At 36.6% G+C, this 57,671-nt stretch carries 48 protein-coding genes and 2 tRNA genes; 22 read left to right on the top strand and 28 right to left on the bottom strand.

From position 1 onward, the window contains the following. Positions 1-52: 52 nt before the first annotated feature. Positions 53-571: a gamma carbonic anhydrase family protein gene (locus EG849_RS13210; protein WP_125013566.1), complete on the top strand. Its 519-nt coding sequence runs from the start codon at positions 53-55 to the stop codon at positions 569-571. Positions 572-578: 7 nt separating this feature from the next. Here the strand turns inward: EG849_RS13210 and murI are convergent, their stop codons facing one another. From murI to EG849_RS13170, 8 genes are all read right to left on the bottom strand, one after another. Continuing rightward, the gene (gene murI / locus EG849_RS13205) at positions 579-1,355 is read right to left on the bottom strand and encodes a glutamate racemase (RefSeq protein ID WP_125013565.1); all 777 of its coding nucleotides are present in this window, start codon (positions 1,353-1,355) and stop codon (positions 579-581) included. Between the two features lie 67 nt (positions 1,356-1,422). Further along, complete coding sequence (locus tag EG849_RS13200; RefSeq protein WP_125013570.1) at positions 1,423-1,923, bottom strand: OmpH family outer membrane protein; 501 nt, start codon at positions 1,921-1,923, stop codon at positions 1,423-1,425. Positions 1,924-1,956: 33 nt separating this feature from the next. Beyond that, positions 1,957-2,997, bottom strand: a complete 1,041-nt coding sequence (locus EG849_RS13195) for an OmpH family outer membrane protein (protein ID WP_125013564.1) — start codon at positions 2,995-2,997, stop codon at positions 1,957-1,959. Between the two features lie 45 nt (positions 2,998-3,042). Then, positions 3,043-5,673: a BamA/OMP85 family outer membrane protein gene (locus tag EG849_RS13190; protein WP_125013563.1), complete on the bottom strand. Its 2,631-nt coding sequence runs from the start codon at positions 5,671-5,673 to the stop codon at positions 3,043-3,045. Beyond that, positions 5,606-6,346, bottom strand: a complete 741-nt coding sequence (locus EG849_RS13185; protein ID WP_125013562.1) for an isoprenyl transferase — start codon at positions 6,344-6,346, stop codon at positions 5,606-5,608. The genes EG849_RS13190 and EG849_RS13185 overlap by 68 nt, the downstream gene beginning before the upstream one ends. Positions 6,347-6,353: 7 nt before the next feature. Continuing rightward, the gene (gene porG, locus EG849_RS13180; protein ID WP_125013561.1) at positions 6,354-7,037 is read right to left on the bottom strand and encodes a type IX secretion system protein PorG; all 684 of its coding nucleotides are present in this window, start codon (positions 7,035-7,037) and stop codon (positions 6,354-6,356) included. A gap of 153 nt (positions 7,038-7,190) precedes the next feature. Beyond that, positions 7,191-8,075, bottom strand: a complete 885-nt coding sequence (locus tag EG849_RS13175) for an NAD kinase (RefSeq protein ID WP_125013560.1) — start codon at positions 8,073-8,075, stop codon at positions 7,191-7,193. Positions 8,076-8,182: 107 nt separating this feature from the next. After that, a complete protein-coding gene (locus EG849_RS13170) occupies positions 8,183-8,842 on the bottom strand; it encodes a CBS domain-containing protein (RefSeq protein WP_125013559.1) in 660 nt (219 codons plus the stop codon). A gap of 105 nt (positions 8,843-8,947) precedes the next feature. Here EG849_RS13170 and EG849_RS13165 point away from each other — a divergent pair, with 105 nt between their 5' ends. Genes EG849_RS13165 through EG849_RS13155 form a run of 3 tightly spaced genes read left to right on the top strand, consistent with a single transcriptional unit; the run spans position 8,948 to position 11,002 of the window. Continuing rightward, positions 8,948-9,661, top strand: a complete 714-nt coding sequence (locus EG849_RS13165) for a pyridoxine 5'-phosphate synthase (RefSeq protein ID WP_125013558.1) — start codon at positions 8,948-8,950, stop codon at positions 9,659-9,661. Positions 9,662-9,690: 29 nt separating this feature from the next. Next, entirely contained in the window at positions 9,691-10,455 is a 765-nt protein-coding gene (locus EG849_RS13160; RefSeq protein ID WP_125013557.1) for an alpha/beta fold hydrolase, read from the top strand. Between the two features lie 10 nt (positions 10,456-10,465). Next, on the top strand, positions 10,466-11,002 hold the full coding sequence (locus tag EG849_RS13155) for a hypothetical protein (protein ID WP_125013556.1): 537 nt from the start codon (positions 10,466-10,468) through the stop codon (positions 11,000-11,002). A gap of 124 nt (positions 11,003-11,126) precedes the next feature. On the opposite strand, the gene EG849_RS13150 is transcribed toward EG849_RS13155, so the two are convergent. Continuing rightward, entirely contained in the window at positions 11,127-12,473 is a 1,347-nt protein-coding gene (locus EG849_RS13150) for a T9SS type A sorting domain-containing protein (protein WP_125013555.1), read from the bottom strand. A gap of 152 nt (positions 12,474-12,625) precedes the next feature. Between EG849_RS13150 and EG849_RS13145 the strand changes: the two genes are divergently transcribed. The 4 genes from EG849_RS13145 (at position 12,626) to clpX (ending at position 16,844) form a co-directional block, all read left to right on the top strand. Next, complete coding sequence (locus EG849_RS13145) at positions 12,626-12,994, top strand: phage holin family protein (protein WP_125013554.1); 369 nt, start codon at positions 12,626-12,628, stop codon at positions 12,992-12,994. Between the two features lie 123 nt (positions 12,995-13,117). Then, entirely contained in the window at positions 13,118-14,440 is a 1,323-nt protein-coding gene (gene tig, locus EG849_RS13140; RefSeq protein ID WP_125013553.1) for a trigger factor, read from the top strand. Between the two features lie 438 nt (positions 14,441-14,878). Next, the gene (gene clpP / locus EG849_RS13135) at positions 14,879-15,538 is read left to right on the top strand and encodes an ATP-dependent Clp endopeptidase proteolytic subunit ClpP (protein WP_125013552.1); all 660 of its coding nucleotides are present in this window, start codon (positions 14,879-14,881) and stop codon (positions 15,536-15,538) included. Positions 15,539-15,611: 73 nt separating this feature from the next. Further along, positions 15,612-16,844 carry an ATP-dependent Clp protease ATP-binding subunit ClpX gene (gene clpX, locus EG849_RS13130; RefSeq protein WP_125013551.1) on the top strand — a complete coding sequence of 411 codons (1,233 nt, stop codon included), beginning with the start codon at positions 15,612-15,614 and terminating at the stop codon, positions 16,842-16,844. A 238-nt stretch (positions 16,845-17,082) separates the two neighbouring features. Here the strand turns inward: clpX and EG849_RS13125 are convergent, their stop codons facing one another. Together EG849_RS13125 and EG849_RS13120 are read right to left on the bottom strand one after the other, a co-directional pair. Continuing rightward, entirely contained in the window at positions 17,083-17,382 is a 300-nt protein-coding gene (locus EG849_RS13125; protein WP_125013550.1) for a hypothetical protein, read from the bottom strand. 11 nt (positions 17,383-17,393) lie between these two features. Further along, positions 17,394-18,923, bottom strand: a complete 1,530-nt coding sequence (locus EG849_RS13120) for a GH3 auxin-responsive promoter family protein (RefSeq protein ID WP_125013549.1) — start codon at positions 18,921-18,923, stop codon at positions 17,394-17,396. Between the two features lie 162 nt (positions 18,924-19,085). Between EG849_RS13120 and EG849_RS13115 the strand changes: the two genes are divergently transcribed. Then, positions 19,086-19,883, top strand: coding sequence for a DUF2797 domain-containing protein (locus EG849_RS13115; RefSeq protein ID WP_125013548.1), 798 nt, complete (start codon positions 19,086-19,088; stop codon positions 19,881-19,883). 149 nt (positions 19,884-20,032) lie between these two features. On the opposite strand, the gene EG849_RS13110 is transcribed toward EG849_RS13115, so the two are convergent. Both EG849_RS13110 and sppA read right to left on the bottom strand, forming a co-directional pair. Then, positions 20,033-22,618, bottom strand: a complete 2,586-nt coding sequence (locus EG849_RS13110; protein WP_125013547.1) for an AsmA-like C-terminal region-containing protein — start codon at positions 22,616-22,618, stop codon at positions 20,033-20,035. A 172-nt stretch (positions 22,619-22,790) separates the two neighbouring features. Further along, entirely contained in the window at positions 22,791-24,557 is a 1,767-nt protein-coding gene (gene sppA, locus EG849_RS13105) for a signal peptide peptidase SppA (RefSeq protein ID WP_125013546.1), read from the bottom strand. A 210-nt stretch (positions 24,558-24,767) separates the two neighbouring features. On the opposite strand from sppA, the gene folK reads away from it, so the two are divergent. Further along, entirely contained in the window at positions 24,768-25,904 is a 1,137-nt protein-coding gene (folK, locus tag EG849_RS13100) for a 2-amino-4-hydroxy-6-hydroxymethyldihydropteridine diphosphokinase (RefSeq protein WP_125013545.1), read from the top strand. On the opposite strand, the gene EG849_RS13095 is transcribed toward folK, so the two are convergent. After that, positions 25,901-26,431, bottom strand: a complete 531-nt coding sequence (locus EG849_RS13095; RefSeq protein WP_125013544.1) for an RNA methyltransferase — start codon at positions 26,429-26,431, stop codon at positions 25,901-25,903. The two genes, folK and EG849_RS13095, sit on opposite strands and share 4 nt — an antisense overlap. A 65-nt stretch (positions 26,432-26,496) precedes the next feature. On the opposite strand from EG849_RS13095, the gene mutS reads away from it, so the two are divergent. The 4 genes from mutS (at position 26,497) to EG849_RS13075 (ending at position 29,941) form a co-directional block, all read left to right on the top strand. Further along, positions 26,497-29,103, top strand: a complete 2,607-nt coding sequence (gene mutS / locus EG849_RS13090; RefSeq protein WP_199732306.1) for a DNA mismatch repair protein MutS — start codon at positions 26,497-26,499, stop codon at positions 29,101-29,103. Between the two features lie 141 nt (positions 29,104-29,244). After that, positions 29,245-29,317 (top strand) — tRNA-Gly (locus EG849_RS13085). A 31-nt stretch (positions 29,318-29,348) separates the two neighbouring features. Continuing rightward, a tRNA-Leu gene (locus EG849_RS13080) sits at positions 29,349-29,434 on the top strand. A 159-nt stretch (positions 29,435-29,593) separates the two neighbouring features. Then, positions 29,594-29,941 (top strand): DUF1508 domain-containing protein, encoded by a 348-nt coding sequence (locus tag EG849_RS13075; RefSeq protein ID WP_125013542.1) that lies wholly within the window; start codon positions 29,594-29,596, stop codon positions 29,939-29,941. Positions 29,942-30,010: 69 nt separating this feature from the next. Here EG849_RS13075 and EG849_RS13070 read toward each other — a convergent pair whose 3' ends face one another. The 4 genes from EG849_RS13070 to EG849_RS13055 form a co-directional block, all read right to left on the bottom strand. Next, positions 30,011-30,241 carry a hypothetical protein gene (locus EG849_RS13070; RefSeq protein WP_125013541.1) on the bottom strand — a complete coding sequence of 77 codons (231 nt, stop codon included), beginning with the start codon at positions 30,239-30,241 and terminating at the stop codon, positions 30,011-30,013. A 253-nt stretch (positions 30,242-30,494) separates the two neighbouring features. Beyond that, positions 30,495-32,636, bottom strand: coding sequence for a S46 family peptidase (locus EG849_RS13065; protein ID WP_125013540.1), 2,142 nt, complete (start codon positions 32,634-32,636; stop codon positions 30,495-30,497). Between the two features lie 322 nt (positions 32,637-32,958). Then, the gene (locus EG849_RS13060; RefSeq protein WP_233581804.1) at positions 32,959-33,402 is read right to left on the bottom strand and encodes a GNAT family N-acetyltransferase; all 444 of its coding nucleotides are present in this window, start codon (positions 33,400-33,402) and stop codon (positions 32,959-32,961) included. Between the two features lie 28 nt (positions 33,403-33,430). Further along, positions 33,431-34,663, bottom strand: coding sequence for a 3-deoxy-D-manno-octulosonic acid transferase (locus EG849_RS13055; protein WP_125013539.1), 1,233 nt, complete (start codon positions 34,661-34,663; stop codon positions 33,431-33,433). A gap of 101 nt (positions 34,664-34,764) precedes the next feature. Here EG849_RS13055 and EG849_RS13050 point away from each other — a divergent pair, with 101 nt between their 5' ends. Continuing rightward, complete coding sequence (locus EG849_RS13050; RefSeq protein WP_125013538.1) at positions 34,765-35,895, top strand: DegT/DnrJ/EryC1/StrS family aminotransferase; 1,131 nt, start codon at positions 34,765-34,767, stop codon at positions 35,893-35,895. A 77-nt stretch (positions 35,896-35,972) separates the two neighbouring features. After that, positions 35,973-36,986 (top strand): UDP-glucose 4-epimerase GalE, encoded by a 1,014-nt coding sequence (gene galE / locus EG849_RS13045; protein WP_125013537.1) that lies wholly within the window; start codon positions 35,973-35,975, stop codon positions 36,984-36,986. A gap of 70 nt (positions 36,987-37,056) precedes the next feature. Here the strand turns inward: galE and fabD are convergent, their stop codons facing one another. The 7 genes from fabD to EG849_RS13010 form a co-directional block, all read right to left on the bottom strand. Then, a complete protein-coding gene (fabD, locus tag EG849_RS13040; protein WP_125013536.1) occupies positions 37,057-37,932 on the bottom strand; it encodes an ACP S-malonyltransferase in 876 nt (291 codons plus the stop codon). 32 nt (positions 37,933-37,964) lie between these two features. Further along, on the bottom strand, positions 37,965-38,633 hold the full coding sequence (locus EG849_RS13035) for a YiiX/YebB-like N1pC/P60 family cysteine hydrolase (RefSeq protein ID WP_125013535.1): 669 nt from the start codon (positions 38,631-38,633) through the stop codon (positions 37,965-37,967). 36 nt (positions 38,634-38,669) lie between these two features. Further along, positions 38,670-39,185 (bottom strand): nuclear transport factor 2 family protein, encoded by a 516-nt coding sequence (locus EG849_RS13030; RefSeq protein ID WP_125013534.1) that lies wholly within the window; start codon positions 39,183-39,185, stop codon positions 38,670-38,672. Between the two features lie 180 nt (positions 39,186-39,365). Continuing rightward, positions 39,366-39,581 (bottom strand): DUF6370 family protein, encoded by a 216-nt coding sequence (locus EG849_RS13025; RefSeq protein ID WP_394336492.1) that lies wholly within the window; start codon positions 39,579-39,581, stop codon positions 39,366-39,368. Positions 39,582-39,700: 119 nt separating this feature from the next. Continuing rightward, positions 39,701-40,864 carry a formate-dependent phosphoribosylglycinamide formyltransferase gene (gene purT / locus EG849_RS13020; RefSeq protein ID WP_125013532.1) on the bottom strand — a complete coding sequence of 388 codons (1,164 nt, stop codon included), beginning with the start codon at positions 40,862-40,864 and terminating at the stop codon, positions 39,701-39,703. Between the two features lie 170 nt (positions 40,865-41,034). After that, on the bottom strand, positions 41,035-42,219 hold the full coding sequence (locus EG849_RS13015; protein WP_125013531.1) for a pyridoxal phosphate-dependent aminotransferase: 1,185 nt from the start codon (positions 42,217-42,219) through the stop codon (positions 41,035-41,037). Between the two features lie 38 nt (positions 42,220-42,257). Beyond that, on the bottom strand, positions 42,258-43,352 hold the full coding sequence (locus tag EG849_RS13010) for a fatty acid desaturase family protein (protein WP_125013530.1): 1,095 nt from the start codon (positions 43,350-43,352) through the stop codon (positions 42,258-42,260). A gap of 120 nt (positions 43,353-43,472) precedes the next feature. Between EG849_RS13010 and rsmG the strand changes: the two genes are divergently transcribed. Next, positions 43,473-44,102, top strand: coding sequence for a 16S rRNA (guanine(527)-N(7))-methyltransferase RsmG (gene rsmG / locus EG849_RS13005; protein ID WP_125013568.1), 630 nt, complete (start codon positions 43,473-43,475; stop codon positions 44,100-44,102). 138 nt (positions 44,103-44,240) lie between these two features. Here the strand turns inward: rsmG and pruA are convergent, their stop codons facing one another. Next, on the bottom strand, positions 44,241-45,869 hold the full coding sequence (gene pruA / locus EG849_RS13000; RefSeq protein WP_125013529.1) for an L-glutamate gamma-semialdehyde dehydrogenase: 1,629 nt from the start codon (positions 45,867-45,869) through the stop codon (positions 44,241-44,243). 448 nt (positions 45,870-46,317) lie between these two features. Between pruA and EG849_RS12995 the strand changes: the two genes are divergently transcribed. The 4 genes from EG849_RS12995 to pdeM all read left to right on the top strand — a co-directional run bounded on the left by EG849_RS12995 (position 46,318) and on the right by pdeM (position 52,350). Next, on the top strand, positions 46,318-47,355 hold the full coding sequence (locus tag EG849_RS12995) for a ligase-associated DNA damage response exonuclease (RefSeq protein WP_125013528.1): 1,038 nt from the start codon (positions 46,318-46,320) through the stop codon (positions 47,353-47,355). A gap of 109 nt (positions 47,356-47,464) precedes the next feature. After that, positions 47,465-49,066 carry an ATP-dependent DNA ligase gene (locus EG849_RS12990; protein WP_125013527.1) on the top strand — a complete coding sequence of 534 codons (1,602 nt, stop codon included), beginning with the start codon at positions 47,465-47,467 and terminating at the stop codon, positions 49,064-49,066. A gap of 165 nt (positions 49,067-49,231) precedes the next feature. After that, positions 49,232-51,691 carry a ligase-associated DNA damage response DEXH box helicase gene (locus EG849_RS12985; RefSeq protein ID WP_125013526.1) on the top strand — a complete coding sequence of 820 codons (2,460 nt, stop codon included), beginning with the start codon at positions 49,232-49,234 and terminating at the stop codon, positions 51,689-51,691. Positions 51,692-51,696: 5 nt separating this feature from the next. Continuing rightward, entirely contained in the window at positions 51,697-52,350 is a 654-nt protein-coding gene (gene pdeM / locus EG849_RS12980) for a ligase-associated DNA damage response endonuclease PdeM (RefSeq protein WP_125013525.1), read from the top strand. A gap of 168 nt (positions 52,351-52,518) precedes the next feature. On the opposite strand, the gene apaG is transcribed toward pdeM, so the two are convergent. Beyond that, positions 52,519-52,905: a Co2+/Mg2+ efflux protein ApaG gene (gene apaG / locus EG849_RS12975; protein WP_125013524.1), complete on the bottom strand. Its 387-nt coding sequence runs from the start codon at positions 52,903-52,905 to the stop codon at positions 52,519-52,521. A 100-nt stretch (positions 52,906-53,005) separates the two neighbouring features. Then, positions 53,006-54,256: a type IX secretion system plug protein gene (locus EG849_RS12970; protein ID WP_125013523.1), complete on the bottom strand. Its 1,251-nt coding sequence runs from the start codon at positions 54,254-54,256 to the stop codon at positions 53,006-53,008. Between the two features lie 202 nt (positions 54,257-54,458). Between EG849_RS12970 and EG849_RS12965 the strand changes: the two genes are divergently transcribed. Next, a complete protein-coding gene (locus EG849_RS12965) occupies positions 54,459-57,269 on the top strand; it encodes a M16 family metallopeptidase (RefSeq protein WP_125013522.1) in 2,811 nt (936 codons plus the stop codon). Positions 57,270-57,671: the final 402 nt, after the last annotated feature.

Genomic DNA, 57,671 nt, shown 5'->3' with positions numbered 1-57,671 from the left:
ATGTCCCGATATTATTTATAATTTTATCGGGATTTTTTTATTCTATAAAGTTATGCTAGTAAAATCTGTAAATGGTAAAAGTCCATTAATTCCTGAAGACTGTTATGTTGCTGAAAATGCAACAATAATTGGTGATGTTAGTTTTGGTTCCTCTTGTAGTGTTTGGTTTAATGCTGTGATTAGAGGAGATGTAAATTATATTAAAATAGGGGATAAAGTAAATATTCAAGACGGCGCGGTAATTCATTGTACTTATCAGAAACATCCAACAATCATTGGTAATAACGTTTCAATCGGCCACAATGCCATTGTGCACGGCTGTGAGGTTCACGATAATGTTTTGATCGGTATGGGAGCCATCGTAATGGATAATTGCGTAATTGAAAGCAATTCTATTGTTGCGGCGGGTGCTGTGATTACACAAAACACAACTGTTGAATCAGGGTCAATTTATGCAGGTGTTCCGGCAAAGAAAGTTAAAGACATTAATAAGTCTGATTTTGCTGGAGAAATTGAAAGGATTTCAAATAATTATGTCATGTATTCAAGTTGGCTTAAAGAAGACAAATAAATTTATTTTAGAAATCTTTTTGAGTAACTACATATTTGTTTTGAAGAATATTCTGTAAAACTTTGGGATTTGAGTTTGTGTAAAAAAGATTACTGCTTTTAAGCTCGTTATTAAGTCCGATTTTGTCTTCTAGTACTTTGAGTGTTTGTTTTGCAACGGCTTGGCCAGAATCAATTATTTTGACATTTGGAGGGAGTATTTTTTTGATTTGTGGAATCAGATAAGGATAATGACTGCAACCCAAAACAAGATAGTCGATATTTGCTTGAATCATGGGCGTAAGGTATTGTTGCAATAAAGAAGTCATTTCTTCGGAATACATTTCACCATTTTCAATCAATTTGACCAGATTAAATCCCACTTGTTCAATGATGGTTGTTTCATGGAATTTTTCTACATTCTTATTAAAAAGTTCACTGTTTAAAGTTCCCTTTGTAGCCAAAATGCCTATTGTTTGCGTTTTTGAATTGTTTGCTGCGGGTTTAATAGCTGGTTCAATTCCGATGAAGGGAATCTTAAACTTCTCTCTTAATTCTTTTATAGCGTTTGTTGTTGCGGTATTGCAAGCCACGACAATCATTTTTGCATTATGATTTAATAAAAACTCAGTATTTTTAAAGCTTAGATCTATAATTTCTTCTTTTGACTTTTGTCCGTAAGGAGCATTTTTACTGTCAGCTAGGTAAATTGTATTTTCGTTTGGAAGCAGGTTATGAATTTCTTGCCAGATGGAAGTGCCACCAATTCCAGAGTCAAAAAGGCCGATTGGGTTCGAGTTTGTCATAGAAACAAATATAAAAAAAAACTGCTCAAAAATATTGAGCAGTTTTTAAAATTTTTATTTTCAGATATTAAAATCCTAAATCTTTTTTGATGTCAGCAGTTAAGTTTGGACCATCAGCAAGAAGTAATCCTGCAGAGTTCAAAATATACTGGTATCCTTTTGCTTTACCAACTTTTGAAATTGAAGCTTTTACTTTTTCTTCAATTGGTTTAAGTAAATCTGCTTCCTTTTGTTGTAATTCTTTTTGAGCATTTTCAGAATAATCTCTCATTCTTTTTTGCATGTCTTGTACTTCAAGACCTCTTTCTTGATTTACTTTATCACCAGCTGTTGGCTCTTCTGCAGTATACTTCTTGATTTTGTTTGTATACTCAGTTGAAAGAGTAGTATATTCAGCAGCGTAAGTTTCTTGTAGTTTTTGAAGTTGTTTGTTAGCTTCAATAACCGCTGGCATTTTCGTCATGATTTCAGCAACATCTACGTGTGCTGTTTTTGCTTGAGCATTAGCGGTTTGGTTAGCACCGATTATTAACAATGCGGCGATTAATAAAGATTTCAATTGTTTCATCATTTTAAAGTATTAATTAATTTAGTTTTAATTTTAATTTTCTCCTGCTGGTGGAGTTGTTGTGTTTTTATTTTCTTCTCTTTCTTTTTTCAGCGCTTCTCTATCTTCAAGAATTTTTTTTCTTTTTTCTTCAAGAGCCGCTTTTCTTTCGTCAAGTTTTCTTTGTCTTTCTTCAGCAGCTGCTTGTCTCACTTGTTCAGCAGCTTCTCTTTTTTCGTTTACTGATTCTGTTGGTGTTTTATTAGTCTCTGTAGTTGAATTTTCTTCACCTTCGCCAGCTTTATTTCCTTCACTATTTGGTTTAGCCGCATTTTTCTTTGCTTCTCTTTCTTCTAAAAGGCGAGCTCTTCTTTCAGCATATTCCAGTTTTTTAGCTTCTGCAGCAGCAGCGGCAGCAGCTTTTCGATCCTCAATCATTTGCTGTCTGGTTTCTCTTTTCTCTTCGTTCGCTTTTTCTCTTTCAGAAAGCTCCGGATTAGAGTCAATTAAATCTTGCTTGCGTTCTCTTTCTTCTTCATCTTTCAATTGCTTGCTTGTCAATTGTTCTCTTTTTTCAGCTCTGACCAATTGTCTGACCACTTGGTCGCTAATGTTTCTGTTTTTTGCTGCAAAAAGCATTGTCAAATCAGATGATTTATCAAATACAAAATCATATTTTTTTGCAGCAGCAATATCTTGAACGATAGTAAAAACTTGGTCTTGAATGGGTTTAACTAAAACAGCTTTCTGCGTCATTAAATCACCCGTTGGTCCAAATCTTTTTTGTTGAAAATCGGATAATTCCGTTTCTAAGAATGAAATTTCTTCTTCTTTTTCTTCAATTAATTCTTTAGTTAAAAGAACTCTTTCTGTTTTTAGATTTTCTTTCAGCTTTGTGATTTCATTTCTCTTAACTTCGGCTTCTTGTTTCCATTTTTGAGCTTTAAGTTCTAGCTGATTATTTGCTTCGGCATAATTTGGAACTTTCTCCAAAATATATTCCATATCAATGTATCCGATAAGGACTCCACGACCAGATTGAGCATTAACGGCTACTGTGGCTAATAAAAATAATATTAAAAAGTTTTTTTTCATATTCTTATAAATGTATTAGAAAATATCGTGCCAAAATTATTTTTCTTAAAACTGTTGTCCAATGATAAAGTGTGTTTGCCATCCACTTTTTTGCGTTGTTCCTGGAGCGGCATCAAAACCGTGACCAAAATCAATACCTAATAATCCAAAGGCAGGCATAAAGATTCTTAAACCAACACCGGCAGAACGTTGTAAAGAAAACGGGTTGTAATCTTTAAAACCATTCCAAGCTCCACCCGCTTCTAAGAAAGATAAGGCATAAATCGATGCAGCACCTTTTAAAGTGATTGGATATCTTAATTCTAAAGAGAATTTATTATAAATTGTTGCTCCGTCTCTAGATCCATTTATTAAAGGTGTCAAAGATTGATTTTCATAACCCCTTAACTGAATGACCTCTCTACCATCTAAAGAATAATTGGCCAAACCATCACCTCCAACAAAAAATCTTTCAAAAGGAACATCGCCTCTGTCACTGTTGTAAGCGCCTAAATATCCAAATTCTCCTAATGTACGCAATACGAATTTACCAATAAATTTTGTATAGACGTCACCTTTGAATTTAATTTTGTAATATTCTAATAGTTTAAATTTTTCTTGGTCAATTTTTGCTTGATCAGGTGATCCGTCTGCTAATTGAAATTCTTCTTTGTTTCCAAGGTTTTTATAATCTACTCCGTTAAACAGTGAGTAAGGCAATGTAAGTTTTGCACTGACGCTAAATTCTGATCCTTGAATAGGGAAAATTGGGTCAATCGCTTTACTGTTTCTTGTTAAACCAATTGTGTAGGCTAAGTTTCTTGAACTTCCGTTACCAAAACTGAACAAACCAGTGTTGTAATTGTTTAAGTCATAATATTGAAAACTAATTCCTTGTGACAATACAAAATAATCATCTGGAACATTCAAACGTTTTGCGATACCAACAGATAACGACGTGATGTTGAAACTTTTGTCTCTGTCTACATCATTTCCGCCTGAATATAAAAATTGCTTACTGTGAGAAACCGATCCTGTGAATTGAACTGGTTTTCTTCCTCCAAGCCAAGGCTCAGATAAAGACAAACTGTACGTTTGGAAATAAGAACTTCCTTGCAAACGAAGCGCCAATTTTTGTCCGTCTCCCATCGGAAGCGGTGTGTAAGCGTCTTTGTTGAAAATGTTTTTGATTGAGAAGTTGTTGAATGAAAGTCCAAGTGTTCCGATGAAACCACCGCCACCATAACCACCTTGTAGTTCGATTTGGCTTGATCCTTTTTCAACCACATTGTATTCAATGTCAACAGTTCCTGCCCCTGGATCCACATTTAAGAATTTTGGCTCTAGTGCTTGTGGGTCAAAGAAACCTAATTGTCCAAGCTCACGAATTGTTCTTACCAATAATTCTTTGCTGTATTTTTGTCCAGGTCTTGTTCTAATCTCTCTGTAAATAACTTTATCGTTTGTTTTGTCGTTACCAACCACTGAGATTTTATTGAAGTATGCCATTGGACCTTCTTGAATTCTAATCTCGAAATCAATCGTGTCATTTGCAGTTCTAACCTCTACGGCATTAATTGTAGAGAACAAGTAGCCATTATTTTGATATAAGTTGGTAATGTCGTTTCCGTCGGGAGCTGTTTTATCTGCGATTCTTTTTTCTAATAAAACACCATTATAAACATCTCCTTTTTCGATGCCCAACATGGAGCGAAGTCCTTGGTCAGAATAAACAGAGTTGCCTAAAAATTTGATGTCTCCAAAATAATATTTGTTTCCTTCTTCAATATTTAAATTGATGGCAACAGTATTGTTTGCTTTGTTGTAAGAAACAGAATCAGAAACAACTCTTGCGTCTCTAAAACCTTTTTCTTTGTACTTTTTAACAATGTTTGTTAAGTCTTCTTGGTATTTTTCGTTGATGAATTTAGAACCTTTCCAGAAACGCAACGGGAATCTGGTTTTGGTGTTTTTCATCGCTTTTTTAAGCTTACCATCTTTAAATTGCTCGTTTCCGTTAAAGGTAATGCTGCTTACTTTTACCTTACTTCCTTTGTCAATATTGACTACCATGTTCACATTGTTTCCATCAGTCGTGTCTGCAATGGTATTGATGGCTACTTTTGTATTGTAAAAACCGTCTTTCTTGTATTTGTTTTCAAGATAGTTTTTTGTTGTAGTAATAAGGTTTTCGTTGACTTTTTTTCCTTTTGTAAGATTGTTTTCTTTTATTAAAGCTTCAATCTTGCCTTTTTTGACACCTTGTATTTTTACTTCGTTAAGTCCTGGAACCTCAGTCATATACATATCAATAAATATGCTGTCGCCTTCAATTCTATTTACATAAGTATCGATTTCGTTAAATAAACCAAGTTTCCACAGTTTTTTTATAGCGGTACTGATTTCTTCACCAGGAACAACGATTTTTTGACCTTTTTGAAGGCCAGCAAATGTTACAATTGTTTGTTCATTATAAGAAACTTTACCAATAACTTTAACATCGGCTAAAATGTATTCTCTTCCTTGGTCAAAAGGTAACCTGTCTTGTTCTTGGGCTTTTGCCTGAAATATATTTCCTAAAACTAATACGGTTAAGAATAGCTTAATGCTTTTATCTAACATTAAAATTTTATTTAATTTGTTCACTTGTTTTTCCAAATCTACGTTCTCTTTTTTGATAACTAATGATAGCCTCATATAAATCTTTTTCTCTAAAGTCAGGCCACAATACATCTGTGAAGTACAATTCTGCGTAAGCAATTTGCCAAAGTAAGAAATTGCTGATTCTGTGTTCGCCACTGGTTCGTATTAATAAATCTACATCCGGTAAATTTTGCGTGTAAAGATGCTGATTAATAATTGATTCGTCAATAGCGTCTATTGAAATTATATTATTTTTAACTTTACTGCTTATTTCCTTAATTGCAGAAACGATTTCTTCTCGCGAACCATAGCTCAGGGCAAGGGTAAGCGTCATTCGGTCGTTGTCTTTTGTCTGGGAAATTACTTGGGATAATTCTTTTTGTGCAGAGCTAGGAAGTTTTTCAAAGTTGCCAATTGTGATTAATTTAATGTTGTTATTCATCAAGGTTTTTAGCTCATTTTTCAATGATTTGATGAGTAATTTCATTAGTGTGTCTACTTCCAGTTTTGGGCGGTTCCAGTTTTCAGTAGAAAAAGCGTATAATGTAAGATTTTCTATGCCTAATTTGGCACAGGTTTCAACCGTTTCCCGAACTGCTTTTGTACCGCTCTCGTGGCCAAGAGCTCTTAATAAACCTTTTTGTTTTGCCCAACGGCCATTTCCGTCCATAATGATGGCCAGGTGTTTTGGGAGGTTATCTTTGTTTATAGTATCTATTAAATTCATCTATATTTTAGTCTGCACAATAGCAGGGTTTGTTTCCAAAAGTGTATGTCAGCGTCAAGCCTGTAAAAACATACCAGTCGTTGCTGTTTAAATTTCCAAACCTAAGTTCTTCAAAATTGTTGTTCTTTGGGTTGCTTCCGTCAAGATTGTCGGTAAAAGTATATCTTGCTCCAGATTCTAACCCGAGAACCCAATGGTCTGCAATTCTTGCTTTTATTCCGATTACCATCGGAATGGCAAATCCCATTTCTTTATAATCTTCCTGATAATGATTTCCCGTATGGAATAATTCGGTATATTGAAAAACGCTCAATCCTGAATATATATAAGGAGTGACTAAAAAGCCAGATTCGTGCAAATTAAAGTCAAAAAAATTGAATTCAAGCCCTAAAGATAACTCTTTTAAGTCGTTTTCAAAGTTTAAGCCCCTTTGGTTTCTGCCAGAAACATCAGAATTTTTATCGTCAGAGGTCATTTTTCCTTGCGTATAAGAAACTCTCCACGAATGTCTCGGGCTTTTATTCCATTTGTATAATAATCCAAAAGCACCTTCATTCGGCTTGATGTAATTCGTTGGGCCAATATCTCCGATGTAATTGTTTCCTCCAGCAAAAATTCCGATTTCGTGAATTTGTGCATTTGAAAAGGCAAAGGTGAAAACGCAGAAAATGGTGATTACTATTCGATTCATTTTATGGAAAATAAAGGGTGCAAATATAACAATTATGAACACTTATCAACTGTCTAATAATTAAATATGTGTAATTATAAACAAATGATGCGTTAATTCGATTTAAAGTAAACGAAAGTATAGTGTTGATAGTATATTTCGAAAGGGATTTCTTTAGTTTCTTTTGTCCTCGCCCCAAAGCAGTTTTGTTCGCAAAGTCTTTAAAAAACTAGTGCCTGGAAGTTCCACCATATTGATTTTAAAAGGGGTTTTTTTCAATGTCAGAACGGTGTCATTGTCAATTGACGTAACCCTGGAATCGAGAGAGACCAAATATTGCTCTTCTCTTCCCGAAACTTTTAATTTGATTTCCACATTGTCAGGGATTACCAAAGGTCTTGCTGTTAAATTATGAGGCGCAATGGGTGTAATCACAAAACTTTCGACCTCCGGAGTCAAAAGCGGTCCGCCACAACTCAAGGAGTATCCGGTAGAACCCGTTGGGGTAGAGACAATAAGTCCATCTGCCCAATACGAATTTAAGTATTCGCCGTTTAAATAGGTTTCAATGGTAATCATCGAAGTCGTATCTTTTCTGCTGACTGTAATTTCATTCATCGCAAAATTCAGGCTTTCGATTTTTGAATTGTGTGGAGAACTTTCCAAACTGATCAAGGTTCTGGGCGAGACCGTGAAATTTTTATCGATGATGAACTGCATCAGCTCGTCAATATTTTCTTTTTGGACCGTTGCCAAAAAACCAAGCCTGCCGGCATTGACACCTAAAATTGGAATGCCAGAATTTCTGACTAAAGTCGCGGCGCGAAGGATTGTCCCGTCACCACCGATGCTTACCAATACATCCACGTCATTGGGCAAATCATCAAAATCGTGAAAAGTAGCGTAATCTCTTGTGATGATTTTTTTTTCATACAACATCGCCAAGAAATCATCTTGGATCACCAGCTCCACATTATTTTTAGTAAAAAATATGAAAATATCTTTAATGATGGGCTCGGTGCTGTTTTGATAATATTGACCGTAAATGGCTACTTTCATTGGTTTAATTAGATAATTTGGTCTCAGATAATCAGTTAATTTTTGGATTCGAAATTCGGCGTCAAGATAATTATCCAAATCACCTCATTCGCCAATTTTCTAATTATTTATATGTTAAGATATTTGTCTAAATAGTCAGATCGTTCTTTCAGGGCATTCAAATAATTGTCTTCTTGGTGTTCCGAAATAATTTCATAATTGTATCTTCTGAACGTTTGGATGATTTCGCTCATCGCGCCAAGCGTAATTTTTACGGTAACTTGAACGTTGTCATTTTCTACGTTAGAAATAAACAAGCCCAAAAGTTTTCCGTTATTGCTTTCTACAATTTGGGTGATTTGGCTCATCGAATAATCACTGCTGTTTTTTTCTACGATGATAATGCCTCCCAATTCTTTCAAAAAAGGCGTTTCGTGGAAAAATTTCACAATGTCAGTGATTTCATAATAGCCAATATAATTATTGCGGTCATCCAAAACCGGAACAACGCTGGTGTGATTTCGCGCAAAAACTTCTAAGACATCCAGCCAGATCATATTCGTTCTGGCATAAAATCCTTCTAAAGTGTAACGGTAATCAGATACTTTTTTATCAGTATCAAAAGTTTCAACATCGTCTAAAGCAATGCTTCCCAGATACGTCCCATCTTCTAAAACCGGAAAATGCGAAAAAGACAATTCAGCAAAAAAATCCTGAACGGTCTCAATAGACTCGTCAATGGCAATCGCCTTGATATCGTTGTTGATATAATCTGTAATTTCTGTCATAGCCTAAAGTCAATAATCGTTTGCAAAATAATCAAAAAATAGCACAAAACACCGTGTTTAACTTTGTATTTTTGTGCTAATTAATTATTCTCAAAAAGTATTCCAATGACAAAATTAAGCGTAAACATTAATAAAATTGCCACATTAAGAAACGCAAGAGGCGGAAATGTTCCTGATTTATTGCAAGTTGCCAAAGATATTGAACGTTTCGGCGGACAAGGAATTACGATTCATCCAAGGCCGGACGAACGTCATATTCGCTACCAAGATGCGCGCGATTTAAAATCTATTGTTACGACAGAATTTAATATTGAAGGAAATCCAGAACGAAAATTTATCGATTTGGTTTTGGAAGTAAAACCTACGCAAGTGACTTTGGTTCCGGACGCTGATGATGCCATTACTTCAAACGCAGGTTGGAATACGATTAAACACCAAGATTATTTAAAAGAAATCATTCAAGAATTTCAACGAAACGGAATCCGTACTTCGATTTTTGTGGATCCGGTTTTGGAAATGATCGAAGGCGCTAAAAAAACCGGAACCGAAAGAATCGAATTGTATACCGAAGCTTTTGCGCACGAATATTCTTTGGGAAATAGAACCGGAATCAATCCCTATATTGAATCAGCTAAATTGGCAAACGAATTGGATTTAGGAATAAATGCCGGACACGATTTGAGTTTGGATAACATTCAGTTTTTTCAGCAAAACATTCCGGGATTATTGGAAGTTTCTATCGGTCACGCCTTAATTTCTGAATCTTTATATTTAGGTTTAGAAAACGTAGTAAATATGTACCTAAACAAATTGAAGTAATTCATAACTCATAATTCACAATTAAAATTATGCTGTATTCAAAAATAGAAGGCGAGGGGAAGCCACTTTTAATTCTTCACGGATATTTAGGAATGTCAGACAACTGGAAAACGTTGGCGACGCAATTTGCTTCCGAAGGATACCAGACGCACGCTTTAGACTTGAGAAATCACGGAAGAAGTTTTCATTCGGATGAATTCACCTACGATGCGATGGTTCAAGATGTTTTGGACTATTGCGAAGGAAATAATTTAGAAAAAGTTTCTATTATCGGACATTCGATGGGTGGAAAAGTAGCGATGTTTTTTGCGACAAAATATCCTGAAAAGATTGATAAATTGATCATTGCAGATATCGGCCCAAAATATTACCGTCCGCACCACCAAGATATTATGGAAGGCTTGAATGCTGTAGATTTTTCGAAAAAGCCAGAACGTTCTGATGTCGAAGAATTTTTAAAACCGCACATTCCTGATTTTGGAACAAGACAATTTTTGATGAAAAGTTTGTATTGGGTAGAAACCGGGCAATTGGGTTTCCGATTTAATGTCAGCGTTTTTAATGATAAAATTGATAACATTGGCGAAGCGCTTCCTGAAAATGCTGTTTTTGAAAAACCGACCTTATTCTTAAAAGGAGGAAATTCCAATTATATTAAAGACGAAGATACAGAAATGATCAAAAAGCATTTTCCAAATTCTGAAATTAAAACAATCGCAAATGCCGGACATTGGCTCCACGCTGAAAAGCCAAAAGAATTTTTTGAAGAGTCGATTGGGTATTTGAAAGGATGATAAATTAAATATGATTGAAAGTATAGATCAAATATTACCTTTTTTATTTGCGATTTATATTGCTTTATTTATCGTAATTTTTATCGTTATAATTGCTTACAAGCTGGATCTTTTAAATAATTCAAAATGGTGGAAATATTTGAAAACGAATGTGTTTTTCAAAATTTTCTTAACACTTGGAGTAATTTCGGTAATTCTAATTTTGAGCTTGAAATTTTATGTTAGTAAATTAAGCAGGATTGAAATAAAGGAAAGAATAGAAGTTTTGTCTAATAAAAAATTCACATTGGTTATAAATGATAATGTCGCAATTAATGATAGTTTAATTGTTTCGCTCCAAAATATTGAAAGTAAAACGAGTTCAAGAAATACGGGCTCTCCGGAAATTAACATCAGAATAACTGACGGAGATGTTACTTTGGAAATAAAATTGCTTCGGGATTTAAGTAGGAAAAATAAATATTGGGTATTTTACAATAATTACGAAAGTACCTCAAAGTATTGCATTGGAGAAATCAATACAAGTTCATTAGATAAGTATCAATAAATAAATACATTTAACAAACTAAAACCAAAAGAATTTTTTGAAGAGTCAATTGGGTATTTACTTAAAATAAAAAAAATACCCTTTCTGATTTTGAAAGGGTATTTTTTTATAAATAAAGTTTGGATTAATTTTTTACAAATTTTATTGTTTGAGAAGCTCCAGTTTCGTTTGTTGCTGTTAAAAGGTATATTCCAGTTTCAAGGCCAGAAACATTTAAAGATACTTGGTCTTGCGTAGCAAATTTTTGGTTCAAAACCTGTTTTCCTAAAAGATTGTAGATTGCGATTTCAGAAATTGCTGAGCCCCTTAAATTAAGTTCTCCATTTGCAGGATTAGGGAAGATTTTGAATGAGCTATCAAGTGCAAAGTCATTTGTACCTAAAGATGCTCCTGTATATTTGAAAATTCCTCCAGTTCCATCGCTTGTAAATCCTCCAGCCCAGCCAGTTGTGGCGTTTAAAAATGAAACAGAAGTTCTTTGTGTTCCTGTGTCAATTGGAGTCCATGTTGTTCCGTTGTCTTGACTTTTAGCTGATGAGTAAGTTGTGCCATTAAGTCCGGTACCAACTAAAATTGAAGTTCCAGGTACATAAGCTAGGCTTCTGTATGGTTGAGTGTACGGAGTGCCTGTTCCCCAAGTTGTGCCTCCGTCAGATGTTTTGTATAGTGTATAAGTTCCAGTAGTTGTGTTTCCTGTTCTGGCTAGTAAGATACCATTATTGTTATCACTGAAGAAAATTTGCCCACCAACGTTTGTTGCTGAAAAATCGGTTATAGGTGTGTTTAATTTTGTCCAAGTTATTCCTTGATCAGTAGTTCTGTATAGTTTTCCTTTGTTGGTAACAAACCAAAAAGAATTTCCTGCTCCTACATTGCCTCCATTGTAGCCATATTCTCCAGTTGCTGGATTTGGTAAAGATGCGGCTGGAACTGCAGTCCACGATGTACCTCCATTCGTAGTTCTGTAAACCTCAAATTCTCCAACTCCAGTTCCAATTGGGTCACCTTGTGTTAAGCCGTTGTTTGCGTCAAAGAAATGAACAACATTGAAATATGAAGCTAGACTTCCGGTCGTTGAATAGGCAGAAGTGTTTTGTTTAGTCCAGGTTGCTCCTCCGTCAGAAGTTTTCCAAACACCTCCGCCTCCATTTGCAGCATCTACGGCGCCAACCCAAGCAACTGTTGAGCTTGCTGCAGATATATTTGTTAAAGTTAGCCCAGTATTAGAAACATTCACGGTTCCGGTTGTCCAAGTTGTTCCTCCATTGGTGGTTTTTGTAAATTCTTGGACATTTGCAGGTGTAGTGCTTGATCCGTCATAACCTAAAGCCCAAACAGTGTTGGCATCAACAATTTTAATGTCTTCAACTCCTCTGCTGTCTGCGGTAAAGTTGGTGTTTTGGGCTGTCCATTGTGCATTTGCAGAATAGTTTAGTGCAAAAGCAACTGTTAAAAGTAAAGTTTTTTTCATAAAATAATATTAATAATATTAATGATTTGATAATTTAATACTCAAATATATAAAATTGGTCAATAAAAAACTATTATGCTGATTTAATTTTATTTGTTAACTAAGTTTTTTATATTTCTTATATTTGGTATAATTAAAACATTAATAAAACTATGAATCTCATCATCAGAATATTACTAACCGCCGTTTTGGTTATGATTATTTCGCATTTTATGCCTGGAATCGCACTTCAAGGAACGCACGGCCTTTCATCAGGAAACTTTATGACCGCCATTTGGGTGGCCATTGTTTTGGGATTGTTAAATTTATTCGTGAAACCGCTTTTGGTTTTGCTGACGCTTCCAGTCACTTTTATCACCTTAGGATTGTTTTTGCTGGTCATTAACGCCTTGATGATTTTGCTTTGCGCCAAATTGGTCTCTGGTTTTGCCGTCGACGGATTTTTGACCGCGCTGTTATTCAGTTTAATTTTATCCATTTCGCAGTCAATCGTCTTCTCTTTAACGGGCGGAAACAAATAAATCAACAGATTTGATAGCAAGAAGTTACCGCTTTTGTTAATCCTATATTAATACATGAACACAAAACTTGGTTGGGTTGCAAAAAAGTTATAATTTTGCGACCCAATTTTAGTATGTAAAAAAATGAATATCACAAGAAATAATGTTGACGCTTTAAACGCGGTTGTAACAGTTGAAATCTCAAAAGCAGATTATGCTCCTCAAGTAGATAGAATTTTAAATAATCACTTAAAAAACGCTAGCATTCCTGGATTCAGAAAAGGTGCGGTTCCAATGAGCCTTATCAAAAAACAATACGGAAAAGCTGTTTTGCTTGAAGAAGTGAACAAAGTTTTACAAGAAAACTTGAGTAAATTTATTGCTTCACAGAAATTAGATTTATTAGGAAATCCGGTTCCGGTTCAAAAAGAAATCAACTGGGACGAAGAAGATTTTACTTTTGAATTTGAATTGGGAATTGCTCCAGAATTCACTGTTGATTTAGATGCTAAAAATGACGTGGTGTATTACAAAATCACTGCTGACGATAAAATGTTGAACGACCAAGTGGAACGTATCCAAAAACAATACGGAAAACTGATTTCTAAAGAAACGGTTGAAGAAGGTTTTGACTTAACAGGAACTTTTACAAACGAAGAAAAAGGAATCAACAGCCCGGCAAACATTTCTCTTGATATTTTCAAAGACAAAAAAACAGCGAAAAAATTCATCGGGAAAAAAGTGGGTGACGTTGTGACTGTAAATACAAAAGGTCTTTTTGACGACGACCACAAATTGATGGATTACTTAAAAGTAGACCACGATGATGTTCACGGTCTTGAAGTGGATGTAGATTTCACAATCGAAGAAATCAACGATACCGAATTGGCAGAATTAAACCAAGAATTATTCGACAAATTGTTCGGAGAAGGAAAAGTAACTTCAGTAGAGCAGGTGAAAGAAAAAATCAAGGAAGATGCTGAAAACCAATTCAAATCTCAAGCAGACCAAAAGTTTTTGAATGACGTTACGGCTTCGTTATTGAAAACGACCAAGTTTGACTTGCCGGCTTCCTTCTTGAAAAAATGGATTCAAACAGTTGGCGAAACGCCTTTGACTCCAGAACAGGCTGAAGAAGAATACGCACGTTCAGAAAACGGACTTCGTTACCAATTAATCGAAGGAAGAGTTTTAGCGCAAAACAACCTTCAAATCACTTTTGAAGACTTAAAAGCTTACACTTCTGAAGTAATCAAAAAACAAATGGCACAGTTTGGCCAAATGGACCCGACAGAAGCTGACGTAGAAGGAATCGTTGCAAGAGTGCTTTCAAACCAAGAAGAAGTAAAAAGACTTTCTGACCAAGTAATGAGCGAAAAAATGCTAAACTTGTTCAAAGAAAAAATCAATGCAAAAACAAAAGAAGTTTCTTACGAGCAATTCATCAAAGAAATGTACGGAGAATAATTCTTTATAACTTCAGTATAATAAGGCGTCAAAATGTATCATTTTGGCGCTCTTTTTATTTGAAGCTTTTCCGGCTTTCCGTTACAAGTTTTTTTATGAAAACCTTTTTTTGCAAGAATAAAAAAGAGCTTCCTCTGGTCGCTTTTTTTCTTCAGCAAAAAATAGGCTTTCCTTAAAAAAAGCTTTCCACTTTAATCCGGGCTAAAAATCAGTTTACTGACGAAGTGGCATAGTTAACAATTATCGCAATCCGTTTCATAATTTGCACGAACTTTGTTATCTTTAAAAATAGAAATAAAAAGTTGTGAGAATTTGTTCCAAGAATTACAGAGATTCTTCCTTCGTCAGAAGGACAAGAATGCGATAACTGAAATCTGAAAATCATAATCTGCCAACTAAAAATTCATAACTCATAACTCATAACTCATAATTAAAAATATGGACTACGGTAAAGAATTTAAAAAATTTGCTACAAAGCACCACGGCGTAAACAGAATGTATTACGATAAAATCGTAAGTAGCATGACGCCATATATCATTGAAGAAAGACAATTAAATGTATCACAATTAGACGTGTTTTCGCGTTTGATGATGGACAGGATTATCTTCCTTGGAACTGGAGTTGACGATCATATTGCCAACATCATCCAAGCGCAATTATTATTTTTAGAAAGCGTTGATTCTGCAAAAGACGTTCAAATTTATATCAATTCTCCGGGCGGAAGCGTGTACGCAGGATTGGGAATTTATGACACCATGCAATACATCAAACCAGACGTAGCCACAATCTGTACCGGAATGGCTGCCTCAATGGGCGCTGTCTTGCTTTGCGCCGGAGCGGAAGGAAAACGTTCGGCGTTGCCACATTCAAGAGTAATGATTCACCAGCCATCTGGTGGCGCTCAAGGTGTTGCGACTGATATGGAAATCAACTTGCGCGAAATGCTGAAGTTGAAAGATGAATTGTATGAAATCATCTCAAAACATTCAGGACAGTCTTTTGAAAGAGTGCACAAAGATTCAGAAAGAGATTACTGGATGAAAGCGGATGAAGCAAAAGAATACGGAATGATTGATGAAGTGTTGAGAAGAAGTTAAAAATCAGATAGCAGAAATCAGATTCGTTCATCGGCTGGAATCTGAAATCTAAAATCTGAAATCTAAATTAAATATGGCTAAAGAAGTATTAGAGTGTTCGTTCTGCGGTAGGAAAAAGCCAGAAACAAATCTGTTGATTGCGGGAATTGACGCGCACATTTGCGACAAATGTATCGAGCAGGCGCATGGAATTGTTATCGAAGAATTGAAACAAAACAAAAACGGAAACCTGTCTTCTGACTTGGTCTTGAAAAAACCAAAAGAAATCAGGGCTTTCCTTGACAAATATGTAATCGGGCAAGACCAGACTAAAAAGGTAATGTCGGTTGCGGTTTACAATCATTACAAGCGTTTGATGCAACAGCAATTGGACGACGAAGTAGAAATTGAGAAAAGCAACATCATCATGGTGGGACAAACCGGAACGGGAAAAACATTGGTGGCTAAAACCATCGCAAAAATGTTAGACGTTCCCTTGGCAATCGTTGATGCGACTGTTTTGACTGAAGCGGGTTACGTTGGGGAAGATGTAGAAAGTATCTTAACAAGATTACTCCAGGCAGCAGATTATGATGTGGCAAAAGCCGAAAGAGGAATTGTTTTCATTGATGAGATTGATAAAATTGCCAGAAAAAGCGATAATCCATCAATCACAAGAGACGTTTCTGGAGAAGGCGTGCAGCAGGCGTTATTGAAATTATTAGAAGGAACGGTTGTAAACGTTCCGCCAAAAGGTGGAAGAAAACATCCAGACCAAAAATTCGTGGAAGTAAACACGCAGAACATTTTGTTCATCGCAGGTGGTGCTTTTGACGGAGTGGAAAGAATTATTTCAAAACGTTTGAACCGCCAGGCTGTTGGGTATTCTTCGTCTAAAAATGTAGACAATATTGACAAAGATAATTTGTTACAATACATAATTCCAAAAGACATCAAAGATTTCGGATTGATTCCTGAAATTATCGGTCGTCTTCCGGTGTTGACGCACATGGATCCTTTGGACAGGGAAACATTGAGAGCAATTTTGACAGAGCCTAAAAATGCTTTGATCAAACAATACCAAAAGCTTTTCTTAATGGATGAGGTTGAATTTACTATTTCTGGCGAAGCGCTGGATTATATCGTTGATAAAGCTTTAGAATATAAATTAGGAGCCCGTGGCCTTCGTTCGTTATGTGAAGCCATCTTGACTGACGCAATGTATGACTTGCCAAGTTCAGACCACAAAGAATTGAACATCGATGAAGATTATGCTAAAAATGCTTTAGATAAAAATCTGTTGCAACGTTTGAAAGCAGCGTCTTAATTGAATCAAATACAAACAAAAAATCCCGATTAGCAATAATCGGGATTTTTTTTATTTTGGAATTCGATTTTGTCAATCGGTTTTTCTGTTTTGCAATATCCTCTCGGTCCGCAAGCCAATCTTTTAGGGCCACAAGATGTCATTGAGAATAGTCCACAAACAAGAATCATACAGCATAGTCTTCTCATTTTTAAAAATTTACGCCTATAACGTAAATGTGGAATTGAATATTGTGTACTTATTTAAAAAATTCAATATTAGATATTCCAGCAACATCAATATATCTTTCTTCTTCGAAATCTGAAATTGAAATTCCGCCTTCGTGTACAATTTCTTGATTATTTATGAAAACCTTAAAATTAAAGTCTGAAAGATTTGCATTGCCACTTTCTGAAGTAAGTTTTTCTATTTGTAAATTATATTTTTTGTAGGCTTCATTTGGTATGAGTACTCCAGCAATCACACCCATAGAAATGTCAATTATTTCAAAATCACAATGACCTATTTCTTCATTTTCAATAAATATTTCTCCTATCATATTCAATATATTTAAAACTCCGAAATCTCCAAATTCATTTCTAACAATTCCTGCAAATAATTTCTTTGATTCGATAACCTCGGAATCTTATGCTGACCACCTAATTTGTCGCGTTCTTTCAGCCAATCATAAAATAAATTGGTTCGAGCCACATTTAATAGCAGCGGATTTAAAGTCATATTATTATGGCGTTTTGCTTCATAATCAGAATTTAAAGATTGTAGCGTTTCGTCTAAGATCTGTCTGAATTCTTCTGCATTTGCTGGAGGAATTTTAAATTCAACCATCCATTCGTGAGCGCCTTTTTCTTTTCCTTCCATAAAAACTGGAGCAACCGTGTAATCAATCACTTCTGAATTTGTGAGTTTACAGGTTTTGGCAATTGCTTTGTCTGTATTCTCTACGATTAATTCTTCTCCAAAAACATTAATGTGATGTTTTGTTCTTCCGCTCACGCGAATTCTATACGGATTTAAGGATGTAAAACGTATGGTATCGCCAATCATATAACGCCACAAACCGGCATTTGTAGTAATAACAATGGCATAATTTTTATTCAATTCCACTTCTGACAAACGGATGATTTTTTGTTCTGGAGTTCCAAAAGTATCCATAGGAATAAATTCATAAAAAATGCCGTAATCTAACATTAACAATAAATCGCTTGAATTGTTGAGGTCCTGGATAGCAAAAAATCCTTCTGAAGCATTGTAGATTTCATAATATTGAAAACCAGAACTCGGCAGGATCTTTTTATATTGGTCGCGATACGGCTCAAAACTCACGCCTCCGTGAAAGTAGACTTCCAGGTTGGGCCAGATTTCTAGCAGATTTCCTTTTCCAGTTGCTTCCAAAGTCTTGTTCATCAAAACGAGCATCCACGACGGAACTCCAGCAAAACTCGTCACGTTTTCGTGAATGGTTTCGTTGATAATCGCCGGAATTTTGGTTTCCCATTCGCTCATTAACGACACTTTATTGCTTGGCGTACTGCTGAATTCGGCCCAAATCGGCATATTGTCAATTAAAATCGCTGACAAATCGCCAAAAAAAGTATTATTATCTTCATACAATTGTTTGCTTCCGCCAAGGCGAAGGCTTTTTCCGGTAAACAATTGCGATTCTTCGTTGTTATTTAGGTACAGGCTCAGTAAATCTTTACTCGCGTTATAATGGCAATTTTGCAAAGATTCATTGCTCACGGGGATAAATTTACTCTTGGCGTTAGTCGTTCCGCTTGACTTTGCAAACCATTTTATTGGCGTGTTCCAAAAAACATTTTGTTCGCCAGTTCGTGTTCGTTCAATCAAAGGTTCAAGGTCTTCATAAGTGGAAACTGGAACTCTTTCCGCAAATTCTTGGTAAGATTTTATAGAAGAAAAACCAAATTGTTTGCCAATTACGGTATTTTCTGCCGTTCGAATCAAGTTCAAAAGCAATTCTTCCTGAACCTCATTGGGATATTTGAGGAACAATTCAATCTGGTGGATTCTTTTTTTTAAGAACCACGTTGCCACCGAATTGATGATTGGTAACGCCATTTTTTAGGTTTGAGTTATGTTTTTTGAGTTATGAATTTCTAACTTTACCAAAAATAGGAAAAAAATATAAAAATTAGGAGTTATGAGTTAGAAGTTATGAGTGATTTGGGATTGGCTCATAAACGTACTTCATAAAAACATAAATCTAAAATCATAAATTAAATGCAATACGAAGGTGTCCTGTCAAAAATGGAAACAGAATTGGGTGCTCCGATTCAATATTATCTGACTTTCGAAAATAGTTTTTTGAACGTAAACCAAGCTTTGAACAAACATCTTGAAATCAGTTTTCAGGGTTATCAATGTTTAAATTGTTCTAAGAAAAAGAAAATTTTCCGCCAAGGTTTTTGCTATGACTGTTTTTACAGCAGTCCGGCAGTAGGCGATTGGATTATGCGACCTGAATTAAGCACGGCACATTTGGGAATTGCTGACCGGGATTTAGACTATGAAGCGCGGGTTCAATTGACGCCACACGTTGTTTATTTGGCATTGTCAAGCGATGTGAAAGTAGGAGTGACGCGAAAAACGCAAGTTCCCACCCGATGGATTGACCAGGGCGCCTGCCAGGCTGTTTCAATTGTAGAAGTACCGAATCGTTACTTGGCTGGAATTACCGAAGTCGCTTTGAAAAACCATTTTGTAGATAAAACCAATTGGAGAAAGATGCTTCAGAATGACGTTTTAGATTTGGATATGCTGACGGAAAAAGCCCGTGTTTTTGAGTTTTTGCCCGAAGAAGTGAAGCAGTATTTCAATGCTGATTTAGACGAGCATTTTGTGATGAATTATCCGGTTTTACACTATCCGAAAAAAGTCACCGGTTTAAATTTAGATAAAACACCCAACTTTGCCGGGAAATTGGTAGGGATAAAAGGGCAGTATTTAATCTTTGAAGACGGAACCGTTTTTAATGTGAGAAGTTTTGAAGGTTATGTGGTTGGGATGAATATTATTTAAAGAGAAACAAGAGAAAAGAGGCAAGAAGCAAGAGAAAAGAAACTTTGCGTCTTAGCAACTTAGCGAGACTGAAAAATGCAAAGGAAATAAAATAAAAACGCCAAGTAAATCTAATCCACTTGGCGTTTTTGTTTTCTGTAAAATGAAAATTACTCTGTTTTCTTTTTATTGAAAAGACCTTTAATTCCTTCGGTTACCTTTGTTTTTACATCTTCTTTTGGAGTTGTAGTTGTCGTCTTCGTGGTGTCTTTTGGTTTGTTTCCATTTATAAGATTTCCTAAAGCATTGGTTCCTTGGTTGATTAATTTGTCTTTTTGCGATTGAACCAATTCCGTTGCCAGTTTTGTAACCGCCTGCTGTATATCGGTAGAAATTTTAGGGCTGTTGAAATTACCGCTCAAAATGGCCGTTACCGGAATGTTTTCTAATTTACTGGCTTCCGCCGGAGTCAATTTTGAAATCAATTTGTAGGCTTCCGTTCCAAGATATTTTGCTGGAACATCAAACTTGATATTGTAATTCATCGTTTGGTCAAAACCGTGCTGTCCTCCTACATTTATTTTGATGTCTTGGTATTTGATGTCAAAAGGTTTCACGTTCACTTTTCCGTCTTTAAATGTCAGGTTGGCTTTTAAATCGTTTAAGTTTAATTTCTGTAAATCAATGAATTTTACGTTGTCATCTAATTTATTCAGAACAGTTGAATTTTTAGAATTGATTGTCGTAGAAAGCAATTGCCCAAATAAATCTCCTGAAAGCGTAGCCAAATCGGGTGTCATTTCTTTGGCATCTAAATTACCGGAAAGATTGATTTTCGAATTTAGTTTTCCGCTGATTGCTTCCGCTATCGGAGCGATTTTTTTCAACATATCCAATTGCGTAAACGTCTGGTTGATGTCCACAGAAGTCAATCCTAAATCCATATTGAAAGTTGGTTTTGCCGTTTTCGTAGAAATATTTCCGTTTGCCGTAATCAATCCGTTGAAAATTGACGTTTTGATATTTTGCAATGTCACGGCTTCGTCTTTCACGATGATTTTTCCAGAAACATCTTTTAAATTCAAATTATCATAAACCACTGTGTTTGCTGAAGCATTCAAAGTCACATTAATCAACTTCGGGATTTTTATAGCTTCCGTTGTAGTTGTTTTATTGTTTACCGTAGTTTCAGTTTTTGTCATAAAATCAGAAACCAAAAATTGGTTGGACTTCATCGTGAAGTTTCCTCTTAATCCCTGGTTTTTAAAAGCATATCCAAGGAAATTCTCCAAAGTTCCGTTAATTTTAACATCCGTTTTTCCGGTGGTGACATCCAGTTGTCTCAAGTCAATTTTTTGATTCGAAAACTGGGCATCAGCCGTATTAATGGCATAGGTTTTTTTGTCAGCGTCCACATATTTGAAACCCGTAACCGTAGCATTTCCTGAAGCTTGAATGTTTTCATAATTATTTGTTTCCACCGATTTCATGTCAAATTTTGTAGCAAGATCCGCTTTCAAAATCCCTGAAAGTGGCGTATCTAATTTCACAGGATACGCTTTTGAAACATTTGATAAATTAATGGTTCCGTTCAGTTTTGCGTCAATTAACGGATTGTCCATAATGTTTTTTACGTTCGCTTTTGCGTTAAAAACATCTTGGTCAATTCTGAAAGAAAGCTTGTCTAAATTGACATAGGTGTCTTTCGTAAATCCGGTTTCGTTGATGATTCTAGTATCGATCACAATATTTTCAACAGATTTTGGCAAGTCAGGATATTTAAACGAAGCATTGTTTGAAGCGATTTCCAAGTTGAATTTCGGAATCATGGTTTCGGTCAAGGTTCCTTTTGCAAATCCAGAAACGGTGAAGTCTCCCGTTGTTTTTACGGTATTCAAATTTCCGGCATACGCTTCTGGAATTACACCCAAAAAGTTCTTGAACGAAGAAGTAGGTGTTTTAAAAGTCAAGTCATATTCCTGGCCTTCTTCCTTTATTTGAATAAATCCGTTGAACGCTAACGGAAGCTGGTTGATCAAGGCTTTGTTGTCTTTAAAAGTGTATTTGCTGTTTTCCAAATCGATTCCTAGAATGGCATCCAAATCCAGTTTAATGTTTTTCATATAATTGGTCTGGTCCATGTCAAGCGATACTTTTGCGGTCGTTTTGGTAGTCAAATCTAATTTTGACTGTGCAAAATTTCCAGTTCCGGTATGGTTTAGACTGTCAATCACCATTTTTACTTTTGAACGTTCATCGAAGTACGTAAAACGCATATTTTTAATTTCATACTCTTGGATATTCATGGCAAAAGGCTTGCTTTCTGAATTACTTTTTTTCTCTTTTTCATCTTTAACCGCAATGTCAAAATTACCAACGCCGTCTTTGTCAAAAAGAATATTTACCACCGCATTTTCCGATGAAAATGAGTCGATATTCATCGCTTCGCCATCGCCTTTGAACAATTCTCTAACCGACATTTGAAGATTCACTTCTCCAGAATAAAACAGAGTATCGCCCTCAAACGGCGCTTTGTTGATAATTGCTAATTTGTCAATTGTCACATTTGCCTGGGGAAAACTCTTGAAAAGGCTTAAATCTACATCTTCAAACGCGACTTTGGCATCCACATTTTCATTAATAGATTTTAAAACCAATTGCTTGATTTTGTCTTTAAATAAAAAGGGAGCAGCGAAAAGTGCGATGATTGCTACTAATAGAAATATACCGACGGCTTTTAAAATCTTTTTTAACATAACGAAATTATTTATAGAGCGAAATTAGTACAAAAATTAAGCCTTATTGATCAATGAAGGCATAAATTAAGAAATTTAATTTAGTTTGGGGAACTTAAAAGCTTGTTTTTAATAACTTACAAAAAAAATATCGGAGTGAAGTGCTCCGATATTTAAATTTTTAAGAAAGATTTTATTTGATATTTATCTCAAAAGGCATTAGCGTCTGCATTCCTTTTTGAGAACTCATTCGTCTGATCTGTTCAATCATCATGTAATTTTCTTCGCCCACTTCTTCTTTAATGAAGCTTTCTTTGGATTGCATAAAAGGCAGTCCGCCGAAAAGTCCCTTCAGGTCTTTTTGGTATTCAGGATAATTCTCCGTTCTGTAGTCTTTGATTTTTGCTAGTTTTGAAGCTGCGGCAATCGCATCATCCATCCCGCCAATTTTATCCACCAAACCAATTTTTACAGCATCAGAACCGGTCCAGACTCTTCCTTGAGCAACTGCGTCAACTTCTTCAAAAGTCATGTTTCTGCCTTTTGCCACACGGCCCACAAAGACTCTGTAGATATTTTCTACACTTTCTTGAATCGTGTTTTTTGTGTTGTCATCCAAAGGCGTAAATACGCTGTAACCTGCCGCATTTTGGTGGGTTTTGACTTGTTCCGTGTGAATTCCTATATTGTTTGTCAGTTTTGTAAGGTTCGGCAAAGTTCCAAAAACCCCGATTGAACCCGTGATTGTGTTTTCTTCGGCAAAAATTTCATTGGCGTTGCAAGCAATATAGTAACCGCCTGAAGCCGCTAAATTCCCCATGGAAACCACAACTGGTTTTACTTTTTTGGTCAATTCAATTTCTCTCCAAATCAAATCAGAAGTCAACGCGCTTCCACCTGGACTGTCGATTCTAAGCACGATCGCTTTTACGTTTTTGTCTTTTCGAGCTTCTTGCAGCGAGCGCCTCATCGAACCTTCGCCAATAATGTTTACGTCGCCTTCACCTCCTAAAATAGTTCCTTGCGCATAAATAATGGCAATTCGATTGCTGCTTGAAGATTTTTTGCCAGAAGTAGCATTTTTGTGGGCATAATCCACGATGCTGACAATATTGTATTTTTCGTCTTTTTTCAATTTCAGCGCTTTTCTGATGCCGTTGTGGTATTCATCTTCATACGCGATCTTGTCAATCAGCTTTTCCGATTTAGCCATTTCTGGAGTTCTTGCCGACAAATTATTTGCAATTTCATTCAGTTTTTCAACTGGAATTTTTCTGCTTTTTGAAATATCATTGGCAACAGAATTCCAAACCGAATTCAATAATGCCGAAATTTGTTCGCGATTGGCTTCGCTCATTTCGTTTGCCAAGTATGGTTCCACGGCACTTTTGTATTTTCCGTGGCGGATAACTTCCATCTTGACGCCGGTTTTTTCTTGAAAATCTTTATAGAACATTACTTCCGAAGAAAGTCCTTTGAAATCCATATCGCCCACCGGATTTAAGTAAATTGTGTCTGCAACAGAATTTAAGTAATATTCTTTTTGAGTATAAGAATTGGCGTACGCCACAACAAATTTTCCAGACTTTTTAAAATCTTCTAATTTATCGCGAAGCGCTTTGCTTTGCGCCATTCCGATCATTGAAATGTTATTTAAGATAGATATTCCCTTGATCTTGTCATCTGTTTTTGCAGCGTCGATGGCATTGATGATGTCAGAAAGGCCATCCGTTTTTTCGTCATTTAAGAAACTGAAATCTTTGTATAAAAATTTTCCAGCGTAATCATTTGTAACTTCTTCCAGATTCAATTCGATAACCGAATCATTTTTTACGGTCACCGTTTTCTTGTCATCCCCGCTTCCGAAGATGGCGGCAATCAGAATAATTCCGAAGAAAAGGATAAATAGGAAAACAAAAAGCCCGATGACAGTGGACAAAATATTTTTTAAAAAATTCATAATGTGGTTTTTCTTTATAAGTGTGCAAAATTAGGCAAACGTTACAGATTTAGATAGTATTAACAAGTTAGAGTTTTGTTAACCGAAGAATTTTAGATTTTGTTTTAAATCTGAGGTAATAATTAAAGAAAAGAAAATTGTGGATAACCTTTTTACCCAAGCTTCATTCTGGTATTAATTTCTGAAATTCTTTTCCTTAATTTGCAAACTATGAAAATCCAAAATCAAATCATCCTTTCCATCGGAACAAATCAAGGCGAAAAGCTCCATAACATCGAGCAAGCCATTGATTTGATTCATTCCCAAATTGCGACAGTCGTAAAAGTTTCTAAGCTTTATGAGAGTCCATCGTGGGGATTTGAGAGTGACGCGTTTTACAATTGTGCGGTTTTGGTTCATACTTGTAAATCTGCCGAAGAAGTTTTGGAGGAAATTTTACAAGCTGAAAAAAAGCTTGGAAGAATCAGAAATGGAGATATAGGTTACCAAGCCAGAATCATCGACATTGATATTATTTCTTTTAATGAAGACGTTTTGGATACGGAAAATTTACAAATTCCGCATCCGCAAATGCAGAACAGAAAGTTTGTCTTGCTTCCGATGCATGATTTGAAAACCGATTTTGTGCATCCGATTTTACACAAAAACACTTTAGAATTATTGAAAGATTGTGAAGATGATTCGGATTGCAAAGTGATTTCTAGCCTAAAATCTCCAACAGAAAAATTTTCGTTCGAGCAATTCAATTACATTGCCATCGAAGGAAATATTGGCGCTGGAAAAACAACGCTGACGCACAAAATTGCCGAGGATTTTAATGCGAAAACCGTTTTAGAAGGTTTTGCTGACAATCCGTTTTTGCCTAAATTTTACAAAGACCAAGCGCGGTATGCATTTCCGTTGGAAATGTCTTTTTTGGCGGACCGATACCAGCAATTGTCACAAGATTTGGCGCAATTTGATTTGTTTAAAGATTTTATTGTTGCCGATTATCATATTTTTAAATCGTTGATTTTTGCCAAAGTAACCCTGGGCGAGGACGAATATCGCTTGTATAAAACACTTTTTGATATTATTTACAAAGAAATGAAAAAGCCCGATTTGTATGTGTATTTGTACCAAAATACAGAACGGCTTTTAGAAAATATCAAAAAAAGAGGACGTTCCTACGAACAAGAAATTCCGGCAGAATATTTAGACAAAATCAATCGCGGTTATTTAGATTACATTAAATCCCAGACCGATTTGAATGTTTTGATTATTGATGTTTCAGATAAAGATTTTGTGCAAAATCAAGCCGATTATTTAGAGATTTTGGAAGAAATTCAGACCAAAATTTCGAACTAGAAACGAAGCTTTTGGAATAAATCCCAAACTACGATTCCGGCACTTACAGAAATATTCAAGGAATGTTTTGTTCCTAATTGCGGAATTTCAATCACGCCATCGCAAATTGCAACGGCTTCCTGCGAAACGCCTTTGACTTCGTTTCCAAAAACCAAGGCGTATTTTTGGTTTTCTTCCGGAGAAAAATTTTGGAGAAAAATAGAATTTTCCACTTGCTCAATCGCCAAAACCGACACGTTTTCTTGTTTTAATTGCTGAATAACTTCCAAAACATCTTTGGCATATTCCCAAGAAACGGTTTCTGTCGCACCCAACGCCGTTTTGTGAATTTCCTTATTTGGCGGAACAGCGGTAATGCCACACAAATAAATCTTCTCGATTAAAAACGCATCTGCCGTTCTAAAAACCGAACCAATGTTGTGCAAACTCCTGATATCGTCTAAGATAATGATGATCGGCGTTTTGTCGGCTTGTTTAAAATCTTCGATGGTTTTTCTTTCAAGTTCACTGTTGGCAAGTTTTCTCATAAATGCGGATGCAATAATTTTAGTTTTTTTACTTTAGCAAAAATAATTTAAAATTCCGAAATCCCTTGGCCTCAAAAGATAAAACTCCCAAAGAAACGCCTTTAATGAAACAATACAACGAAATCAAAAGGAAATATCCTGATGCCTGCCTGTTGTTTAGAGTTGGAGATTTTTACGAAACTTTTGGTGAAGATGCCGTTCGCGCGTCGAAAATCCTCGGAATTACCTTGACAAAAAGAGGCGCGGGTTCTGAAACTGAAACAGCTTTGGCAGGATTTCCGCATCATTCCATCAATACGTATTTGCCAAAATTGGTAAAAGCAGGACTTCGTGTGGCAATTTGCGACCAATTAGAAGATCCAAAAATGACCAAAACCATCGTGAAACGTGGCGTGACCGAATTGGTGACTCCTGGAGTTTCGATGAACGATGAGGTTTTGCAATCAAAATCAAACAATTTCTTGGCTTCGATTTACTTCGGAAAAAGAATCATCGGAATTTCTTTCTTGGATGTTTCTACCGGAGAATTTCTGTCGGCCCAAGGAAATGAAGAATATATTGACAAATTACTTCAAAATTTTAGCCCGAGTGAAGTGTTGGTTCCAAAGCAAAACAAAGCCGATTTCAAGGAAGCTTTTGGCGAAGATTATCACAGTTTTTATTTGGAAGATTGGATTTATAAAGAAGATTATGCTTTTGAAACCCTTACCAATCACTTTCAAACCAATTCTTTAAAAGGTTTTGGCGTGGAAGAATTGCCAGAAGGAATTATTGCTTCGGGCGCGATTTTATATTATTTGGGCGAAACGCAACATAATAAAGTACAGCATATCACCTCGATTCAGCGCATTGCAGAAGACGCTTATGTTTGGATGGACCGATTTACGATTCGAAATTTAGAATTGTACCACAGTTATAATCCGAATGCCGTAACGCTTTTAGATGTGATTGATAGGACGCTTTCGCCAATGGGAGGAAGGCTTTTGAAACGCTGGCTCGCTTTGCCTTTGAAAGACAAACACAAAATTCAAGGCCGTCACGAAGTGGTTTCGTATTTGAAAGAAAATCAGGAAGTTTTAAAAAGCATCCAATACCAAATCAAGCAGATTTCTGATTTGGAACGTTTGATTTCTAAAGTTGCCACCGGAAAAGTATCGCCGAGAGAAGTGGTGTATTTAAAAGATTCTTTGGATGCGATTATTCCGATAAAATCATTGGCTTTAGAAAGTAAAAACGAAGCCGTGAAAGTCATCGGCGACAGTTTGCACAGCTGTGATTTATTACGAGAAAAAATTAAAACGACGCTAAATCCAGATTCGCCGGTTTCGATCAATAAAGGAAATGCGATTGCTCGTGGCGTTCATCCAGAATTAGATGAACTGCGCGATATTTCAAATACCGGAAAAGAATATTTGGAAGGAATTGAAAAACGCGAATCAGAAAGAACCGGAATTACTTCGTTGAAAATTTCGTTTAATAATGTCTTCGGATATTACATTGAAGTTCGAAATACGCACAAAGATAAAGTTCCGGCAGAATGGATCAGAAAGCAGACTTTGGTCAATGCCGAAAGATATATTACGGAAGAATTAAAAGAATACGAGTCAAAAATTTTAGGGGCAGAAGAAAAAATCCATCAATTAGAAAGCCAGCTTTTTGAACAATTAGTGGTTTGGATTTCTACGTATATCAAGCCGGTTCAGTTGAATGCGAACTTGGTGGCACAGTTGGATTGTTTGACTTCGTTCACGCAATTGGCGATTGAAAATAATTATGTCTGCCCAGTTTTAGACGATACTTTTGAATTGGATATCAAAAACGGTCGCCATCCAGTGATTGAAAAACAATTGCCTGTCGGAGTTCCTTATATTTCAAATGACGTTTATTTGGACAGAGAATCACAGCAGTTGATTATGATTACGGGGCCGAATATGTCGGGTAAGTCGGCTATTTTGCGCCAAACGGCTTTGATTGTATTGCTTGCCCAGATGGGAAGTTTTGTGCCTGCAGAAAGCGTACGAATGGGAATCATCGACAAGATTTTTACCAGAGTTGGGGCTTCTGATAATATTTCGATGGGTGAATCTACTTTTATGGTAGAAATGAATGAAACGGCTTCGATTTTGAATAATCTGTCAGACAGAAGTTTGGTATTATTGGATGAAATCGGTCGTGGAACGAGTACGTATGACGGAATTTCGATTGCTTGGGCGATTGCAGAATACTTGCACGAGCATCCAGGAAGGCCGAAAACATTATTCGCGACGCATTACCACGAGTTAAACGAAATGAGCGATATTCTAGCACGAATCCAGAATTATAACGTTTCGGTAAAAGAATTAAAAGACAACGTTTTGTTCATCCGTAAATTGGTCAAAGGCGGAAGTGCCCACAGTTTCGGAATTCACGTGGCTAAAATGGCGGGAATGCCTCAGACCGTGATTCAAAAAGCGCAAAAGCTTTTGAAGAAATTAGAAAAAGACCATTCGGGTGAAGCTTTAAACGGAATAAAATCTGAAAAAGACGAAATGCAAATGAGCTTTTTTAATTTGGATGATCCGCTTTTAGAAGAAATCAAAGACGAAATTTTAAATTTAGATATCAATACTCTGACGCCGGTGGAAGCATTGATGAAGCTGAATGAAATCAAACGAATGCTGACCAAGAAATAATTTGTTTTTAAATATTACGTTATCAGAAGGTTATAATTTTTATTCAATTTTTTTCGTAAAAGTGCTTGTGTAATTGAATTAATGTATTAAATTTGCATCCGCAATACGGTTCAAGTGTTGCGGTTCTTACAAATAAAGAATGCGAAAATAGCTCAGTTGGTAGAGCGCGACCTTGCCAAGGTCGAGGTCGCGGGTTCGAGCCCCGTTTTTCGCTCAGCATCTTATACTGCTTTTATAGCAGAAATGCTCGGATGGTGAAATTGGTAGACACGCTGGACTTAAAATCCAGTGAACAGCAATGTTCGTGCGGGTTCAAGTCCCGCTCTGAGTACAAAAAAGCTTCAAACTATGTTTGGAGCTTTTTTTATTTTATCAAATTCGCAAATTTCTGATAAACAATTTTAGATGTAGTGAATAAAATGAAAAGGCGAACCTGCGGTTTCTTTATTTACTTCTGTATATTTATCTCAAACAAAACTTTAAAAAAGCTATGGGTGCATTCGTAATCACGAAAAAAGATGAGGACCACTATAAATTCGCTTATACGTCGCGTAAAGGCAAGATTGTGTTCACAAGTTCGGCTTATGAATTAAAGATGGATATAGAGTCGGATATAGAGCTTATCAAGGCGAATGCGGAAAATGCCTTCTGCATGAAATTTAAAACGTCAAGCGGAAAATTTTTCTACCGTCTTATTATTAATGATAAGGTGTATGCGACAAGTAGAAAGTTTAATACATCGTTGCGTTTGGAAAAGGGAGTAGCTGAGGTTCGGCTGTATGTTCCAAAGGCGGAAACGTTAGACTTTACCGGAGCCGATATTTTTGCTGATTTGTAATCAGTATTTTTTTTGGGCATAAAAAAACCCCGCTAAAAGCGAGGTTGATTTTTGAATGCAAAGTGCTAATTATTTAGCAGCTTCTTCAGTAGCTTTAGCTTCTTCAACTTTTACTTCAGCGTTAGCTTTAGCAGAGTCAACAGTAGCGTCAGCTTGAGCTTCTACAGCTTCAACTTGAGCTTCAGTGTTAGCTTCAACAGCTTCAGTGTTTGCTTCAGCAGCTTCTTCAGTTGCAGTTTCTTTACAAGATACGAATGCCATAGTAGCAACTAATGCTAGGCTTAATGCGATTTTTTTCATCTTACTTAATTATAAAGGTTAATTATTAATTCGGAGCAAAGATATAAATTTTTTAATATCATAAAATATTTAGAGCTTTTTTTTTTAAAAGTTTTTTTTAATGTAATAATTCAATGATGTCCAGTGTTTTAAGGCCTTTTTAAAGTAAGCAATTAAGGAGTTAAACCTTAAAAAGGAAGTTGCAGTAAAAAATCCTCAAAATTAGTCGTTAACTTTTCGATATTTCACAAAAATTCACATTCAAAAAAAGCAATTATTTCTTTCCTCCAACAATTTTCATTTCGTCGATTAATCGTTGCGCACCCGCATACTTGTCAATGATGAATAAGACGTAACGCATATCGACCATAATATTTCTGCAAATGGCTGGATCATAGAAAATATCGCTCATCGTTCCTTCCCAAACACGGTCAAAATTTAATCCAACAAGGTTTCCTTTGGCGTCAATTGCTGGGCTTCCAGAATTTCCTCCCGTTGTGTGATTTGTACCGATGAAATTGACAGCCAATTTACCATTGGTTCCATATTGACCATAATCTTTATTATTATATAGTTCAACCAATTTTGCAGGAACGTCAAATTCATAATCTCCCGGAATGTATTTTTCCATTACACCATCTAAGTAAGTGGTGTGGTCATAACTCACGGCGTCATTCGGATTGTATCCTTTAACTTGGCCATAAGTTACTCTTAAGGTGCTATTGGCATCTGGGAAAATTCGAGCTTCTTTCGGACTTAATTCTAAAATTCCTTTCATATAGGTTCTTTGCAACGCCGCAATTCTTGAGTTGATTTCCTCATATTTCGGATTCACATCTTTTAAATAAACATCTGCCAAAGATTTTACCAATTGAAACCCTTTGTCAGCGTTGATGTTTGCCAAAACAGTTTTGGTGTCTCCAGAAAGCAATTCTTTGAATTTGTTATAGCTTGTCAATTTTGATTGGCTGTAAATTTCTGAAGTCAATTTCTTGAAATCAGCATTTTTTAAATTCGCAGGTAAGAATTCTTGAGGAGCTTTTGTTGCATACAATTCAATCAGCTGCTCAAATACTTTTTCATCTACCGAAGCATTGAAGTTTTTGTAGAACTCGCCCATTCCTGTTGACAAATTGTTTTTTCTGTCCGTGAAGGATTGCTCGCCTCTTAAATTGTAAATCTGCTCTAATTGGTATAATTTATAACCTGTTGCAAGCAATTCTGTATTTCTCAAAACCACTTCCATGAAATAATCCCTGCTTAAGGCGTACGGAGCGATTTCATCATAATTCTTTTTGAAGTCAATAAACAAATTTCCGTATTCGGCTTGTTTTCCTGCTTTTGTAGCTTTTTCCAAGAAATCTTTTTCAAAGTTTTTCTTGATTTGAATTGCATTTGATTTTTTTAAACCTTGCGTTTCACCAATCCATTTTTTCCAATAATTTGCAATTCCTGCATATTTTGAAGCATATTGAATTTTAATCGCATTGTCTTTTCTCATAAACCCGTCAGTCACTTTCAAAGCTCTGTCACGAATTTCAATTTTTGCAGGATTCAAGCTGTTTACTAGTTGTTCCACAGCCATAGATGGTAAATATTCTGTGGTTCTTCCTGGGTACCCAAAAACCAATGTAAAGTCATTTTCTTCTACACCTTTAATAGAAACTGGCAAAAAGTGCTTCGGTTTGTATGGCACGTTATCTTTTGAATACTTCGCCGGACGGTTATTTTTATCCGCGTAAATTCTGAACAACGAAAAATCTCCGGTGTGACGTGGCCAAACCCAGTTGTCAGTGTCTGAACCAAATTTTCCGATTGAAGAAGGCGGTGCGCCCACCAAACGAACGTCTGTATAGCTTTCAATTACGAATAAAATATACTGATTTCCTTCATAAAAAGTACGGATTCTATTTTCTTGCCACGATTCTTTCGGTGATGATTTTGTCAACGCAGTAATGTTTTCTTGAATCTTTTTTTGCTTGTCAGATTCAGAAGAAATTCCTGCAACTCCGTTTAAAACTTGAGTTGTTACATCTTCAATTTTTACAATAAAAGTAACTTCCAAGTCTTCATTTGGCAATTCTTCTTCCAATGATTTTGCCCAAAAACCATCTGTCAAATAATCGTTTTCGACTGAAGAATGAGATTGGATTTCTCCAAAACCACAGTGGTGATTTGTTAATAAAAGTCCTTGGTCAGAAATAACTTCTGAAGTACAACCGCCGTTAAACTGCGGTACAGCATCTTTAAGGCTTGATTTATTGACGTCATAAATGTCAGACGCCTTCATTTTCATTCCCAGATTTTTCATTTCACTCTCGTTCATTCCTTTCAAAAGCGACGGAATCCACATCCCGCCTTGCTGTGCATATGCAGGAACAACCAATAAAAGGACTAAAAGTCTTAAAAATTTCATATTATTTTGTTGAAGTTTATAGTGGTCGCAAGTTACAATTTTTGACCAAAAACCTCAATAATTTAACGATTCAATAATTTTTAAAAGTTTTTGAAGCCAAAGTTGAGGAATTTTCAGTTGTAGAAGTTCCCGCTTTTCGATACAATCTTTTGTGGCAAAAAAAAACGCCACAAAAGGATTTCCCCTTCAATCGGGGCTATTTAAGTAGCCATTTAACTTTTGGAAAGTTCAGTCCCAACCTTTATCGACAACACAAACAGAATCTAATTAGGTGAAAAGCCTCTTGAAAATTTAACCGAATTCTAAATTTTAGTATAAAAAATTAAACTTTTAATTTCATCAAATTTCTATTATGAACCACAAAATTTTTAGAAAGATATAAGTTTTGGGCAGCTTCATTGTGACCTTCCACTTCCAAATAAATGATCTTTAAAGAAAGCGAAAGGGCTTCTTCGTGAATAAAATCCAACGCCTTTTTTCCGATGCCTTTGCCGCGTGCTTTTTCAGAAAGATACAGTTCGTCTAAAAAAGCAATCGTTCCTTTGTATTCAAAACTAAAAACGAAAGTCAAGATGATGTAGCCCACAATTTCTCCCTCGTCATAAATCAGCCACGATTTTCCCAAATGCGGTTTTTCAAGAAATTCTAAAAACAGCGCTTTTGAAACAGCGACATCCATCGGATAACTGTCAATCGCATAAAATTCCTGCATCATGGCGACAATGGTCTCGATATCTGAAGTTTGTAAAGGTTTGAATTGTGTCATAATATTTTTAGTTGTAATTCCCTTGGATTTAGGAAGCTAGGTTCTTTAAGATAACATCCGTTGCATTTTTATTCATTTCTACAAACGTCTTTGAAATATGGCCTTTTTCAAAACGTTCGTCGTCATTTTGGATTAAAAAAGCCAACGTTTCTTCCAGTTCTTTTTTGGATTTTACTGAAATACAACCGCCCATATTTACCAAAGCAACGGCCTCAGAAAATTTTTTAAAATTAGGACCGATTACAATCGGTATCCCAAAAGTGGCAGGTTCTAAAATGTTGTGCAATCCCGAAGTTCCAAAGCCGCCGCCCACATAAGCAATGTCGGCATAACTGTAGATTTTGGTCAAGATTCCGATGGTGTCAATGATGAAAACGTCATATTCGGAGAGGTTTTTATGTTGAATTTCTGAAAAAAGAATTACTTTTTTAGAAATGCTTTTCTTTAAATCTTCAATTTGATCCGCTTTTACATTGTGCGGAGCCACTATAAACTTCACCCCAAAAGCATTAGAATTGATGAAATCAACCAAATTACTTTCGTCTTTTGGCCAAGTGCTTCCGGCCACGACTGTCAGCTTATTGTCTTTGAATTCTTCTATGAAATCTAAAGAATTATCTCTTTCTAAAATTTTTGCAACGCGGTCAAAACGGGTGTCACCATTGACTTTTACATTTTGAAAACCAATTTGATTTAAAAGTAATTTGGAACTTTCGTTTTGGACAAAAAACATTTTAAAAGCCGTCAGTGCGTTTCTGTAAAATCCGCCATACCATTTAAAGAAAACTTGGTCTTTCCTGAAAATTCCTGAAAATAAATAGGTAGGAATGTTTCCTTGCTTTAATTCGTTCAAATAATTCGGCCAAAACTCATATTTTATGAAAAAAACCATTTCAGGATGCACCAATTTCAAAAATTCTTTGGCGTTGTTTTTTGTATCCAATGGCAGATAAACAATCACATCTGCAGCGGTTGAGTTTTTTCTAACTTCATATCCCGAAGGCGAAAAAAAAGTCAAGACAATTTTATGCTCAGGATATAAAATTCTAATTTTTTCCATTACCGGAAGTCCTTGCTCAAACTCGCCCAGCGATGCTGAATGAAACCAAATCGTTTTGTCTTTTGGCTGGATTTTATGGCTTAAAATTTTAAAAACATTCTTTCTTCCGTCTACAAAAAGTTTCATTTTCGGATTAAAAAGGGCAACAATTTTTAAAAGATAACTGGTGGCAATTACTAATAAATTATAGAGAAAAGACATAGGACTTATTTTGAATTGCTAAATTACGTTAGTTTGTAATAATAACATTGCTTGACCAACGTTTAATTTAGTAATTTTGCGTGTTTTAAATTTAAATTTAGATGAAAAAAATTCAAATGGTTGACTTAAAAGGTCAATATGAAAATATAAAAGAGGCGGTTAATAATTCGATTCAAGAGGTTTTGGATACGAACACCTACATTAACGGCCCGGAAGTTCACAAATTCCAAAAAAGTTTAGAAGAGTATTTGGGTGCCAAACACGTAATTCCGTGTGCAAACGGAACTGACGCTTTGCAAATTGCCATGATGGCGCTGGATTTAAAACCTGGCGACGAAGTAATTACTGCTGATTTTACATTTGCTGCCACTGTTGAGGTCATTGCTTTGCTGCAATTGACTCCGGTTTTAGTGGATGTGGAAATGGATACTTTTAATATTTCTGTGGAAGCGATTAAAAAAGCAATTACGCCAAAAACCAAAGCGATTGTTCCGGTTCATTTGTTCGGTCAAGCGGCCAATATGGAAGCGATTATGCAATTGGCTACTGAGCATAATTTATATGTAATTGAAGATAATGCACAAGCAATTGGAGCCGACTATAAATATTTTGACGGTAAGAAAAAGAAAGCGGGAGTGATGGGCCATGTGGCTTCGACTTCGTTTTTTCCTTCTAAAAATTTAGGATGCTATGGCGATGGCGGCGCAATTTTTACTAACGATGATGATTTGGCGCACAAACTTCGCGGTATCGTGAACCATGGAATGTACGTGCGTTACCACCATGATGTTGTGGGCGTAAATTCTCGTTTGGATAGTATTCAAGCGGCGGTTTTAAACGCAAAGTTGCCAAAATTAGACGAATACAATGCGGCGCGCCAATTGGCAGCTCAAAAATACAGCCAAGCTTTGGCAAACCACAAAAATATCGTGACGCCTTATATCGCAGGCGAAAGAGATTCCCATGTTTTTCACCAATATACTTTGAGAATTGTAGACGCAGACCGTGACGGTTTGATGCAGCATTTGTTAGACAAAGGAATTCCGTGTGCGATTTATTACCCAATTCCGTTGCACAGCCAGAAAGCCTATTTGGATTCCCGTTACAAAGAAGAAGATTTTCCGGTGACAAATCAATTAGTAAAAGAAGTGATTTCATTGCCGATGCATACAGAATTAGATGACGAACAGATTCAATTTATTACCGATTCGATTTTAGAGTTTTTAAAATAATTGATCAAAAATAAAAAGCCACCAATTCACGAATAAAAATTATATTCGTGCGTTGGTGGTTTTTAAATTATAAGAAGATGAAAATAGTAGTAACTGGAGGTTTAGGTTTTATTGGTTCTCATACCGTTGTTGAATTACAAAATGAAGGTTTTGAAGTTGTGATTGTAGATAATCTTTCGAACTCATCAGAAGATGTTTTAAAAGGGATTGTCGCTATTTCTGGCAAACAGCCCATTTTTGAAAAATTAGATTTAAGAGAAAAAAATGCTGTTCAAGATTTTTTTAAAAAGCATACTGATATTTCTGGAATAGTTCATTTTGCGGCTTCCAAAGCGGTAGGGGAAAGCGTTGAAAATCCGTTGCTTTATTATGAAAATAACATCAATGCGTTGGTTTATATTCTGCAGCAGCTACAGCAAAAAGACAGATCTAATTTTATTTTCAGTTCTTCCTGTACCGTTTATGGTCAAGCCGAAAAAATGCCTATTACAGAAAATGCTTCGATTCAAGCAGCTATTTCGCCGTATGGAAATACAAAGCAAATTGGCGAAGAAATTATCCAAGATGTGGCAAAAGTTTCAAATATCAATGCGATTTTATTACGCTATTTTAATCCAATTGGAGCGCATCCTTCAGCAGAAATTGGAGAATTGCCAATTGGGGTGCCTCAAAACCTAGTTCCATTTATTACGCAAACCGGAATTGGTTTAAGAAAAGAGTTGTCGGTTTTTGGTTCTGATTATCCGACTTCTGACGGTACTTGCATTCGCGATTACATTCACGTAGTTGACCTGGCTAAAGCGCACGTAGTAGCTTTAAAAAGACTGATCGATTCTAAAAATGAAACTAAAGTTGAAACTTTTAATATTGGAACCGGAACCGGAAGTACCGTTTTAGAAGTCATCAAGTCTTTTGAAAAAGTAAGCGGTCAAAAATTGGCTTATAAAGTAGTGGATAGAAGAGAAGGTGATGTCGTTGAGGCTTTTGCAGATACTGAAAAAGCAAATTCTGTGTTAGGTTGGAAAGCGGAATCAACTTTAGATGAGGCGGTAAAATCAGCTTGGGAATGGGAGAAAAAGATCAGAAGCTAAACCTATGAAATATGTTTTAATAAAAAATCCCAAGCATTAACTTGGGATTTTTTTATATCTGAAAATAAAATTATGCAGAAAAAGTTGCTGCACTTTTATCAATTTTATTTACCAATCCAACCAATACTTTTCCTGGACCGACTTCAGTAAACGAAGTCGCTCCGTCAGCAATCATTTGTTGTACGGACTGTGTCCATTTTACTGGTGCTGTCAATTGGATGATTAAGTTTTTCTTGATTTCGTCAGCGCTAGAAACTGCACTTGCAGTAACATTTTGATACACTGGGCAAATTGGCGTTGAAAAAGTAGTATTTTCAATTGCTTGAGCTAATTCTTCTCTTGCGGGTTCCATCATTGGCGAGTGGAAAGCACCGCCAACAGGCAGAAGCAAGGCACGTTTGGCGCCCGCCGCTTTCATTGCTTCGCATGCTTGTTCCACTGCTGAAGTTTCTCCAGAAATCACCAATTGTCCTGGGCAGTTGTAATTTGCGGCCACCACAACTCCGTCAATAGATGCGCAGACATCTTCGACGATTTTATCTTCCAATCCTAAAACGGCAGCCATTGTCGATGGTTTGATTTCGCAAGCTTTTTGCATGGCAATTGCTCTTTGAGAAACCAATTTTAAACCGTCTTCAAAGGATAAAGCTCCGTTGGCAACCAAGGCTGAAAATTCTCCAAGTGAATGCCCAGCAACCATTTCTGGCTGAAAGCTTTCGCCTAAAGTTTTCGCAAGAATTACAGAATGCAAGAAAACAGCAGGTTGCGTAACCTTTGTTTCTTTTAATTCTTCTGCAGTTCCTTCAAACATGATATCGGTGATTCTAAAACCCAAGATTTCATTGGCTTTTTCGAATAATTCTTTTGCTAATTCTGAGTTTTCGTAAAGGTCTTTTCCCATTCCTGTGAATTGTGCGCCTTGACCTGGAAATACGTATGCTTTCATTTTAAATCGTTTAAATTGTGATGACAAAAATACTATTTATTCTTGATTTTATATTGATTTACCTTAATATCAAAGTACGTCGTGTCATACATGGGCGACATCGAATAGAAGAATTTTTTTCTAGGTTCGGGTTCTGTTGGGATTTTAACGCTTTTTAAATCTTTTTCCAAAATTTTCCAGATCATTTCGGTACAAAAAAGTTCGCTATCGTCCTCATAATTTCCTTTGTGGTCAAACGGAGTATGTTTTTCCAAATACATTTTCGCTAAATCGGTAATCTTATTTCCTATTAAGGAATCGTTGCTTTTAAGCCGGGTAACGATGATTTTTTGAGGATAAGAATATTTTAAAAAATCTTTTAAAGGCTGGATCTGCAATCCGTCAATTTCAGTAACATCTGAAGAAAGCGAATGAATCACAAATATAGAATCATTCCTTTTGGTAATAATTCCGGCATGGGTGACATCGATCAGGCTGTCATTTAATTCTTTGGAAATGTAATCGCTAAAGAATCCAAAACCTCTTCTGAGAATAAAATCGCCTTCTTGGATTTGGGCAATTTCTCTTGCTGAAAGCCGTGTAATCTTTCTGTTTTTAATAATTTCAGTTTGTTCTGATTTTCGATCGAAATAAAAAAAAGCTTTGTATGAAATAAAAGCCAAAAGAAAAAGCATTACCAAATAAAAGAGTATTTTCTTCATTTCAGTAATGCTTTTCAGGTTGTGTTTTAAAATTGATTATTTCGGTGCAACAACAGTATCTACTGAAGTTTGCAAAGTATCAACTGGCATTCCTAAAGTATCTGCTTCTTCCATATCAGTTTCAGCATCTTGTGCGCCTCCTTCTTTGTTCGCATTTTCTTTATCAATAGTTACTTTCCATTTTCCTTCTACTTTAACCAATTGCAGTGGTTGTTCTACTCCAACTGGTTCTTTTGAGCTTGTGATTTTGTATTTTACGGTTGCTTTGTCGTCTTTTACTTCAGAAGAAATAATTTCAACTTTAGCATCAGATTTTTTCATTTCGTTTTCTTTTCCAGCAACCATTCCTTCCATCATTCCGATCATCTGTGCCGTCTGCTCATCGCAATATTCTTTTGCTTCTTTAAACTCACCTTTGTTTACGTGGTTTAAGAATTTTTCAGCTACTGCTTCTGGATTGCTGTCATTTGAACAAGAAGCAAGAAAACCGAAAGATACAAATGCTAAAAGCATGAATGTTTTAGCAGTGATGTTTTTGAAATTTGTCGTCATATTTTGATTGTTATATTTTGTGTAAAAGTAAAGTTTTTTCACTTATTGTAAAGCTGTAGGTTGAAAATGTTTTACAAAACAAAAAATGCAACGCTGTTGCGGTTTTTTCAAATGCAACATCAGATTCATCTCTAATTCCTCCGCCAGTTAAATGAGGTTTATGACAGGTGGCTTATGGATTTATTTTTTTGGCAATTCTTTCTCTGGCACTAATTTAAAAGTACGCGCCACAAAACGGTTATTTTTCACTTCGCCAGTTACTTCTGCTTTTCTGATTACAGAACAAAATCCATCTTTTCCGTGAGAATCTCCGTGATCGTCAATATTTGTTCCGTCAACAAAATAATTTTTTCCGTCGATTTTCACAGCCAAATTACATCCTTTTTTGTCCTTCATCCCAAAATTGCATTGTCCACAAGAAGCTTCAACGACTTGAGGTTTTGTGATTTTTTTGTCTTGCGCATTTGCTCCTAAAGCAAGAAATAAAATGCAATTGCAATGATTTTTTTCATTTTTTAATAGTTTATCGTTACCAATTTCGCTGCTTCTTTTGCACGTTCTATTATCTCTTCAATTGGTGTTTCCAAGATATCAGAAGTCAAGGCAACGCCCATCCTTCGGTAAGGTCTTGTGGTGGGTTTTCCGAAAATTCTAAAATCTGTTTTAGCCAATCCTGCAATTTTTTCCAAACCTTGATAACTTGGATTCGTAGAAGTTTCAGAAGCTAGCATCACAGCGCTCGCTCCAAATTTTTCTAACGTTATTTCAAAAATCGGCAAGCTTAAAATCGCACGAAGGTGCAATTCAAATTCGTTGAAATTTTGTGTTCCCGCTAAAGTGACCATTCCGGTATCGTGCGGTCTTGGCGACAATTCAGAAAAATAAACGCCGTCATCGGCCAAGAAAAATTCTACGCCAAATAGTCCAGCGCCGCCTAAAGCTTCGGTAATTTTTTCAGCCATATCCTGGGCTTCAAACAAATCCATGTCTGAAATTTGTGCCGGCTGCCAACTTTCTTGATAATCGCCACGTTCTTGCCTATGCCCGATTGGCGCGCAAAAAAGCGTCGAATTATTATTTTGTGTAACGGTTAAAAGCGTGATTTCAGAATTGAAATTCACAAAAGCTTCCACAATCACTTCCACCACATCGCCGCGAGAACCTTCGACCGCATAATTCCATGCTTTTTCAATATCGTCTGGTGTTTTAATCGTCGACTGCCCTTTTCCTGAAGAAGACATCAGCGGTTTTACCACACATGGAATTCCGACTTCTTTTACGGCTTTTTGCAACTCTTCTGATGAGGTTGCATATCTGTAATTGGCTGTTTTTAGGCCAAGTTCTTTTGCAGCGAGCTCACGAATCGCTTTTCTGTTCATCGTGAAGTTTGCCGCCTTCGCGGAAGGAACTACGGTGATTCCTTGTTTTTCATAATCATAAAAACGTTCGGTGCGAATCGCTTCAATTTCTGGAACAATAAAATCAGGCTGGTGTTTGGCCACGATTTTATCTAAAGCATCACCGTCAAGCATGTTGATGACTTCAAAACCGTGCGCCACCTGCATCGCTGGAGCATTTTCATAGCTGTCCACGGCAATCACGGTTTGCCCGATGCGCTGTGCTGCGATTACAAATTCTTTTCCTAATTCTCCGGAACCGAGTAAGAGTATTTTTGACATTTTTTAAATTAATTTTGATGGTTTGCAGGGCTTGCGTGAGGGATTGAAGCGGTATCCTTTTGCGGAGCGGCAACGCAACAAAAGATAAAGCGAAAAGCCCGGCCCTTGTGGTCACGCCCAAATTATTGAAACAAAAAAGCCCCAAGTTTCCTTGAGGCTCTTCTTTATATTTAAGCTAAAGCTTCTTTTATTCTTCGCAATGCTTCTGTTAGTATTTCTTCGCTTGTCGCGTAAGAAAAACGGATGCAGTTTGGGTTTCCAAAAGCGTCTCCGGTTACCGTTGCCACATTTGCTTCTGCCAAAAGGTACATGGAGAAATCATCTGCATTTTTGATTTCAGTTCCTCTTAATGTTTTTCCGAAATAAGAAGAAACATCTGGGAAAACATAAAACGCACCTTCAGGAACATTCAATCTTAATCCAGGAATGTTGTTGATCAAGCCAACAACTAAATTTCTGCGTCTTTTGAAAGCGCCAACCATTTCATTCAAAACGCTTGGGTCAGCATCAACAGCAGTAATTGTAGCTCTTTGTGCGATGGAGTTTGCGCCGCTTGTTACCTGTCCTTGCATTTTCGTACACGCTTTTGCGATGAATTCAGGAGCTCCGATGTATCCGATTCTCCATCCCGTCATTGCGAAAGCTTTTGCTACACCGTTCACGGTAATGGTTCTTTCAAACATTCCCGGAATGGAAGCAATACTGCAAAAAGTGCCTGAAAAATTAATGTGTTCGTAGATTTCATCAGAAACTACAAAAATGTTTGGATATTTCTCCAGCACTTTTGCCAAAGCCGTCAATTCTTCACGGCTATATACAGAACCGCTAGGGTTGCAAGGAGAACTGTACCATATCATTTTTGTTTTTGGCGTAATTGCCGCTTCTAATTGTTCTGGCGTAATTTTAAAATCACTTTCTACTGAAGTCGGCACTTCCACAGGAATGCCGCCGGCCATTTTTACGATTTCAAAGTAGCTGACCCAGTAAGGCGCCGGAAGAATTACTTCATCTCCGTCGTTCAGCATTACTTGAGCAATGTTGTATAAAGATTGTTTGGCACCCGTTGAAACAACGATGTTTGCCGGTGTGTAATCTAAATTGTTGTCTCTTTTGAATTTTCTGCAGATCGCCTCTTTCAATTCAACGTATCCGTCCACCGGAGAATACGTGCTGTAGTTTTCGTCGATGGCTTTTTTTGCCGCTTCTTTGATGAAGTCAGGCGTATTGAAATCTGGTTCGCCTAAACTTAAGCTGATGATGTCTTTTCCTTGGGCTTTTAATTCTCTTGCCAATGCTGCCATTGCCAATGTTTGTGAGGTCGATAATTTGTTAATTCTATCCGATAAATGGTTCATTGAATAAGGGTTTGTTGTTTATTGTATTTTGTAGTTAATTAGGCGATGGCAGGTTTTTGGCCCAAATCTCTCAAATGTTTGAAGTGAGCAATCACAGCACCTCGCATTGTTTTGAATTCGTGGTAAGGCAAGTTGCATTCTTTTGCAGTTTCTTTCACGATTTCAGCAATTTTGCCATAATGAACGTGGCTGATGTGTGGAAAAATGTGGTGTTCGATTTGGTGGTTCAAGCCACCTGTAAACCAGTTTACGATTTTGTTTTTTGGAGCAAAATTCGCAGTGGTGTACAATTGGTGAATGGCCCAAGTATTTTCGATTTCGCCTTCTTCATTCGGAACTGGATTTGAGGTTTCATCCACAACGTGCGCCAATTGGAAAACGATGCTCAAGATCAATCCAGCTGTGTAATGCATTACAAAAAAGCCGATCAAGACTTTCCACCAAACGATGCCAATAATCATTGGGAGTACCAACCAAACCGAAACATAAATAATTTTAGTGATGACCAAAACCGTCCATAATTTCGCCGGACTTTGTGGTTCTCCGTACGATAATTTTCGTTTCAAATAGGCTTTCATTTGTTTAAAATCAGTCGTAAGCGCCCAGTTGAAAGTCAATAATCCATAAAGAAAAACAGAATAATAATGTTGGAATTTATGGAATTTGTGCCATTCGGCTTCTTGCGTAAAACGGATGATTCTTCCGGCATCTAAATCTTCATCGTGACCGTGAATATTCGTGTACGTATGGTGCAAAACATTGTGTTGTACTTGCCAGTTGTGAACATTTCCAGCTAAGATATAAATGCTTCCGCCCATAAATTTGTTCAACCATGTTTTATTCGAGTAAGAACCGTGGTTTCCGTCGTGCATCACATTCATGCCTACGCCTGCCATCCCAATTCCGATAACTACAGACAATAAAAGCATTACCCAAAAAGGCATATTTAAAGTCAATATCAAGAAATAAGGTGTCAAGAAAAGCACAAACATCACAACTGCTTTTAAATGCAGTTTCCAGTTTCCGGTCTTTTTTATGTTATTTTCCTTGAAGTAATTGTTCACGCGAGAATTTAGCGTTCTGAAAAACTTCAGGCTGTCTTGTTTAGAAAATGTCGGTATTGTCGTATTCATATGTAATTTATAATTATTCAAAATAGAAGTTTCCAAAGATAAATATTCTTAATTATGTAAACGTTGAAAAACCTAAAAAATTTCAATCTTAAAATGATTACTTTTGTGAAAAATTTTAAAATGGAAGAAATCTTAAAATATTTCCCTAACCTGACTGATCTTCAGAAACAACAGTTTGAAAAATTAGAGGAATTATACCACGATTGGAACGCAAAAATCAACGTCATTTCGCGCAAAGATATTGACGAATTATATACAAAACACGTGCTTCATTCTTTGGCAATTGCCAAAATTCAAAAATTTGAACCGGGAACATATGTTTTAGACGTAGGAACGGGTGGCGGTTTTCCCGGAATTCCGTTGGCGATCTTGTTTCCAGAAACTCGATTTTATCTGATTGATGTTATTTTGAAAAAAATAAATGTAGTCACAGCCGTTGCCGAAGGATTGGAATTGAAAAATGTAAAAGCAGAACAAATTCGTGCCGAAAATGTAAAAGGTGATTTCGATTTCATCGTAAGCCGTGCCGTGACAAATATGCCCGATTTTGTTTCTTGGATCAAAGATAAAATCAAAAAACAGAACAAACACGAACTTAAAAACGGAATCTTATACTTAAAAGGTGGCGATTTGACCGAGGAATTAAAAGACTTCCCAAAAGCCACAGAGTACAATATTGCAGAATTTTTTGACAATGAATTCTTTGAAACAAAAAAAGTTGTTCATTTGCCTTTGAAATTTAAAGCGTAATTTTTTGAAATATTAAGAAGATTAAGATATTTAAAACGTAATGCAACTTAGTTTCTTAATGGTTTGAAATGTAAACAAAAAAGCCGAATCTAAATCAGATTCGGCTTTTTTTATCTCAATGATTCTAAAATCATAAATTTATTCTCCTAAAAACGGATATCTGTAATCTGTTGCAGGAATAAAAGTTTCTTTGATGGTTCTTGGAGAAACCCAACGCAACAAGTTCAAGATTGAACCCGCTTTATCATTTGTTCCCGAAGCTCTTGCGCCGCCAAAAGGCTGTTGGCCAACAACAGCACCAGTCGGTTTGTCATTGATATAGAAATTTCCGGCAGCGTTAACCAATGCTTTTGCAGCAAAATCAATGGCATAGCGGTCTTGAGAGAAAATAGCTCCGGTCAAAGCATAAATTGAAGTTTCATCTACCAATTTCAATGACTCTTCCCATTTTGCGTCTTCATAAACATAGATGGTCAAAACTGGTCCGAACAATTCCGTTGCCATTGTGTCATATTTCGGATTCGTAGTCACGATAACCGTAGGCTCGATAAACCAACCTTTAGATTTGTCATAACCGCCACCAACGATAACTTCTGCTTCATTTGATGCTTTTGCATCTTCAATAGCTTTCACCAATTTATCAAAAGAACCTTCTGTGATCACAGCAGAAACATAGTTTGAAGTATCTTCTGGAGAACCCATTTTAAATGATTTCACATCAGCAACAACTCTTTCTTTAACAGCATCCCAAAGAGAAGCCGGAATATAAGCTCTTGAAGCTGCAGAACATTTTTGACCTTGGTATTCAAAAGAACCGCGAGTCAAAGCAGTCGCTACTTCAATTGGGTTTGAAGAAGGGTGCGCCCAAACAAAATCCTTACCGCCAGTTTCACCAACGATTCTTGGGTAGGTTTTGTATTTATTAATATTTTGTCCAATCTTTGCCCACATGCTGTTGAAAACACCAGTCGAACCTGTAAAGTGGATACCAGCAAAATCAGGACTGTCTAAAAGCGTGTCCGTAATCATGGCAGAATTACCATTAATCATATTGATAACACCTTTTGGCAATCCCGCTTTTTGGAAAACCTCCATAATCACATTCGCAGAATACACCTGCGTTGCAGACGGTTTCCAAACCACAACATTCCCCATCAAGGCTACGCAAGAAGGCAGGTTTCCGGCAATTGCAGTAAAATTAAAAGGAGTCACGGCATATACAAAACCTTCCAGCGGACGGTGCTCCAAACGGTTCCAAATTCCTTCAGAAGAAACCGGCTGCTGTGCATAAATCTCCGTCATAAACTGAACGTTGAAACGCAAGAAATCAATGAATTCACACGCAGCATCAATTTCTGCTTGGTGAACCGTTTTTCCTTGAGCCAACATCGTCGCCGCGTTAATTTTTGCGCGGTACGGCCCAGCCAATAATTCAGCAGCTTTCAAGAAAATCGCAGCTCTGTGTTCCCATGGCATCGTCGCCCATTTTTCACGAGCTTCCAATGCAGTTGAAATCGCTTTTTCAACCAAAGCCTTATCCGCTTCGTGATATTGGCCAATAGTGTGTTGGTGGTCAAACGGCGGAAACAAACGTTTTGTATTTCCCGTTTTAATTTCCTCGTCACCAATAAACAACGGAATATCAACCGTAGAGTTATATAATTCTTTATACGTTTTTAAAACCGATTCTCTTTCTGGACTTCCCGGAGCATACGATTTAACAACCTCGTTAATCGCAGTCGGAACACTGTAAATTCCTTTTGGCATACTGATTTGTTTTAATAAATTACTATCAAATTTTTGCAACGCAAAGATACAAAATCATTGCCGAATATTTAACAAATTACCATTTCAATAACAATTTGAAAACTTTAATCCTTATTTGAAGCAAAAACATAAGGCATTCTTTTAAACTCGGTCCCGCTTTCTGCAGTAGCTTTTCTCCGAAAACGAAAGAAAAGGCTACTGCCACCAATCGGGGCTATTTTCAAACGCCATTTCCTTTTTTAAACTGTTGGACCCATATCGCCTTTATACTTTGTCTTCTTTTTCTCGCAAAGGAAAAAAGAGTTAAAGTTGATGTGTAGAAATTTTTGCGCCTTACTGTCTTTGCAAAAAAAAGAAATTTTTCAAACAAAAGTTAAACTTCCCACAAATCACTTCCGCAAAAAAAAATCTAATCTTAAATTTATGTAGATGACTTTTTAACAAAAAAATGAAACAACCACTCCTAGCATTCAACGACAAAGGAATATATTGCCACCAAGCCGACGTCTATCTCGACCCGTGGCGACCGGTGACCAATGCAATTATCACCCACGGCCATGCAGACCATTCGCGTTGGGGACACAAAAATTACATCACGCATCACACGAACGTTCCCATTATCCGCCATCGTTTGGGTGAAATAAACGTGACCGGAAAAGATTGGAATGAAACGTTCACTATCAACGGTGTCAAGTTTTCGCTTCATCCCGCTGGTCATATCATTGGTTCTGCCCAAATCCGAGTGGAATACAAAGGCGAAGTTTGGGTTTTTACAGGAGATTACAAAACGGAAGACGACGGAATTTCTACACCGTATGAAGTGGTAAAATGCGATGCGTTCATCACCGAATGTACCTTCGGATTACCGGCTTTCAAATGGACGCCACAAGCCGAGGTCATGACCGATATTAATAATTGGTGGGCAGAGAACCAAGCGGATGGCAAAACATCGGTATTATTTGGGTACTCACTTGGAAAAGCACAACGTCTTTTAAAATACCTCGACCCAAGCATCGGAAAGATTTTCACCCACGGAGCCATAGAAAATATGACCGAAGTCTTACGACCGATGGTCGATTTTCCAGAAACCATAAGAGTTACAAGAGAAACCAAAAAAGAAGAATTGGCAGGGAATATTATTCTTGCACCGCCAAGTGCACACGGAAGTACGTGGATTCGAAAAATGACACCTTACGTTACAGGTTCCGCCAGCGGATGGATGGCTTTTCGAGGAGCAAGAAGAAGGCGTGCCGTCGATAGAGGTTTTGTATTAAGCGACCATTGCGATTGGACCGGTTTGCTGGAAAGCATCAGTGCCACCGGAGCCGAAAAAGTAATTTGCACCCACGGATATTCCGATATTTTCTCCAAGTATTTGATCGAATTAGGCTACGATGCTAGAACCGCCAACACCCAATACGAAGGAGAATCAGGAGAAATGGACGCCAAAAAAGATGTGGAAGAAGAAAATGCGGAGAAAGAATAGAGTAGTGAGTATTGAGAATAGAGTCAATAAACAAGAGAAAAGATTAAATTCTTTGCGACTTAGCGCCTTTGCGAGATAAAAAACTTCGTGACTTTGCAACTAAAAAAATATGAAAAACTTCGCCAACCTCATAAAAACCCTAGACAGCTCCAACAAAACGTCGGTGAAAGTTGAGGCGCTTACTACTTATTTTAAAAACGCAAGCAACGAAGATAAAGTTTGGACAATCGCCATTTTATCGCATCGTCGTCCGCCACGACCTGTCAACACTACTTTGTTGCGATTATGGGCAAACGAATTGGCGAAAATTCCGCTTTGGCTATTCGAAGAAAGTTATCATATCGTTGGGGATTTGGCCGAAACAATTGCCCTCATAATTCCCACCACGAAAGAACATTCCGATAAAAGCCTGACGGAATACCTACAGGAAATCATCGCCTTAAAAAAGAAAACCGACGAAGAAAAAAGAGAATACTTGCACCGCAATTGGCTCGCATTGAATTACTATGAGCGTTTTGTTTTTACCAAATTAATTACAGGAAGCTTCCGAATAGGGGTCAGTCAAAAATTAATGACAAGGGCACTTTCGAAGGCAGAAAACATAGATGAAGATACGTTAGCCTATAAATTAATGGGCGATTGGAATCCGAATACAATCACGTTTCAAGAGCTTATTTTAGATGAAAAAAGCAGTGATTACCTCTCGAAACCTTATCCGTTTTATTTGGCGTATCCGATTGAAGGCGAAATAGCCAATCTCGGAAATCCCGAAGAGTGGAGTGCCGAACACAAATGGGACGGCATCCGTTCGCAGACCATCATCCGTGAAAACGAAATGTATGTGTGGAGCCGAGGCGAAGAATTGGTGACGGACAAATATCCTGAGTTCAATTCCTTTATCGGCGTCATTCCAAATGGAACGGTCATCGACGGAGAAATTCTTCCGTATTTAAATGATGAAATCGGAACGTTTAATGATTTGCAAACCAGAATCGGACGAAAAACAGTTTCACAGTCATTATTAAAAAGCAATCCTGTTGTCATCAAAGCCTACGATTTGTTGGAATGGGAAGGCAATGACATTCGGAACCGTCCTTTTGAAGAGCGACGAATTCTATTGGAGAATTTATATGAAACGATAAAAGACAAAGGGATTCCGTTGCAACTTTCAGAACGGTTTTCCTTCTCCACTTGGGAAGAAGTGATCGAAGAAAGAATACGTTCGCGCGAAATGAAAAGCGAGGGTTTGATGCTGAAACGGAAAGATTCACCCTATTTGGTCGGAAGAAAAAAAGGCGATTGGTGGAAATGGAAAATCGAACCGCTAACCATTGATGCGGTCTTGACGTATGCAATGCGAGGTCACGGACGACGTTCGAATTTGTTCACTGATTACACTTTTGCCTTATGGCAAGACAATGAAAACGGCGAACGCGAATTGGTCACTTTTGCAAAAGCCTATTCCGGCTTGACCGATGCCGAATTCAGAATGGTAGATGATTTTATAAAGAAAAACACGTTGGAGCGTTTCGGACCCGTTCGAAGCGTTACGCCAAAGCTCGTTTTTGAAATTGGTTTCGAAGGAATTGCCCTTTCAAAAAGACACAAAAGTGGTGTGGCAACTCGCTTTCCAAGAATATTAAGATGGCGAATCGACAAGAAGATAGAGGAAGCCAATTCGATAGAAGATTTGAAAGGTATGATTATTTAGAGAGAAGTGAGTAGTTAGTATTGAGTATTGAGTCAAGAAAAAAGAAACAAGAAGAAAGTAAAATGGGGAAAAAGCTTTGCGACTTCCCGCCTTTGCGAGAAAATAAGAATCAAACTTAATTTTTCTTATCCCAAAACTTCAGGAATTCGCGGTTAAAAAATAGAAATGAACAGAGAACAACTTTTCAACCTCGCAAGCGACTGGTTCCATCAACAAGGATGGAAACCATTTCCCTTCCAGACCCAAACATGGAAGGCTTTCTTGCAAGGAAAAAACGGCTTATTGAACGCTCCCACCGGAAGCGGGAAAACCTATGCTTTATGGTTGCCGATTGTTCTCGATTACATCAAAAAAAATCCAGATTACAAGACCAAACATAAACCCGGACTAAAAGCCATTTGGATTACTCCTTTAAGAGCACTTTCTGTTGAGATAAAACAATCAGCAGAGAGGGTTGTCAATGATTTAGGAACACAAATGACCGTGGGAATACGTTCGGGGGATACTTCAGCCAGTGAACGCGCCAAGCAAAAAGGCAAAATGCCCGATTTATTGGTCACTACTCCCGAAAGTTTGCAATTGCTTTTGGCGTCAAAAGGCTATGAAAAAATATTCAAAGATTGTTCTGCAATTGTCATTGATGAATGGCACGAATTACTCGGAACAAAACGGGGCGTTCAAACGGAATTGGCACTTTCACGATTAAAAATCATCGCTCCCAAAATGCGAATTTGGGGAATTTCTGCCACCATAGGAAACCTCCAACAAGCCCAAGAAGTTTTACTTGGAATGGATTCGGAAGCCTATAAAAATTCCGTTTTAATCAAAGCGGTCATTCATAAAAAAATCAAAGTCCTTTCGATAATTCCCGATAAAATGGAAACGTATCCGTGGCGCGGTCATATGGGGTTGCACCTGATTGATGAGGTGGCCGAGATTATTCGCAACAGCAAAACCACATTATTGTTTACGAATGTTCGGTCGGCTTGTGAGATTTGGTTTCAACGATTGCTCGAAAAATATCCGGAATTTGCAGGAGAAATGGCGATGCACCATGGAAGCATCAATCGGGAAACCCGACTTTGGGTCGAGCAAGCCATTCGCAATGAAGAATTAAAAGTCGTGGTTTGTACCTCAAGTTTGGATTTGGGTGTCGATTTCGCTCCAGTCGAAACCATCATTCAAGTCGGTGGTCCCAAAGGTGTTGCGCGTTTTTTGCAACGTGCCGGACGAAGCGGTCACCAGCCAGGGAAAGAAAGCGTGATTTATTTTCTCGCCACGCATTCCATCGAATTGATTGAGGCTTCGGCTTTGAAAAAAGCGGTTGAAAATACGGTTGTCGAAGACCGTGTTCCCTATTTGAACAGTTGGGATGTTCTGGTGCAATATTTAAATACGTTGGCGGTTTCGGATGGATTTTTTCCCGATGAAATTTACGAAGAAGTTCGAAAAACCTTTTGCTATCAAGCGATGACAAAAGAAAATTGGAATTGGATTTTAAACTTTATCGTTAACGGTAGCCAAAGTTTGCAAGCGTATGACGAATATAAGAAAGTGGAAATTGAAGAAGACGGGCGTTATAAAATCAACAGCCGAATGCTGGCGATGCACCACCGAATGCAAATTGGAACCATTGTTGGTGATGCGGTTTTAAACGTGAAATTTTTAAGTGGCGGTTTCATCGGAACGATTGAAGAATGGTTTATTTCAAAATTAAAACCCGGCGACACCTTTACGTTTGGAGGCAAAAGATTGGAATTGTACCGCATTAAAAATATGCAGGTTTTGGTAAAGAAAGCCGACCCAAAAAAAGCATCAAAATTAGTGAGTTGGATGGGAGGAAGGATGGCACTTTCGGCACAAATGAGTGAATTGCTACGGAAGGAATTGTATCGTGCCAACACGACCGATTTGTCACCCGAATTAAAAGCCTTAAAGCCCATGTTTACACGACAAAGAAAGGAATCAATTGTTCCAAATGCCGACGAATTTCTAATTGAAACGTTTAAAACACGAGAAGGATTTCATGCGATTTTTTATCCGTTTGAAGGACGCTTTGTGCACGAAGCTTTGGCAAGTATACTAGCGTACAGAATCAGTTTGCTTTCGCCGATAAGTTTCTCGTTGGCATATAACGATTATGGTTTTGAATTGCTTTCGGACCAAGAAATCAATATGCAGGAAGTATTGGACAACAATCTTTTTTCGACTGATTATGTACATTCTGATTTACAAAAAAGTTTGAATGCAACCGAAATGGCCAGACGAAAGTTCAGGGATATTGCCGTAATTACAGGTTTGGTTTTTACCGGATTTCCGGGGAAACTGATTAAAACAAAACATTTGCAAAGCAGTTCGCAATTGCTTTTTGAAGTTTTTAGGGATTATGAACCGGATAATTTGCTTTTTCAACAAGCCTATCGCGAAACATTTGAACATCAGTTGGAAGAGGGACGATTGCTACTAGCTTTGGAGCGAATTGAAAAGCAAGATATTGTTTGGAAGGAATGTGAAAAACCAACGCCCTTCAGCTTCCCGATAATTACGGATAGGCTTCGCGAAAAATTATCGAGTGAAACTTTGGCAGAACGAATTAAAAAAATGACGGCTTCGTATATGAAGTGATATTTATGACAATTACGATACAAATAAAATCAAATACTTTTATTCTTCATCCCAGCGGTGCTTTGTTTTGGGAAGATAAAAACGTGCTCTTAATTTCGGATGTGCATTTGGGAAAAGTGTCACATTTTAGAAAACACGGTGTTGCGATTCCGGAGAATTCGGTGTCAAAAAACTTTATGCGTTTGACAGAAGTGGTGGATTATTTTGATCCAGAAAAAGTGCTTTTTTTAGGTGATTTGTTTCACAGTTCTAAAAACAGCGAGTGGCATTTATTCGTAGAATGGTCAGATTGTTGTGTAGCAGAAATCATTTTAATTGCAGGAAACCACGATATTATTGCCCAAGAAAATTATGATAAAATAGGGGTAAAGATTTTTCAAGAATTAGAAACAGATGGTTTTCTGCTGACGCACCATCCGACAGAAAAAGAAGGTTTATTTAATTTTTCCGGACACATTCATCCGGGAATTCAATTGCGTGGTTTTGGTGGACATCATTTAAAATTGCCTTGCTTTTTTCAGCGCCAAAACCAGATGATCTTGCCGGCTTTTGGAGAATTTACGGGTAAATATATTTTAGTTCCGGAAGAAAACGATAAGGTTTATGCCATTACAAAAGAGGAAGTAATTTTGATTGAAAAGCGTCAATCGTATAAATAAAGGTGATTGAAAGTCGGATGTTCTAGCCCCGATTATAGTGGAAAGCTTTTTGAAATTGCTGACTATTTTTTCTTAGGATAAAAAAGCGACCAACGGAAGCTCTTTTTATTTTTAGAAAAAAAGGAGGAAATGAAAAAACTTGAAACAGAAAGCGGGATCAGCTTCTAATTAATTTAAGGCAAAAGGAGCACTTAATTTAAAACTTGGGACAATTACCCTAAAACTTCGTGTTGAGGTAAAATTGATCATATTAAAGTAGCCTCTCATTGCTCCGAAAGGAGATGAAAGCAAACATCCAGAGCTGTATGTGTGTGATTCTCCAGGCTTTAAAACAGGTTTTTTGCCTACAACACCTTCGCCGTCCACGAGTTCTAGATTGTTCAAAGCGTCAAAAATTTCCCAGTGGCGGGACATTAATTGCACCGAATCTTTTGAATGATTCTCAATGGTGATCTTATAACTAAAGGCAAAGTGAATCTTATAGTTTTTGAAATAAGTACCTTCAAAACTAGTCAAGACTGAAATCTTAATACCTCGTGTTATTTGTGTAACCATAATTGTTGTAATAATACAAAACTACAAATTTTTGTCATTGGTTTGCCTTTGCGAATACTAAATTTTGCTTAAAGGTTTTAAAAACAGTTTTTTAGCCGGGTTAATTGACGATATTTTCAGATGAAGCGGTTCCTTTTCCAATTACCCGATCATATCTTTCGTTCACCCCTCTATAGTAAACAATTGCTTGATAGTCGTTTAAGGTTTGATAAAAATTACCATCGATAGAATTTGCATTGTCGATTTTTTTAGATTTATCAGCGATTATATATTGAAAATTGGTAAATCCTTGTTTGATCAACATTGCCTTTTCAAACATGCCCGTTTTTTTATTGAATTCCATCTTATTTTCTTCGTTCAAAGCATAATTGTTGAACATTCCGTTAATGTAAATATCGTTTTTTCCGAAATAAGCCGGAGCGTCCAAAAGGAAGAAAACCCAAGCGTAGTCTGCTTCAATTTGATTGTTTTGTACGTATAAATTTCGAACCACAAAATTTCCGTTCACATCCGGATTAAAGGTGTAAATTTGGTTTCCGCGTGCTTTGTTAGGATACAAATGCGTGTTGTATAGTTCTTTTGATTCGATGTAATTGATATTGTTGGCAACGGCTCTGATTTCTTTATTGTCAAAGTATAAAAACTCGTTTCCTGCCCAAAATTGGGTTTCCTTATCGTATTTATAAATCAAATCATTTCCAATTGTGTATTGCGGTTTGATATTGTTGATTGCCGTGTTGAAATTACCGTTTTGTAACAAAGTAACTTTTACGTTTTGCAACGGATTTATAAAGTTGATAGCCGCGGTTTTTATAGAGAAATCAAGGTTATGCATAAAGTTAATATCACGCACATCACGGGCTCTTTTTACTTGCAAAGGAACACCAACTAAATCTTCATATAAAATGAATTTTCTAGAAAAAACAACTTCTTGGTCTTCATTTAAAATCTTAAGAATGTAGTTTCCTGTTACTCTAAATTGAGTGAATTTATTTGGGAATGCTAATCGATAATGAGAATACAATTGGAGGGTGTTGAAGGAGTTTTCATAGTCTTGAATTCTTTGGTTGTCAAATCCTTGGATGTATTCGCTTTTCACTAGCTGCGAGGGCGTCCAATCATAATTGCAGTGAATAATCTCATAATAATAATTGGCTTCGTTGCCAAATAAATCATCAAATTGCAATTGAAATCCTTCGTTTAATGGAAAAATAGGAATCACATTCTGACCGCTTTGAACAAATGAAACTGTTTTGATATTAAATGGTGGAGCAACTTCAGTTTGAACTTGAGCCGTAAGAATAGTAAAAGTAAAAAAACTTAAAAAAGCTGCAAGATATTTTTTATACATCAGGTAATATTTGAGATTCTGGCTATAAATATAGCGAAATTTATTATGATTTATTGTGGCTAAAATGGTACCAAAGCTTGTAATTGCTTAATTTAAGAAATTTAGAAATGAAAAGTAAGTCAATTCTGTTAAATATTTTATAATAATCTGTAGTTTATTCTGTTATAAAGTTTAGTTTTATCGAATCTATAAATAGTAACCAATGAAAAATTACAACAAACTATTTGTGCTTCTTTTGACATTACCATTGTCAATGTTTGCGCAAGATTTTAAAGGGGAAAGTCCTATTCCTTTTGACTCCACTGTGAAAACAGGAAAATTAGAAAACGGATTGACCTATTACATTAAGAAGAATGCGAAACCAGAAAACAAAGTTGATTTAAGACTTGTTATCAATGCTGGGTCGATTCTTGAAGATGATGACCAGCAAGGTTTGGCGCATTTTATGGAACATATGAGTTTTAATGGAACGAAAAATTTTCCTAAAAACAAATTAGTAGATTATCTTCAAAGTATTGGAGTGAAATTCGGACAACATTTAAATGCTTACACCAGTTTTGATGAAACTGTGTATTTCTTGCCGATACCATCTGATGATCCTGAAAAGTTAGAAAAAGGTTTTCAAATTATTGAAGACTGGGCATTCAACGCCGTTTTGACTCCAGAAGAAATTGATAAAGAAAGAGGTGTAGTTCTTGAAGAGTACCGTATTGGTCTTGGCGCAAGCAAAAGAATGATGGGGCGTTTCATGCCAAAAATGATGCACAATTCTCATTATGCAAATCGTTTGCCAATCGGAAAAAAAGAAATTCTTGAGAACTTCAAATATGAAAAACTAATCAGTTTTTATAAAGATTGGTACCGTCCAAACTTGATGAGTGTTATCGTCGTGGGTGATATTGATGTTGCTCAAATGGAGAAAAAAATCAAAGATCACTTTTCAAGTTACAAGAACCCAAAAAACGAAAGACCAAGAAAAATCTATGACGTTCCAAATCACAAAGAAACATTTGTGGCAGTCGAAAGTGACAAAGAAGCTTCAGCAGCACAAGTTCAATTGGTTTACAAAGATTATGACACTCCAAAACCAGTTGTGAATGTGAATGATTTTAGAAAATCTCTTGTTGAAGGATTGTATTCTACAATGATTAATAACAGGTTAAATGAGTTGACAAATTCTCCAACACCTCCTTTTACTTATGGATATTCTTACCACGGAGGTACTTGGGCAAGAACAAAAGAAGCGTATCAGTCTTTTGCAATGTCACAAGAAGACAAACAATTAGAGGCTTTAAAGGTTTTAGTTACAGAAAACGAAAGAGCTAAGAAATTTGGTTTTACACCAGGTGAATTAGACAGAGCTAAATCAGAGTTTTTAGCAGGTTTTGAAACTGTGTATAACGATAGAGAAAAAAGAAATTCTGAGAATTTTGTAAGCGAATATCAATCACATTTCTTAGAAAAAGAACCTACGCCTGGAATAGCTTGGACTTTTGAAGCTTTGAAAAAAATCTTGCCAACCATTGAATTAAAAGATGTTAACGGATTGGTTAAAGATTATATCAAAGAAGACAATCGTGTTGTAATCTTAACAGGACCTGAAAAAGAGGGTCTGAAAAAAGTTACAGAACAAGAAGTTTTGAATGCTTTAAAAGTAAATATTGACGAAATCCAACCGTATGCAGATACAGAAATTGCGTCTAGTTTATTGCGAAAAGAATTAAAACCGGGAACAATTATTAAAAAAGAAACCAATGCTAAAATTGGTGCAACAACTTTAACGTTGTCAAACGGAGCCAAAGTAACGTACAAAAAAACAGACTTTAAAAATGACGAAGTTTTGATGGAAGCTGTAAGTTTTGGAGGTACAAATCTTTATACAAATGAAGAATTAAAGAAAACACAATTTGCTAACGGAGGTTTGACTCAAGCTGGTTTTTCTGGATTGAAAGAAAACGACATCAACAAATTTATGTCAGGAAAAGTGGCAAGTGTTTATCCTTATGTTTCAAATACAACTGAAGGTTTAAGAGGAAGCACAACTCCAAAAGATTTGGAATATTTGTTCCAAATGACTGTTGGTTATATGGCTGACTTAAACTTAGATAACGAAGCTTTTGAAGGTTACAAACAAAAACAATCAGCGTTTTATAAAAATATGGCATCTCAGCCAAGTTTTTATTTCCAACAAGAATTTTATGGATATTTGTTAAAAGAGAACCCAAGATTTTTCGGAATGATTCCTGATGATAAAGCTTGGGAAGCAACCGATTATAAATTGGCTTACACTAAATTTCAAGAGCGTTTTGCAAATGCAGGAGATTTTGAATTTTTCTTCGTAGGAAATGTGGATGATGCAAAAATGGAAGAATATTCTAAAAAATATATTGCGTCATTACCTTCTACGGCAAAAAAAGAAAAAGCAATTGATTTAGGACACAGAATGCTAAAAGGAGAGCACAAAAAAATTGTAAATAAAGGAACAGATCCAAAAAGTTCTGTGACAATTATGTATTATGGCGATGCTGAATACACTCCAAAAGAAGCTTTGGCAATGCAGGCTTTAGGGGAAGTTTTGACTATCAAATTAATTGAAGAGCTAAGAGAAAATGAAAGCGGTGTGTACGGAATTAGTGCGCGGGGCGGAATGAGTAAAGTTCCGAATGGTGCTTATAGTTTCAATATTGGTTTCCCTTGCGGTCCAGACAATGCTGAAAAGTTAACGGCTTCTGCATTAAGAGAATTACAAAAAATAATTGATAATGGACCTCAAGAAGGTGATATTAAGAAATTTAAAGAAGCGGAAATTCTTGATTACAAAAAAGATATCAAAGAAAATAGATATTGGTTAACGAACTTCAACCGTTCTTACACAAACGGAACAAGTCCAGAAGATGTTTTGCAAGTAGAAGCAAAAGTAAATGCAGTTACAGCAAAAGACATTCAAAATGTGGCTAAAAAATACTTATCAAAAGATAAAGTAGTGGGTATTTTAATGCCAGAAAAAAGCTAATATATTTTTAATTATAATGAATGAAAATGCTACCTTATATATAGGTAGCATTCAAATTTTCAAAAACACAAAAGACAGCCATTCCGCTGTCTTTTTTTATACCTATATATAAGGAGAAAGAAAACACACCTTATATGTGGCAGTAATTTTTTTCGAGAAGCGCAAGGCCATTCATTTATCAGGATAGGGCATTCCCGCCGTTCCTTCCAAAGCTTCGCGCCTGCAAAAGGGGCAGTCGGGACGGCTTTTCCCTCCAGTCGGGGCTATTTCAGGGATCTTTCCGTTTTTTTTGGAGACTTCCGTCCGCCCATCTTCACTCAAGACTATATAGCTATACCCCGGCATTTCCAGCAAACAAGGCCTGTGATTTCAGAAAAACCAACAAAGCGGGAAAAAACTTTT

Source organism: Flavobacterium macacae (assembly GCF_003865365.1).
In the GTDB taxonomy this organism is placed as follows: domain Bacteria; phylum Bacteroidota; class Bacteroidia; order Flavobacteriales; family Flavobacteriaceae; genus Flavobacterium; species Flavobacterium macacae.
This window is presented reverse-complemented; position numbering and strand designations above follow the sequence as displayed.

Bases quoted from the DNA above. Each gene is read 5' to 3' on its own strand.
- EG849_RS13030 (WP_125013534.1), bottom strand. From the start codon at position 39,185: ATGACGACAAATTTCAAAAACATCACTGCTAAAACATTCATGCTTTTA.
- purT (WP_125013532.1), bottom strand. From the start codon at position 40,864: ATGTCAAAAATACTCTTACTCGGTTCCGGAGAATTAGGAAAAGAATTT.
- rsmG (WP_125013568.1), top strand. From the start codon at position 43,473: ATGGAAGAAATCTTAAAATATTTCCCTAACCTGACTGATCTTCAGAAA.
- fabD (WP_125013536.1), bottom strand. From the start codon at position 37,932: ATGAAAGCATACGTATTTCCAGGTCAAGGCGCACAATTCACAGGAATG.
- EG849_RS13200 (WP_125013570.1), bottom strand. From the start codon at position 1,923: ATGAAACAATTGAAATCTTTATTAATCGCCGCATTGTTAATAATCGGT.
- EG849_RS13150 (WP_125013555.1), bottom strand. From the start codon at position 12,473: ATGAAAAAAACTTTACTTTTAACAGTTGCTTTTGCACTAAACTATTCT.
- EG849_RS13165 (WP_125013558.1), top strand. From the start codon at position 8,948: ATGACAAAATTAAGCGTAAACATTAATAAAATTGCCACATTAAGAAAC.
- EG849_RS13175 (WP_125013560.1), bottom strand. From the start codon at position 8,075: ATGAAAGTAGCCATTTACGGTCAATATTATCAAAACAGCACCGAGCCC.
- clpX (WP_125013551.1), top strand. From the start codon at position 15,612: ATGGCTAAAGAAGTATTAGAGTGTTCGTTCTGCGGTAGGAAAAAGCCA.
- EG849_RS13075 (WP_125013542.1), top strand. From the start codon at position 29,594: ATGGGTGCATTCGTAATCACGAAAAAAGATGAGGACCACTATAAATTC.
- clpP (WP_125013552.1), top strand. From the start codon at position 14,879: ATGGACTACGGTAAAGAATTTAAAAAATTTGCTACAAAGCACCACGGC.
- EG849_RS12985 (WP_125013526.1), top strand. From the start codon at position 49,232: ATGAACAGAGAACAACTTTTCAACCTCGCAAGCGACTGGTTCCATCAA.
- EG849_RS13070 (WP_125013541.1), bottom strand. From the start codon at position 30,241: ATGAAAAAAATCGCATTAAGCCTAGCATTAGTTGCTACTATGGCATTC.
- EG849_RS13015 (WP_125013531.1), bottom strand. From the start codon at position 42,219: ATGAACCATTTATCGGATAGAATTAACAAATTATCGACCTCACAAACA.
- EG849_RS13155 (WP_125013556.1), top strand. From the start codon at position 10,466: ATGATTGAAAGTATAGATCAAATATTACCTTTTTTATTTGCGATTTAT.
- EG849_RS12990 (WP_125013527.1), top strand. From the start codon at position 47,465: ATGAAAAACTTCGCCAACCTCATAAAAACCCTAGACAGCTCCAACAAA.
- EG849_RS13055 (WP_125013539.1), bottom strand. From the start codon at position 34,663: ATGTCTTTTCTCTATAATTTATTAGTAATTGCCACCAGTTATCTTTTA.
- sppA (WP_125013546.1), bottom strand. From the start codon at position 24,557: ATGAATTTTTTAAAAAATATTTTGTCCACTGTCATCGGGCTTTTTGTT.
- EG849_RS13035 (WP_125013535.1), bottom strand. From the start codon at position 38,633: ATGAAGAAAATACTCTTTTATTTGGTAATGCTTTTTCTTTTGGCTTTT.
- EG849_RS13195 (WP_125013564.1), bottom strand. From the start codon at position 2,997: ATGAAAAAAAACTTTTTAATATTATTTTTATTAGCCACAGTAGCCGTT.
- tig (WP_125013553.1), top strand. From the start codon at position 13,118: ATGAATATCACAAGAAATAATGTTGACGCTTTAAACGCGGTTGTAACA.
- EG849_RS13120 (WP_125013549.1), bottom strand. From the start codon at position 18,923: ATGGCGTTACCAATCATCAATTCGGTGGCAACGTGGTTCTTAAAAAAA.
- EG849_RS13115 (WP_125013548.1), top strand. From the start codon at position 19,086: ATGCAATACGAAGGTGTCCTGTCAAAAATGGAAACAGAATTGGGTGCT.
- EG849_RS13145 (WP_125013554.1), top strand. From the start codon at position 12,626: ATGAATCTCATCATCAGAATATTACTAACCGCCGTTTTGGTTATGATT.
- EG849_RS12965 (WP_125013522.1), top strand. From the start codon at position 54,459: ATGAAAAATTACAACAAACTATTTGTGCTTCTTTTGACATTACCATTG.
- pdeM (WP_125013525.1), top strand. From the start codon at position 51,697: ATGACAATTACGATACAAATAAAATCAAATACTTTTATTCTTCATCCC.
- EG849_RS13050 (WP_125013538.1), top strand. From the start codon at position 34,765: ATGAAAAAAATTCAAATGGTTGACTTAAAAGGTCAATATGAAAATATA.
- EG849_RS13060 (WP_233581804.1), bottom strand. From the start codon at position 33,402: ATGACACAATTCAAACCTTTACAAACTTCAGATATCGAGACCATTGTC.
- EG849_RS12970 (WP_125013523.1), bottom strand. From the start codon at position 54,256: ATGTATAAAAAATATCTTGCAGCTTTTTTAAGTTTTTTTACTTTTACT.
- EG849_RS13190 (WP_125013563.1), bottom strand. From the start codon at position 5,673: ATGAGGCTATCATTAGTTATCAAAAAAGAGAACGTAGATTTGGAAAAA.
- EG849_RS13110 (WP_125013547.1), bottom strand. From the start codon at position 22,618: ATGTTAAAAAAGATTTTAAAAGCCGTCGGTATATTTCTATTAGTAGCA.
- murI (WP_125013565.1), bottom strand. From the start codon at position 1,355: ATGACAAACTCGAACCCAATCGGCCTTTTTGACTCTGGAATTGGTGGC.
- EG849_RS13210 (WP_125013566.1), top strand. From the start codon at position 53: ATGCTAGTAAAATCTGTAAATGGTAAAAGTCCATTAATTCCTGAAGAC.
- EG849_RS12995 (WP_125013528.1), top strand. From the start codon at position 46,318: ATGAAACAACCACTCCTAGCATTCAACGACAAAGGAATATATTGCCAC.
- EG849_RS13160 (WP_125013557.1), top strand. From the start codon at position 9,691: ATGCTGTATTCAAAAATAGAAGGCGAGGGGAAGCCACTTTTAATTCTT.
- pruA (WP_125013529.1), bottom strand. From the start codon at position 45,869: ATGCCAAAAGGAATTTACAGTGTTCCGACTGCGATTAACGAGGTTGTT.
- galE (WP_125013537.1), top strand. From the start codon at position 35,973: ATGAAAATAGTAGTAACTGGAGGTTTAGGTTTTATTGGTTCTCATACC.
- EG849_RS13025 (WP_394336492.1), bottom strand. From the start codon at position 39,581: ATGAAGGACAAAAAAGGATGTAATTTGGCTGTGAAAATCGACGGAAAA.
- EG849_RS13185 (WP_125013562.1), bottom strand. From the start codon at position 6,346: ATGAATTTAATAGATACTATAAACAAAGATAACCTCCCAAAACACCTG.
- EG849_RS13010 (WP_125013530.1), bottom strand. From the start codon at position 43,352: ATGAATACGACAATACCGACATTTTCTAAACAAGACAGCCTGAAGTTT.
- EG849_RS13065 (WP_125013540.1), bottom strand. From the start codon at position 32,636: ATGAAATTTTTAAGACTTTTAGTCCTTTTATTGGTTGTTCCTGCATAT.
- folK (WP_125013545.1), top strand. From the start codon at position 24,768: ATGAAAATCCAAAATCAAATCATCCTTTCCATCGGAACAAATCAAGGC.
- EG849_RS13170 (WP_125013559.1), bottom strand. From the start codon at position 8,842: ATGACAGAAATTACAGATTATATCAACAACGATATCAAGGCGATTGCC.
- apaG (WP_125013524.1), bottom strand. From the start codon at position 52,905: ATGGTTACACAAATAACACGAGGTATTAAGATTTCAGTCTTGACTAGT.
- EG849_RS13095 (WP_125013544.1), bottom strand. From the start codon at position 26,431: ATGAGAAAACTTGCCAACAGTGAACTTGAAAGAAAAACCATCGAAGAT.
- porG (WP_125013561.1), bottom strand. From the start codon at position 7,037: ATGAATCGAATAGTAATCACCATTTTCTGCGTTTTCACCTTTGCCTTT.
- EG849_RS13125 (WP_125013550.1), bottom strand. From the start codon at position 17,382: ATGATAGGAGAAATATTTATTGAAAATGAAGAAATAGGTCATTGTGAT.